Origin of the sequence: Leptospira dzoumogneensis (genome assembly GCF_004770895.1) — a bacterium.
Lineage (GTDB): Bacteria > Spirochaetota > Leptospiria > Leptospirales > Leptospiraceae > Leptospira_B > Leptospira_B dzoumogneensis.
This window is the reverse complement of the sequence record NZ_RQHS01000022.1, coordinates 115,343-173,013: the sequence shown is the minus strand read 5'-3', so window position 1 is coordinate 173,013 and position 57,671 is coordinate 115,343. Positions and strand designations below refer to the sequence as shown.

Annotated in this window: 56 protein-coding genes (2 of these 56 running past the window's edge); 27 read left to right on the top strand and 29 right to left on the bottom strand. The window is 40.1% G+C overall.

The window, feature by feature from the left end; translation table 11 throughout:
* The 16 genes from EHR06_RS17755 to EHR06_RS17680 all read left to right on the top strand — a co-directional run.
* Positions 1 to 911: the 3' portion of an MBOAT family O-acyltransferase gene (locus EHR06_RS17755; protein ID WP_167492315.1), read on the top strand. Its footprint begins 460 nt before the window's first position; the window shows 911 of its 1,371 coding nt (coding positions 461-1,371); its start codon lies beyond the left edge, outside the window; it ends in the stop codon at positions 909 to 911.
* An 11-nt stretch (positions 912 to 922) separates the two neighbouring features.
* Complete coding sequence (locus EHR06_RS17750) at positions 923 to 1,972, top strand: DUF1574 family protein (protein ID WP_135758233.1); 1,050 nt, start codon at positions 923 to 925, stop codon at positions 1,970 to 1,972.
* 209 nt (positions 1,973 to 2,181) lie between these two features.
* Complete coding sequence (locus EHR06_RS17745; RefSeq protein ID WP_135758232.1) at positions 2,182 to 2,517, top strand: ArsR/SmtB family transcription factor; 336 nt, start codon at positions 2,182 to 2,184, stop codon at positions 2,515 to 2,517.
* A gap of 2 nt (positions 2,518 to 2,519) precedes the next feature.
* A complete protein-coding gene (locus EHR06_RS17740; RefSeq protein WP_135758231.1) occupies positions 2,520 to 2,996 on the top strand; it encodes an SRPBCC domain-containing protein in 477 nt (158 codons plus the stop codon).
* A gap of 11 nt (positions 2,997 to 3,007) precedes the next feature.
* Positions 3,008 to 3,898 (top strand): alpha/beta fold hydrolase, encoded by an 891-nt coding sequence (locus tag EHR06_RS17735; protein ID WP_135758230.1) that lies wholly within the window; start codon positions 3,008 to 3,010, stop codon positions 3,896 to 3,898.
* 60 nt (positions 3,899 to 3,958) lie between these two features.
* Positions 3,959 to 4,429 (top strand): ankyrin repeat domain-containing protein, encoded by a 471-nt coding sequence (locus EHR06_RS17730; protein ID WP_135758229.1) that lies wholly within the window; start codon positions 3,959 to 3,961, stop codon positions 4,427 to 4,429.
* Between the two features lie 298 nt (positions 4,430 to 4,727).
* Entirely contained in the window at positions 4,728 to 5,843 is a 1,116-nt protein-coding gene (locus tag EHR06_RS17725) for a serine hydrolase domain-containing protein (protein WP_135758228.1), read from the top strand.
* Positions 5,840 to 6,169, top strand: coding sequence for a hypothetical protein (locus EHR06_RS17720; protein ID WP_135758227.1), 330 nt, complete (start codon positions 5,840 to 5,842; stop codon positions 6,167 to 6,169). The genes EHR06_RS17725 and EHR06_RS17720 overlap by 4 nt, the downstream gene beginning before the upstream one ends.
* A gap of 171 nt (positions 6,170 to 6,340) precedes the next feature.
* A complete protein-coding gene (locus tag EHR06_RS17715; RefSeq protein WP_135758226.1) occupies positions 6,341 to 7,132 on the top strand; it encodes a hypothetical protein in 792 nt (263 codons plus the stop codon).
* A 6-nt stretch (positions 7,133 to 7,138) separates the two neighbouring features.
* Positions 7,139 to 7,426 carry a TRL-like family protein gene (locus EHR06_RS17710; RefSeq protein WP_244288652.1) on the top strand — a complete coding sequence of 96 codons (288 nt, stop codon included), beginning with the start codon at positions 7,139 to 7,141 and terminating at the stop codon, positions 7,424 to 7,426.
* Positions 7,427 to 7,428: 2 nt separating this feature from the next.
* Entirely contained in the window at positions 7,429 to 7,794 is a 366-nt protein-coding gene (locus EHR06_RS17705) for a TRL-like family protein (protein WP_244288651.1), read from the top strand.
* A 3-nt stretch (positions 7,795 to 7,797) separates the two neighbouring features.
* The gene (locus tag EHR06_RS17700; RefSeq protein WP_135758225.1) at positions 7,798 to 8,160 is read left to right on the top strand and encodes a TRL domain-containing protein; all 363 of its coding nucleotides are present in this window, start codon (positions 7,798 to 7,800) and stop codon (positions 8,158 to 8,160) included.
* 65 nt (positions 8,161 to 8,225) lie between these two features.
* Entirely contained in the window at positions 8,226 to 9,110 is an 885-nt protein-coding gene (locus tag EHR06_RS17695; protein ID WP_135758224.1) for a fatty acid desaturase, read from the top strand.
* Positions 9,107 to 9,682: a CDP-alcohol phosphatidyltransferase family protein gene (locus EHR06_RS17690; RefSeq protein ID WP_135758223.1), complete on the top strand. Its 576-nt coding sequence runs from the start codon at positions 9,107 to 9,109 to the stop codon at positions 9,680 to 9,682. Before EHR06_RS17695 ends, EHR06_RS17690 begins: the two co-directional genes overlap by 4 nt.
* Entirely contained in the window at positions 9,683 to 10,561 is an 879-nt protein-coding gene (locus EHR06_RS17685) for a diacylglycerol/lipid kinase family protein (protein WP_135758222.1), read from the top strand.
* Entirely contained in the window at positions 10,548 to 11,303 is a 756-nt protein-coding gene (locus EHR06_RS17680; RefSeq protein WP_135758221.1) for a phosphatidate cytidylyltransferase, read from the top strand. Before EHR06_RS17685 ends, EHR06_RS17680 begins: the two co-directional genes overlap by 14 nt.
* Positions 11,304 to 11,315: 12 nt before the next feature.
* On the opposite strand, the gene EHR06_RS17675 is transcribed toward EHR06_RS17680, so the two are convergent.
* Both EHR06_RS17675 and EHR06_RS17670 read right to left on the bottom strand, forming a co-directional pair.
* Positions 11,316 to 14,294, bottom strand: coding sequence for a SpoIIE family protein phosphatase (locus tag EHR06_RS17675; protein ID WP_135758220.1), 2,979 nt, complete (start codon positions 14,292 to 14,294; stop codon positions 11,316 to 11,318).
* Positions 14,295 to 14,543: 249 nt separating this feature from the next.
* Positions 14,544 to 15,395: an NmrA family NAD(P)-binding protein gene (locus tag EHR06_RS17670; protein WP_135758219.1), complete on the bottom strand. Its 852-nt coding sequence runs from the start codon at positions 15,393 to 15,395 to the stop codon at positions 14,544 to 14,546.
* Between the two features lie 129 nt (positions 15,396 to 15,524).
* Here EHR06_RS17670 and EHR06_RS17665 point away from each other — a divergent pair, with 129 nt between their 5' ends.
* A complete protein-coding gene (locus tag EHR06_RS17665) occupies positions 15,525 to 16,430 on the top strand; it encodes an AraC family transcriptional regulator (protein WP_135758218.1) in 906 nt (301 codons plus the stop codon).
* A 112-nt stretch (positions 16,431 to 16,542) separates the two neighbouring features.
* Positions 16,543 to 19,722 (top strand): SpoIIE family protein phosphatase, encoded by a 3,180-nt coding sequence (locus tag EHR06_RS17660; RefSeq protein ID WP_135758217.1) that lies wholly within the window; start codon positions 16,543 to 16,545, stop codon positions 19,720 to 19,722.
* 21 nt (positions 19,723 to 19,743) lie between these two features.
* Here EHR06_RS17660 and EHR06_RS17655 read toward each other — a convergent pair whose 3' ends face one another.
* The 3 genes from EHR06_RS17655 to EHR06_RS17645 form a co-directional block, all read right to left on the bottom strand.
* On the bottom strand, positions 19,744 to 20,505 hold the full coding sequence (locus EHR06_RS17655) for an ABC transporter permease (RefSeq protein ID WP_100711797.1): 762 nt from the start codon (positions 20,503 to 20,505) through the stop codon (positions 19,744 to 19,746).
* Positions 20,502 to 21,437: an ABC transporter ATP-binding protein gene (locus EHR06_RS17650; protein WP_135758216.1), complete on the bottom strand. Its 936-nt coding sequence runs from the start codon at positions 21,435 to 21,437 to the stop codon at positions 20,502 to 20,504. The genes EHR06_RS17655 and EHR06_RS17650 overlap by 4 nt, the downstream gene beginning before the upstream one ends.
* 161 nt (positions 21,438 to 21,598) lie before the next feature.
* Positions 21,599 to 21,922 (bottom strand): DUF2834 domain-containing protein, encoded by a 324-nt coding sequence (locus tag EHR06_RS17645; protein WP_135758215.1) that lies wholly within the window; start codon positions 21,920 to 21,922, stop codon positions 21,599 to 21,601.
* A 247-nt stretch (positions 21,923 to 22,169) separates the two neighbouring features.
* On the opposite strand from EHR06_RS17645, the gene EHR06_RS17640 reads away from it, so the two are divergent.
* Both EHR06_RS17640 and EHR06_RS17635 read left to right on the top strand, forming a co-directional pair.
* Positions 22,170 to 25,340, top strand: coding sequence for a fibronectin type III domain-containing protein (locus EHR06_RS17640; RefSeq protein WP_135758214.1), 3,171 nt, complete (start codon positions 22,170 to 22,172; stop codon positions 25,338 to 25,340).
* A 128-nt stretch (positions 25,341 to 25,468) separates the two neighbouring features.
* Complete coding sequence (locus EHR06_RS17635) at positions 25,469 to 26,905, top strand: RecQ family ATP-dependent DNA helicase (protein WP_135758213.1); 1,437 nt, start codon at positions 25,469 to 25,471, stop codon at positions 26,903 to 26,905.
* On the opposite strand, the gene EHR06_RS17630 is transcribed toward EHR06_RS17635, so the two are convergent.
* The gene (locus EHR06_RS17630; RefSeq protein ID WP_135758212.1) at positions 26,902 to 28,878 is read right to left on the bottom strand and encodes a sensor histidine kinase; all 1,977 of its coding nucleotides are present in this window, start codon (positions 28,876 to 28,878) and stop codon (positions 26,902 to 26,904) included. The two genes, EHR06_RS17635 and EHR06_RS17630, sit on opposite strands and share 4 nt — an antisense overlap.
* Positions 28,879 to 28,944: 66 nt before the next feature.
* On the bottom strand, positions 28,945 to 29,886 hold the full coding sequence (locus EHR06_RS17625) for an LA_2444/LA_4059 family outer membrane protein (protein ID WP_135758211.1): 942 nt from the start codon (positions 29,884 to 29,886) through the stop codon (positions 28,945 to 28,947).
* Positions 29,887 to 30,116: 230 nt separating this feature from the next.
* Between EHR06_RS17625 and EHR06_RS17620 the strand changes: the two genes are divergently transcribed.
* Positions 30,117 to 30,473 carry an LA_3696 family protein gene (locus EHR06_RS17620; protein ID WP_244288650.1) on the top strand — a complete coding sequence of 119 codons (357 nt, stop codon included), beginning with the start codon at positions 30,117 to 30,119 and terminating at the stop codon, positions 30,471 to 30,473.
* A 130-nt stretch (positions 30,474 to 30,603) separates the two neighbouring features.
* On the top strand, positions 30,604 to 31,560 hold the full coding sequence (locus tag EHR06_RS17615) for an NAD-dependent epimerase/dehydratase family protein (protein WP_135758210.1): 957 nt from the start codon (positions 30,604 to 30,606) through the stop codon (positions 31,558 to 31,560).
* Between the two features lie 8 nt (positions 31,561 to 31,568).
* Here the strand turns inward: EHR06_RS17615 and EHR06_RS17610 are convergent, their stop codons facing one another.
* Positions 31,569 to 31,913 carry an ArsR/SmtB family transcription factor gene (locus EHR06_RS17610; protein ID WP_135758209.1) on the bottom strand — a complete coding sequence of 115 codons (345 nt, stop codon included), beginning with the start codon at positions 31,911 to 31,913 and terminating at the stop codon, positions 31,569 to 31,571.
* Positions 31,914 to 32,171: 258 nt separating this feature from the next.
* On the opposite strand from EHR06_RS17610, the gene EHR06_RS17605 reads away from it, so the two are divergent.
* Positions 32,172 to 33,428, top strand: a complete 1,257-nt coding sequence (locus EHR06_RS17605; protein WP_244288649.1) for a hypothetical protein — start codon at positions 32,172 to 32,174, stop codon at positions 33,426 to 33,428.
* Positions 33,429 to 33,493: 65 nt separating this feature from the next.
* On the opposite strand, the gene EHR06_RS17600 is transcribed toward EHR06_RS17605, so the two are convergent.
* The gene (locus EHR06_RS17600; protein ID WP_135758207.1) at positions 33,494 to 34,105 is read right to left on the bottom strand and encodes a beta-class carbonic anhydrase; all 612 of its coding nucleotides are present in this window, start codon (positions 34,103 to 34,105) and stop codon (positions 33,494 to 33,496) included.
* A 514-nt stretch (positions 34,106 to 34,619) separates the two neighbouring features.
* Between EHR06_RS17600 and EHR06_RS17595 the strand changes: the two genes are divergently transcribed.
* From EHR06_RS17595 to EHR06_RS17580, 4 genes are read left to right on the top strand one after another with little or no spacing between them, the layout of a single operon-like run.
* Positions 34,620 to 35,780 carry a cytochrome-c peroxidase gene (locus EHR06_RS17595; protein ID WP_135758206.1) on the top strand — a complete coding sequence of 387 codons (1,161 nt, stop codon included), beginning with the start codon at positions 34,620 to 34,622 and terminating at the stop codon, positions 35,778 to 35,780.
* 34 nt (positions 35,781 to 35,814) lie between these two features.
* A complete protein-coding gene (locus EHR06_RS17590) occupies positions 35,815 to 36,900 on the top strand; it encodes a metallophosphoesterase family protein (RefSeq protein ID WP_135758205.1) in 1,086 nt (361 codons plus the stop codon).
* Positions 36,901 to 36,909: 9 nt separating this feature from the next.
* The gene (locus EHR06_RS17585) at positions 36,910 to 37,353 is read left to right on the top strand and encodes a c-type cytochrome (RefSeq protein WP_244288648.1); all 444 of its coding nucleotides are present in this window, start codon (positions 36,910 to 36,912) and stop codon (positions 37,351 to 37,353) included.
* Positions 37,354 to 37,364: 11 nt separating this feature from the next.
* On the top strand, positions 37,365 to 37,847 hold the full coding sequence (locus EHR06_RS17580) for a hypothetical protein (protein WP_135758204.1): 483 nt from the start codon (positions 37,365 to 37,367) through the stop codon (positions 37,845 to 37,847).
* A 147-nt stretch (positions 37,848 to 37,994) separates the two neighbouring features.
* Here EHR06_RS17580 and EHR06_RS17575 read toward each other — a convergent pair whose 3' ends face one another.
* The 20 genes from EHR06_RS17575 to EHR06_RS17480 form a co-directional block, all read right to left on the bottom strand.
* Complete coding sequence (locus EHR06_RS17575; protein ID WP_135758203.1) at positions 37,995 to 38,669, bottom strand: methionine ABC transporter permease; 675 nt, start codon at positions 38,667 to 38,669, stop codon at positions 37,995 to 37,997.
* Positions 38,666 to 39,706 carry a methionine ABC transporter ATP-binding protein gene (locus EHR06_RS17570; protein ID WP_135758202.1) on the bottom strand — a complete coding sequence of 347 codons (1,041 nt, stop codon included), beginning with the start codon at positions 39,704 to 39,706 and terminating at the stop codon, positions 38,666 to 38,668. The genes EHR06_RS17575 and EHR06_RS17570 overlap by 4 nt, the downstream gene beginning before the upstream one ends.
* Positions 39,685 to 40,512: a MetQ/NlpA family ABC transporter substrate-binding protein gene (locus EHR06_RS17565; RefSeq protein WP_135758201.1), complete on the bottom strand. Its 828-nt coding sequence runs from the start codon at positions 40,510 to 40,512 to the stop codon at positions 39,685 to 39,687. The genes EHR06_RS17570 and EHR06_RS17565 overlap by 22 nt, the downstream gene beginning before the upstream one ends.
* 173 nt (positions 40,513 to 40,685) lie before the next feature.
* Positions 40,686 to 41,561, bottom strand: coding sequence for a hypothetical protein (locus EHR06_RS17560; RefSeq protein WP_135758200.1), 876 nt, complete (start codon positions 41,559 to 41,561; stop codon positions 40,686 to 40,688).
* Positions 41,562 to 41,563: 2 nt separating this feature from the next.
* Positions 41,564 to 42,973, bottom strand: a complete 1,410-nt coding sequence (locus tag EHR06_RS17555; protein ID WP_135758199.1) for an MBOAT family O-acyltransferase — start codon at positions 42,971 to 42,973, stop codon at positions 41,564 to 41,566.
* 58 nt (positions 42,974 to 43,031) lie between these two features.
* Positions 43,032 to 44,246, bottom strand: coding sequence for an adenylate/guanylate cyclase domain-containing protein (locus tag EHR06_RS17550; protein WP_135758198.1), 1,215 nt, complete (start codon positions 44,244 to 44,246; stop codon positions 43,032 to 43,034).
* 76 nt (positions 44,247 to 44,322) lie between these two features.
* Positions 44,323 to 45,399 (bottom strand): ATP-grasp domain-containing protein, encoded by a 1,077-nt coding sequence (locus EHR06_RS17545; protein WP_135758197.1) that lies wholly within the window; start codon positions 45,397 to 45,399, stop codon positions 44,323 to 44,325.
* A complete protein-coding gene (locus EHR06_RS17540; protein WP_135758196.1) occupies positions 45,399 to 45,944 on the bottom strand; it encodes a hypothetical protein in 546 nt (181 codons plus the stop codon). The genes EHR06_RS17545 and EHR06_RS17540 overlap by 1 nt, the downstream gene beginning before the upstream one ends.
* Positions 45,945 to 46,043: 99 nt before the next feature.
* Positions 46,044 to 46,808 (bottom strand): phosphate ABC transporter ATP-binding protein PstB, encoded by a 765-nt coding sequence (gene pstB, locus EHR06_RS17535; protein ID WP_100707948.1) that lies wholly within the window; start codon positions 46,806 to 46,808, stop codon positions 46,044 to 46,046.
* Between the two features lie 34 nt (positions 46,809 to 46,842).
* The gene (gene pstA, locus EHR06_RS17530) at positions 46,843 to 47,787 is read right to left on the bottom strand and encodes a phosphate ABC transporter permease PstA (RefSeq protein ID WP_135758195.1); all 945 of its coding nucleotides are present in this window, start codon (positions 47,785 to 47,787) and stop codon (positions 46,843 to 46,845) included.
* 24 nt (positions 47,788 to 47,811) lie between these two features.
* A complete protein-coding gene (gene pstC / locus EHR06_RS17525; RefSeq protein WP_135758194.1) occupies positions 47,812 to 48,894 on the bottom strand; it encodes a phosphate ABC transporter permease subunit PstC in 1,083 nt (360 codons plus the stop codon).
* Positions 48,895 to 48,954: 60 nt separating this feature from the next.
* Positions 48,955 to 49,794: a phosphate ABC transporter substrate-binding protein gene (locus EHR06_RS17520; RefSeq protein WP_135758193.1), complete on the bottom strand. Its 840-nt coding sequence runs from the start codon at positions 49,792 to 49,794 to the stop codon at positions 48,955 to 48,957.
* Positions 49,795 to 49,974: 180 nt separating this feature from the next.
* Positions 49,975 to 50,424 carry an LA_3150 family lipoprotein gene (locus EHR06_RS17515; protein WP_135758192.1) on the bottom strand — a complete coding sequence of 150 codons (450 nt, stop codon included), beginning with the start codon at positions 50,422 to 50,424 and terminating at the stop codon, positions 49,975 to 49,977.
* Positions 50,425 to 50,443: 19 nt separating this feature from the next.
* Entirely contained in the window at positions 50,444 to 52,123 is a 1,680-nt protein-coding gene (locus EHR06_RS17510) for a hypothetical protein (protein ID WP_135758191.1), read from the bottom strand.
* Positions 52,124 to 52,333: 210 nt separating this feature from the next.
* A complete protein-coding gene (locus EHR06_RS17505) occupies positions 52,334 to 53,659 on the bottom strand; it encodes a spinster family MFS transporter (protein ID WP_135758190.1) in 1,326 nt (441 codons plus the stop codon).
* Positions 53,660 to 53,832: 173 nt separating this feature from the next.
* Positions 53,833 to 54,426, bottom strand: coding sequence for an energy transducer TonB (locus EHR06_RS17500; RefSeq protein ID WP_135758189.1), 594 nt, complete (start codon positions 54,424 to 54,426; stop codon positions 53,833 to 53,835).
* Positions 54,423 to 54,836, bottom strand: coding sequence for an ExbD/TolR family protein (locus EHR06_RS17495; RefSeq protein ID WP_135615567.1), 414 nt, complete (start codon positions 54,834 to 54,836; stop codon positions 54,423 to 54,425). The genes EHR06_RS17500 and EHR06_RS17495 overlap by 4 nt, the downstream gene beginning before the upstream one ends.
* 3 nt (positions 54,837 to 54,839) lie before the next feature.
* Positions 54,840 to 55,259, bottom strand: a complete 420-nt coding sequence (locus EHR06_RS17490; protein ID WP_135615568.1) for an ExbD/TolR family protein — start codon at positions 55,257 to 55,259, stop codon at positions 54,840 to 54,842.
* Positions 55,260 to 55,292: 33 nt separating this feature from the next.
* Positions 55,293 to 56,105, bottom strand: coding sequence for a MotA/TolQ/ExbB proton channel family protein (locus tag EHR06_RS17485; protein WP_086446848.1), 813 nt, complete (start codon positions 56,103 to 56,105; stop codon positions 55,293 to 55,295).
* Between the two features lie 351 nt (positions 56,106 to 56,456).
* Positions 56,457 to 57,671: the final stretch of a TonB-dependent receptor domain-containing protein gene (locus tag EHR06_RS17480; RefSeq protein WP_135758188.1), read on the bottom strand. 1,737 nt of this gene lie beyond the right edge of the window; the window shows 1,215 of its 2,952 coding nt (coding positions 1,738-2,952); the start codon falls outside the window, past its right edge — the gene reads right to left on this strand; it ends in the stop codon at positions 56,457 to 56,459.

The window sequence follows — 57,671 nt, the reverse complement described above, 5'->3', positions numbered from 1 at the left end:
TTCCTCAGTTGATCGCGGGTCCTATTATTCGATGGGCTGAGCTTAAGAGGCAAATCGATCGTAATAAATTACCTCATGCGGATCTATTAAGAACCGGAAGTATTCTTATCTTTTTCGGTTTATTAAAAAAGGTGGTTATCGGAGATCAATTAGGTACATTAATAGATCCTGTTTTTCAATCTCCTGAAAAATACAACCAAGCGGCGATCTTATTAAGTACCTACGGTTTTGCCGTTCAGATCTATTCCGATTTTTCCGGTTATTCGGATATTGCTCGAGGATTGGCTATTCTTCTCGGATTTAATATTCCGAGGAATTTTGATACTCCATACTTCGCGACTACCTTGCAGGAGTTTTGGCAAAGATGGCATATTACTCTTTCTCGTTGGTTAAGGGATTATTTATACATCCCCTTGGGTGGAAATAGAACTGGTAAAATTAATACGTATATAAATCTACTTTTGACGATGTTATTGGGCGGACTTTGGCACGGAGCAAATTATAATTTCTTAATATGGGGAGGCCTTCACGGTCTATTTTTGGCGATAGAAAGGCCTTTTGTTAGGACTTTTCAGAAGTATTCCAAATTTTGGCAGCTCGGAATTCGAAGTTTGATCCTATTTCATTTCGTTTGTATTACCTGGATATTCTTTCGGAGCTCCAACTTAAGGGAAGCGATCGTATTTTTCGAAGGATTTACTCGAAAGGTAGGTTCTAATTTATCTAATAACAGTCTTGCAGGCTGGCTCATATTTGCCGCGATAATACTTCATGTGTTCGAACGTAATTATCGTAAATTGGATTTTTTAACTCGAAAATTTTGGCCATTGCCCGCCTTCGGTATCGCGTTATTTGCCTTGTTCCCATCCACAGTCACTAATGTTATGACTTTCATATATTTTCAATTTTAAGGATAGATAGAATGCGCAAAATTTTCTTTATTCTTTCCATTCCTGTCTTTTTCGTTACTCTTATTTTATTGGATCGTTTGATCACATCCGAGCCTGTCATACAATTTGTCAGAAAACAAAAAACTATGCAGGAGAACTCTTTAGAATTGATTCGATTGAAACTAGGCGAATTGGAACGAATAAATAGAAAGACCGCGGTTTTTTTAGGTTCTTCACAATCTTTTTACTTTTCCACCTTATCGAATAACGTAAATAATTGGGAGCCAGAAGCAGGAGTCGAGTTCGGTATCCAAAACGGATTTGCGCTAACTGCAGTCGATTTTTTTGCGGAGATGGCGATCTTGGACGAAATTCTCGAAGCTAAACGCCGCCCTGATTTTATTGCAGTGGAAATTTCGCCGTTTCTCGCAAATGAATCCCTGCAGATTTTTAGATGGGATTCGAACGTATATGAAAAATCTTTTTTAGATACTTTCTCTCAGGATGATCTGCCTATTGCTTTACGTTCTAAATTTCGTACAGGAAAGTTTTTCCACTCGTTACAATACGGAGTAAGTTTCTATAATTTAGCCACATATTCTAAACGTCAAAATGCTACGGGGATCGATCCGAATACGATCCAAGGAGTTTTAGAATTCGCATTATTTTCAAGAGAAGAACCGGACTTAAAGGGAAAGAAAGCCGAAGAATTTTTCGAAGAAGAATATACTAAGACTGGAGAAGCCCAAGATCATTTCGGTTATTATAAAAACTTTCGAGTTTGGGACGGTTTTTATGATATTTTACTCAAACGAGTCCGGAAAATGGAAGAGTTGGGTATCAAATATGTTCTTTGGATCCCTGCAATTCATCCGGTACATGAAAAATACGTTTATAAACCTCAGGGAGTCGAAGAGAAATTCATTTCTAATTTTAAGAAAAGAATGAGGGATTCCGGAGACCTAGTCGTTTTCGACGCCAGACCTTTAGGTAGAAGCTGCGATTCATGGGCTGATTCCGTTCATTTAGGTTCTATCTGTTATAAAAACTTAGCCGATTCCTTATACGGTGCCGGAAAATAATTTTTCCTAGTTCATATATTTTTTCTTTGCGTTAAGGATCCGAAGGGCTTGTCCCGAAGGGATGAGGGCTTCGCCCGAACCCGCAGGAGCCTGGCCCGACTTATTTACTCGTATTTTACTTTTATTCCTCGAAAAAATTTGTCGGGCAACGCCCAAAAATACTTAAGTAAACACTTGACTATTTTTCGTTCGCCCTTATACTTAAGCAAATGCTTAACAATTCCTCTTTGGACAGGATCTTCTATGCCTTGTCGGATCCGACTCGCCGGGATATCGTAGAAAGACTTAGCAAGAAGTCTGCTTCCGTGAGCGAACTTGCAAGTCCCTTGGACATGAGTATGGCTGCGGTCGTCCAGCATGTACAAATCCTGGAAGAAAGCGGTTTGATCAAAACCCAGAAGATAGGCCGAGTGCGTTCTTGTAGAGTGGAAACAAATTCATTAGAACTGATCGAAAATTGGGTCCACCAGCGCAAAAAATTCTGGGAAAGGAACTTGGATCGATTGGGAGAATTTTTAGAAAAAACGGAGAAGGGAAAGAAGTGATTATGGAAAACCTGAAAGTAGCTCACGAAATTTTTAGTATAGAAAGGGTGTATCAATCCGATCCGGGATCCGTATATTCCGCATGGAGTAATGTGGAAGCAAAAGCGAATTGGTTTATAGGTCCGGGAGACTGGTCGGTCGTGCAAAGAAAATTGGACTTCCGGATCGGTGGAGAAGAAATACTACATGGTCGTTTTCCAAACGGAAAAGAAACCTTATATAAGGCTAGATTTTCCGATTTAATCGAGAACCGAAGGATCGTTTTTGTTTATGATATGATCTTAAGCGGAAAGATCCATTCAGTGTCCATCGCTTCTATAGAGATCGAAAAAGTGGATCCTTCTGCCACAAAACTGATATTCACGGAGCAGGTCGCATTTTTAGACCAAACAATAGGAAGAGAAGGTGTAGCTTCCAGAAAAGAAGGCACATTGGCGCATCTAATCAGATTAACGGATTATCTAGAAAAAGTCAAATAAGGAGAACTAAAATGAAAATTACTAATTCAATATATTCTATTTTTATACTATTCTTGGTTGTCTCTTGTTCAGCGGGTCGGCCTTTTCAACTTCGTGAAACACCTCCCGACATCACATCCGAGCCTTACGAAAAAGGACTCGCTCCTATCGGAGATATACGGATGTATTATGAGATCCACGGCAAAAAGGACGGAATTCCACTTGTTCTGTTGAATGGAGGAGGTTCAACGATAGAAGTAACTTATAGCCGGATACTTCCTCTTCTCGCTCAAAATCGTAAAGTGATCGCTCTGGATGAACAAGGACATGGAAGAACGACGGACAGAAATGCTCCTGTTAGTTTCGAGACCTCTGCGGAAGACGTAGTCGCTCTTCTGAAATTTCTAAAAGTAGAACAAGCGGATATTTTCGGTTTTAGTAATGGAGCGAGCGTTGCTTTGAATGTGGCGATCAAACATCCTAAACTAGTGCGTAAACTCATATTCGCTTCTTCTATAACAAAGAGGGAAGGCGCTTATCCTATGTTTTGGAATTTTATGAAGAATGCTACTTTTGAAAATATGCCTCAGGCACTTAAGGATGCTTTTTTAAAAGTAAATCCGGATCCCCAAAAATTGCATACAATGTATGAGAAAGATGCTGCTAGAATGCGCAGCTTCAAAGATCTTAGCGATAAAGAAATTAGAACTGTTGGAATTCCAACCTTGATCCTGCTTGGAGATAGAGATGTTCCGAAATTGGAACACGCGGTCGAGATGGTCCGAATGATCCCGAAAGCAAGACTTTTGATTTTGCCTGGAGGACATGGGGATTATTTAGGAGAAGCGATCATGTCCCAGGGAAAGGATAGATATCCTGAATTGACTTCCGCTTTGGTCCAAGATTTTTTGGATTCTCCGTAAAGCTAAGATCAAAATCCGGATCCAAACAGTCTATTTTCTAAATATAGATTGGGAAATAACATGCTAGATTGGATTAAAAATTGGATTCAGGATCGAAAGACGTTACAAAGGGGAAGGGAATTATTTTCCAAGATCCAGAACGGAGACAAACAAGGTTTTAGAAAAATTTTGGATCTGATCCCGAATAAAGGTGAGTTGAAAGAATGTACGAAAGGTCTTCTCGGTTTTTGTGCTTCCGAGATCCAAGATCCTTTTTATTTGGAAACTTTGCTGAATGCAGGTCTGGATCCGAACCTTCCGGATAGAAACGGGATCTTTCCTATTCATAAAGCCGTCGAAAACGGGAAGATCAAACCCGTTCAGATCTTGTTGGAACATGGAGCGGACCCGAATGTTGCGGATCCGAAAGGTGTGACTCCATTACATATTTCTTATAGTTACGATGGATTAGCCGAAATTTCGGAACTTTTGATCTCCAGCGGTGCAGACACGGAGAAAAGAGATAATTTGGGCAAGAGATATTTAATGTAATTTTTTATGTAGGAATTCCTACAAAATGATACTTGTTGGAATTCCCACTCGGTGTAGGAGTTCCAACACGCCATAAACGGAAGGTTCGTTTTGGTCGGCACCACTCGCTATCGCTCGGGTCGCGCTGCTCCGATTTCGCGCATTCGCGCTCATCCGTGACGCTTTCCGCGTCCCGGACTAAAGATCTGCGCATCGCTGCCGCGGGAAATTCCACTTTGTATTTAAAATTTCATATTCAATTCGGATATTTTGGAATATTTTATAATTCGGATCTTTCCCATTTCTATCCGAGATTTCGATGGGAATATATTTAAAAAAAGTCTGGTTACTTCTTCTTTTATTCTTTGGCGTCTGCTCCAAAGTGGATTTCCGATACTCCGCTTATACGGTCCACTTTGCCGAAAAAGAAGAGATCATTTCTTTATCTAAATGGGCAACAGAAGGCCAATTCCAAACAAGCAGCTCTAAGATACGCACAAATGCAATTTTAGTGATCCAAGATGGAAAAACGATATTAGAAGCCTACTCTTCCGGATTCGGACCAATAACATTACACCCGACCTGGTCTATTAGCAAATTCTTATTGAATGGAGCGGTCGGACAAGCAGTGGCTCTCGGAAAATTGGATTTAGAAAAACCTGTTCGGTCTTATCTTCCAAAATATAGTGTTTCAAATTCGGAAGAACTAAAAGTAAAACATCTGCTTTTCTTCGCATCCGGGATCGACTGGAAAGAAAGATATGAATGGGCGCCTGTCAATTCCGATATTCTAAAAATATTATACGGGGAAGAAAACAAGGATATAGCGGACTATATTTCTAAATTAAAGTTTTCTCATGTTCCTGGAGAAAAGATCTCTTATTCAAGCGGGGATTCTAATTTATTATCTGCGGTTTTAAATTCCGTAGAGAAAAACTTTCCCGAGGTCTATTTTAAACGGATCGGGATAGGATCTTATATTTGGGAAAGGGACGGTAAGGGAGTTCCGGTAGCTTCTTCTTATGTATATCTATCCGCAAGAGATCTTGCAAAAATTGGACTTTTATATTCCGGAGAAATTTCAGGAAAACCTTCCGGGATATTTTCGAAAGATTGGATCCCTAAAACGTTTAGAATTTACGATCTAAAAAGTAAAAGGCCTTGGTATTTGGATACACTTCGTATTCCAAGTATGGGAGGGCATGTATACCTGAATCGATTCTCTCCTGATTCGGAAGAACTTTATTATCCTGAGCTTTCTACTGATTCCTTTTTTGCTTCCGGACATTGGGGACAATATATGGTGGTGGATCCCGAGAAAAAATTGGTAGTGGTCCGTTTGGGAAATGACAGAGGTGCAAGATTTCCAATGAGAGAATTTCTGGATCGTTTGCTTCCTATTATAAATGAAAAGGATCAGGGAAAATTTCCATGAAGAATTTTATAAAAATATTATATATTCTTGGAACTATCCTATCGATGCTGTTCTTGGTTATATTCTCAGTTTGGAAATGGAGAATTCTTCCGGACTCGCTCGGCAGAACATATTCTATATTTGCGGCAAAAGAAGGCTGCTCTTGTTTATTCGTTTCTAAAGGATCCGAAGAATATTGTAAGGATTATACAAAACAATTTTTCTCTCCGGATCTTTGGATCCAGGATGATAATTCTCTGTCTATTAAATTTTCCACTTTATTTACCAATTTTAAATCAAAGGCTATTTTCAAACCAAAGCAGGGTTGCAGCATATATTTTCCTTGAAAATTCCTCAAGAAGCGCCTAACGAATGCAAATAACTTCAAAAAAATCGAAAATTCTTAATTATATATAACTTTTTTCTGGCTCAATCTGAGGGAGAATGTATAGATTGTAGTGCTATATCGATTGGGCAGGCTGCGGATGTTATGTTTTCGTTTTTTCTCATATTTCTTTTTGTTTTTACTCCCTGTATTCCTTTGGGCGGAACCAAATCCTGGACAGTCGGAACATCCTTACGGATTTTATAAAGGGATTTTCCTTTTATCCGGAACTACCGGTAATTCTTTTCATACAGGCGGAAGTTTGATCTCGAGAGAAAAAGAGATCCAAAAAAATCTGAAAACGGAAACTGCTTCGGGTCAAACTCCTCTTAGACTTCTTGGGCAGGACGCAACTCCTCTATTAGGTCTTCCTAACTCTCAATTTTCCACGCCGACCTCTTATCGTTTATTTTTTGAATACGGAGTAACGGATAAGATCGGATTGGGATTTGCCGCTAGTTCTTTTTCAATGGATGCGACCAATAATAGAGAATATTTGGATTTTCCTCGTTTATCTCCGAGCCACCCGAACCCTACATACGTGGAAGCGCTTCCATACACCAGGCGATTTTATAATGATAAGATGTATTCTTTGGCAGTCTCTTTTCATCCTCTTTCTAGATCTCGTATAGACCCTTTCGTAAACTTAGAAGCGGGGATCGTGCAATATACTACTAGTTCTAGGAATATACATCCAAGCACCGCTTTCGAACCGGTTACTTCTACAGGAACAGGTTATGGAGTGAGGGCAGGGGCCGGCGTGAATTTTTTTCTAACTCCAGAGTTCGGGTTACAATTGGAAATTTCCGGCCAAAAAAAATGGCTTAAGTCCGATATTATCGGAAATACAAATTTGGAATCCGTCCAGATCCAAATGGGCTTCCTATTCAATTTCGAAAACATCGCTAAATATTCCGAAAGGTAAATCAGTTTGAATCGAATTTTGTTTTCTATTCTTCTCGTTTTATCGTTTGAAACATGTAAGGGGATCATATACCGCCAGGAAAAAATTCCAGGCAAGATCGGGAACGTGGAAGGTATAAAAAGCGCAAAGGTATGCGTATACAATTTTCTATTCTTGGTTTCCGCAGGAGATGCAAGCATAACGGAAGCAAAACGCCAAGGAGAGATCAGCAGGATCCACTCCGTAGAAATCGAAGTTTCTTCTTTTCTTTTTATCTTCGTAAGGCGCCACTGCTTGATCTTAACTGGAGATTGAATATGATTCGCTGGTCTTTTTACAAAATTACGATGAGACGGTCTTCTAAAGTTTTAATTGCGATCTTTTTTACGTATTTTCTGGGATTGAGTTGTACGAGTATAGGTGATTCCTATCGTCCGATACCCGGGCTTCTTTATAATAGTATGTCATTCGATGGGGATTTTAATCCTCAGAATACGGTTCGACCTCTGAGATTCGGAAAAGGCTGCGTTCATCATATCCTTAGGATCTATTCCTGGGGGGACGCGGCGGCAGGATCCATTGCTTGGAGAGAATTGATCACGAAAATCTCATATATAGATCATAGTGTGACTGACTTTTTTATTTTTTACGGAAGGTATTGCACCTATGTTTACGGAGAATGATATATGAGACTTACATTTTCTTCTCTGGCTCTTCTTTTATTATGCTCTTGTTTTCCGGAATACAGGGTTCCTTATAGTGCTTTGATTATAAGCGCTAAACACACTTCCAGAGGAGAGTCTAATCTATTCTATCCTTCTCATCCGGAACAAAATGCTAACGTCATAGGGCAGGCAAGACTGATCAAAGAAGGACGTTCCTGTTCTTCTTCCATATTCTATTTAGATATGTATGTTTTTATCAAGGGAGGAAGTGTGAGAGATGCCGCGGAATCCGCGGGTATAAAAATGATCGGCGCCATCGAATATTCTCACTTTAATATATTAGGGATCTTTATTAAAGAATGTGTTATCGTCAGGGGAGAATAAAGAATATTGTTCTTTATCAATTTCCGTTCCTGAAAAACAGATCGGTTGGGACCTAAAAAGAATTTATGAATTACGAAGAAGTAATGGAGAGCAGATTCAGGAATTTCCCTTGGTGGATCCCCGTATTCACCGGGATTCTCGCTTCTTGTTTGTATGTTTTTCTGCTGTACTTTCACGAAATATTCATATCCGGACGGATTTGGATCCTTCCTATCAGCGGTTTATTTTTACATTCTTGGATGATACTACTAGTTCATGAAGGAACTCACAGAAATCTCACCCGATCTAAATTCGATCGATGGATCCTGAATCTTGCAAGCGCTTTCGTTTTTCTTCCTTTTTATGGAGAACCTTTTAGGGCTTCTCACTTAAAACATCATGCAAAGACAAACCTTCCCGACGATCCATTATGGCCAAGATGGAAATTAGAATTGTTTAAAAAGAATCGTATTCTTTACGTTTTGTTGGAGTTCCTGCCGTTGGTTTCTAATATCTTTTCTTTGTTTTGGAAATCTTCTTCTGAAGTTACAGCGAAAGATAAGAAGCCTGTCTTTTCCAAGGAGACTCTTTTTTTCTTACTTCTATCCTTTAGCGTTTCCGGGATCCTGTTTTATTGGTTTCGACCCGATCTATGGTTTATTTTCGGAACATTCTTTTTTGCAAATTTCTGGGGTTGTTTTCGACATTGGTGCGAGCATACAGGATATTCAGATAAGAGAGAAAGTAATACATTTTATTTTCCATTAGGATTCGGGATAGGGAATCACGAGATCCATCATGAAAATCCGAATCTTTCCTGGTTAAGTCTTTCTCTCGGACTTAGGAAAAGAAAAAAGAATATTTCGATTTTTGAATGTTTTGCCGGGATTTGTTTTTCTAAAAAATATATACACTACGCAGAAACGAAAGAAAACGGCGTTTCTCTATTATCTTCTTCGGAGCTTATATGAATTCTTTTAATAAATACATTCCGAATTGTATTACGATCTTACGTTTTTTGACTCTTCCTTTCCTTGTTTATTTTATCTATAAAAATGACAGATCTTTATTCTCTTGGCTTTTTTTCGCCGCATTATTGAGCGATATAGCAGACGGATTGATCGCAAGGATTTTCCGTTTGCAATCCGAGTTTGGGGCCAAGTTGGACTCTTGGGCGGACCTTCTTCTTTTTTTCGTAGGTATAGCAGGTATATTAACTTTCGAACCGGATTTTTTTTACGAGTACAGGATTTGGATCTCAATCGTTCTAATTCTGTATTTTGGAGAGATGGTTTATTCCTTATGGAAATTCGGAACTATTTCTAGTTTTCACACGTATGCGAGTAGAGTTGCCGCTTATTGTATCGGGATATTATTTATGACCCTATTTTGGTTCGGCGCCTTCTCTCCTATCGTATACGTTTCTTTTTTTGTGAGTTGTTTTGCTTACGCGGAAGAGATTCTGATCTTAAGAGTATTGGAGGAACTCCGTTCGAATGTGCGTGGATTATATTGGATACAAAAAGAAAAGAGGAAAATATAAATGGGGAAATCGGTTGCGATCGTAAATGGAAAACTTCGCAAAGAAAAATCCGGGATTGATTCATTAGTCCGCTCCAGATTAGAGAATGAAGGAATACGCCTTTTGGTGACTCAATTTCCGGGGCATGCTAAAAATCTTGCCCAAAAGGAAAGAAACAATTCCGAGATCGTCGTTGTCGGAGGGGACGGAACTTTACATGAGGTACTCTCTTCTTTAAAACCTCCCTTTCCTAAGATCCGCTTGATCCCGGCCGGAACAGGAAATTCTTTAGCGAGAGATTTCGGCTGGGAAAAATGGAACCGGAAAGAAGAGAACTTGAACTTAACCAAGGAGACAATATTAGATCTTCTGCAAATAGAGGTTAGTACAGCGGAAGAGACTTTTTTATGTTATTCCGCAAGCACCATCTCATTCGGCTTTCCTGCCGCAGTTACCGAGATCGCAAACTCCAGATTCAAGAAGTTAAAAAAATATTGTTATCCGGTAGCGGCCGGTATCGGGGTATTTTTTCAAAAAAGAAAAATGTATGGTGTATCTTATGACGAAGAGTCTAGGAACAGAATTCCTCTTACCGGATGTATTCTGAATAATACCAGACATGTTGCGAATTTTTTGGCATTTCCTAATGCAAGACCAAATGACGGAAAATTAGAAGTTTTGGAGCTGAACTCCGGAATTTTGGGACAGACCTTACATAATCTTTCCGTTCTTTCTCGAAAATATTTTTATGAACCGAAAGCTCCATTTCAAGTGAATTCGGTTGTTGTAAGTTTCGAATCTCCTGAGATCCTTATGGTAGACGGAGAAATTTATAAAAACGTAATTTCTTTTTCCGTAAAAGTACTCCCCGGGTCTTTGAGGATACATGGACCTAGATAATGGATCCTTGCCTGTACTGGGTTTCGTAATTTTTGGCTTTTTGGTCGGAGGGATTTGGTTTTTTCGTTCCTCAAAAGGACGTTCTAAAGAAGAAAGGACTTTGAGATCTCGAAAATACTGGTCTTACGCTTTAATCGTTTCTTTGTCTTCCTTATTCGCAGTATGTGGAGGGTATTTATGGCTCGGATTCATTTCCGTTCTTTTGTTATTAGGCGGTATCGAACTTATTCGAACTCTGTCCATTGAAAGACCTGTTCAATTTTTTTCCATTTTAGGGATATATCTAGTATTAGGGATTATGGCATGTTTTTCGTTTTTCGTCCTCTCTCCTAAATTGTGTCTATGGTTGTATTTAGGAATCGCAGGATTTGACGCATTTAGTCAGATCGTAGGGCAGAGTTTGGGAAATACAAAAATTTCTCCTACAATCAGCCCCAATAAAACTTGGGAAGGATTTATGGGAGGGTTATCGTATCTATTTCTATTTTCCGGATTCGTGTTTTCCTTCTGGGGAAATTTTTCTTGGAAATGTATTTGGATCCTTCCTCTTTTCGGATTTTTAGCCTTAGCAGGAGATTTGGCGGCAAGCTGGATCAAAAGAAAAGTTTCGATCAAAGACTTTTCCTCCATACTTCCTGGGCATGGAGGTTTTCTGGATCGATTCGATTCTTTCCTATTTACTCTAAGTATATGGACCTTTATTTCGATCCCTTTTGAAGTTTTTAGAGAACCTTGGAATTAAAAGGGCTTAAGTTTAAGATTCCATCTCTAATAATTTTTTGAGTTTTCGGATATTCTTATTATCCGGATCTATCTCTTCTGCGGATTTTGTGAAGCCGATGGCTTCTTCTTTATTTCCTAAAAGTCGATTTAGATCTGAAAGATGGACCAGGTTTTGTACATTCATCGGCTGCATTTGATTTACCATCATTGCCGCTTCTAAGGATTGAGCTAAATTGCCGATACGTTTTTCCGCGATGGATAGATAATACCAAAGCTCCGCCGTATCCGGATCTTGGCTTAGATATTTGCTCAAGACCTTTACGGCTAATGGATAATCCTTTTCTTTAAAGCTGATCAAACCTAGTAGTTTGTTCAATTTTTGATTATTATTATCCGTTGCATACGCATCTAATAGAATAGAGATCGCTTTTTGAGCTTCTCCATTTCTATACAATTCTTTTCCTTCTTTATAAAGGCTTTGTAACACTACCTTATCCGCGAAGTCATTTCGATCATCCCTTTGGTCGATTGCAGGAGTGTTTACTTCTTGGAAGCCGATCCTTAGAATAGAGAGGTCATCGATGACCTCTCCTATACTTCGGATATTTTTTTCGATGGATTTGATATCTCCATGAGATCTTTCTACTACATCTAAGAATACATTTTCGTCTTCGTTGATGATCCTCTTTTCGTTGTGTACGGATAATAAAAGATCGTCTCTTCCGTCGGACGCAAGTATGATCAGATCTCCAGGATGAAGTTGGAATTTTTTCACCTTAAATTCGAATTCGGAATCCAATCCTAATTTACGAAGTTCTAATGTATCTTCTAAGAAGGAAGCCTTGCCATCCCTGTATAATACCGAGAAAGGATGTTCTGCGTTCCAATAGAACATTTCTCCCGTTTCATCGTCGATCAACGCTACGGTCGCAGAGATGACCATGGTCCCGTCAAAACTTTTGAATACCGAATGGATTTCCATATAGGTCTCAGTCAGCCATTCTTCCGGTGTTTTTGTCAGAACTCTTTTGTTAGCGGCGGATCTTGCCATAATGGAGTTCATCACAACTCCCATGACCAAGGAACCTCCTGCTCCCTGCATTGATTTTCCCATGGCGTCCCCATTCATCGCCATCGTGTATTTTTTGTAATTATCGGGAGTTCCTAATCTTAAATTTCCGGTTAAGCAGATATCTCCTCCGAGTTCTCCTTGTTTATTACGAAATTCGAAATATTTCTTTTGTCTGATAAGGAAGTTCGTATTTACTTTAGAGGATTTATTCGCGTTATAGAATAGAGGTTTGGCGAGCAGCGAAGTTAAGAAGTAGTCCCCGTCCTGTTGGATTTTTAGTCTTTGGACTTCTTCCATTTTTTCTTGGACTTCTTTTGTACGTTCTTCTACCTTTTCCTCGAGATGGTCCGCATGTTCTTGTAATTGTTCTCTGGCGACCCGGATCGAATCCACCATCGAATTGAATGATAGGGACAAGAAGCCGATCTCGTCCATGGTTTTGATCCGAACATTTACATTCAGATCTCCATGGTTCACCTTCTCCACACCGGATAAAAGATTATTGAGCGGATGGATCAAGCTGACCCTAAGCAGAATAGGGAATGCGATCAATATGAAGATTGTTGTTCCAAAAATGATCAAGATCAACCAGCGGGCGACATCGTGGATCACTTGCCTAAATTCCGCATAAGCAAATCCGACCTCATATCTCGTTGGCCCGATCACGAAATCATAATGGATATAAAAATCTCCGGCGACCCTATAGAGCCTGGAACCTAAAGGAAGATCCGTTTCTTTCATTTCCTTTAGAGTGATCGTCTCTAATTCGGATTCAGACTTTCCTTTATGTAGTTTTTTATTCTTTTCGACCGCTTCTTTGAGTTGTTGGTTTTTATAATACTTCTCTCCTTCTTTCAGGATCGTTTGGTTCAAACCGTCTTTGGAAAAAAGGATCTCATATTTATGATCGAATATGCCCGGGCCGACAGGACGGGATAGAACGTATCTAACATTCGGAGGAAAATTCGTATCTCCGTTTCTGATCTCCGTTTTGACCGAGTTCATCTCTACAAGATCTTCTTTTTCGATAGATCTATCGGTGGAGAATAAGGTGATATAACTGATCGCCCCCAAGGCCAATACGACGGTAACCACAGCGCTGGAAAGGATCTTTCCCATAAAGCTGGTAGGTTCTGGAGAATGGTTCAAGTAAGCACTTTGGATGAAAAATATGGTGATCACCGATAGGATAAAATATGTGATCGCGTATGTGTCGTAAGACAGAACTCCGGACTTATTTAATACGTTATTATAAGCATTTAGTATGTTTAAGATCACAGTGACTAAAAACGCTCTCAATGCGATCCCTTCCTTTCTGGATGGAAGAATAATCCTCATTATATTCAGAGGTAAAAAGACGAGAGTTTTAACAAGGATCCGAACGGGAAGAGCTAAAGAGTTGGCGGAAGTATCCCATTGTTGGAATATTCCGGTATAACGAGAGAAATAGATGATCTTTCTGATCAGGATTACCGTGCTGATGATAAAGCACAAAAGGATCGCAAAACTTGCTTCTTTTCCGAAATCGAAACTATAATGGTGAGCTGAGAATAGGTATATCTTTTCCATTCCAGCCGTTTTGATAACAAAATGGACCCATGCAGCTAATGCGATTACCAGGGATAGTGGAATGATAATCTTCGATTCTTTTGGATAAATGTTTTTTGGAAAATGATAACAGAAACCTATAAACCCTACTATCCCGAAGATCACAGAAACAGTTAAGTATCTATGATACGCCGCTAAAGGGCTAAATATGGAGTAGGAGAGGAAATAACCGAAGAACATCGTCCCGTATCCAAGATACATTACAATTAAGTAATATGTGGGCAAGGTCCTGTTCTTCTTGAATATCAAGAATCCGCTCAAAACGAATGTTAAAAGGAATAAGGAGAAAACTCCGCTTGCATGATGGGAGAAAAGAATGGAGGCTTCCATATCGGACTTGTTAGATTTTGCATAAATGACTAATTGTCAAGAGGATTACTGAATACATGATAAATAGCAACGAATGGGGCTGCTATTTCAGATTTTTATCGAGCGTTTGATCGACAAACGCGCTGTGCACTAAAACTTTCGTACTATTTTTCCATTTCGACTTTTTATAATTAGGTGATCTCGGTTTTGTAACAATCGCTCGACCTCGATCGATCCAAAGATCGGATCAAGGTCGAACAAGAGACTGTTTTAATTCAACCAGACCTTTTTGTTTTGCTCCGCATACTCATCGAAAGAGATAGGATCTTTTCCTGTAATCTCCCGAACGGTATTTAGTATAGGAGAAGAATGACCTTCTTTTAATGCTCCGGCAATGAATACCATAAAGCTTGCATAGTCTTCCGGCACACCTGCTTGTAAAAGACCTGTCTTAAATTCCTCCGGGCTGATATCTGCGTAACTTATCTTTAGGCCGGTATGTTTAGAAATTTTTTCAGCTACTTCTTCATGAGTGAGAGCTTCTTTTCCGGTTAATGTGATCCCTTTTCCGTTGAACTGATCATTCAAAAGAGCGGAAACTACCGAGGATGATATATCATCCGTATGGATAAAGCTGGTCTTTGCATTTCCGGCAGGGAAGAATATCTTCTTATCTTTTAATATTCCGGAAAGCCAATATGTTTGGAAGTTCTGCATGAACCAATTCGGTCTTAAGATAGTAAAAGGAACTCCCGAGTTTTCCAAACTGATCTCTAATTTTCTGAACGGGGCCTCGGGAGGAGCAAAGTCCACTCCCATTGCGCTCATTAAAACTACCTTCTTTAAAGAAGAAGTTTTGGCTTTTTCGAACCAAGGGTTTAATACTGAATATTGGTCCGTGTATCCAGGGGGAGAAATGAAGAAGGCTCTCTCCACTTTTTCCAAAACTTCTATTCCTTTTGTAGGCTGGGTAGCATCCGCAAATACCCAGGTTAGTCCCGGAAGTTTTTTGCCTGCTTCAGGTTTTCTGGTGCCTGCATATACTTCATGACCTAAATCCAATAGTTTAGAAATTACCGAACTGGAGATCTGCCCAGCTCCACCATAAACGAAAATTTTCATTTGATCTATTCTCCTGTAACTTTAAATGATACAAGATGTTCTGGATTTAGGCTATGTCTCAGGATCTAAAAAACATATCCAAGAGTATAAAGGAATCGACTTTTGGATATTATAGTTTATTCTTAAAATATGGACATTCTTTCGGAAATATTGACAAATGCAGGCTGGAAAGCGGATCTACTCGCCAGAACTTCCCTGTATAAACCTTGGGGATTTCGTTTTCCTTGTGAAAGGAGCGGAGGATTCCATATTCTTTCCCAAGGTTCTTGTTATGCAAGGATCAAAGGCAAACTGATCCATTTGGAAAAAGGAGATATTCTATTCGTTGCAAAAGGTTTGGATCATGAGCTGGTATATTCTCCCAATGATAAGGTCGTGGACATTGCCAAGTTCAGAGAATTATCCGAAAAACAAAAGAAGTCCGAAAAACTACCTTTAACCACATTTGTTTCAGTTCGTTACGAGGTTCCTGAAACGGTACAACATCCGTTCTTTTTAGAACTCCCTGATTTTATTTTAGTAAAGTCATCCGATGTTTTAGCGCATCATCCATTGAACACTACCCAAGTATTGATCTCTCAAGAATTGGATTCAGGTATCGGTTCCGATCTGATACTGCAAAGATTGACCGATATTCTTCTATACTACGTAATCCGACACTGGCTGGAGACCCATCCTTCTTCTTCTCCCGGATGGAGAAGTGCGTTTAAAGACGAAAAGATCTTGAGGGCATTAGAAGCATTACACAGAAAACTTTCTCATCCTTGGACCTTGGAAAAATTATCCAGAGCAGTCGGTGTTTCAAGGGCTTCTATTGCAAATCGATTCAGAGATGTTTTGGGGTCCACTCCCATGGATTATTTGGCAAAATTAAGAATGGATAGGGGTAAAGCTCTGATGGCAGAGGAAAATTTTACCTTGGAAGAGATTGCAAGGACCGTGGGTTATTCTTCTGCGTTTGCTTTTTCCAAAGCTTATAAAAGGATACATGGTCTTTCTCCTAGAAATTCAGAGCAGGAGAGATTGGGAGCTTAGTCGCTTTTTCGAATGGAATCGTTCTAATCGCTTCTTCTCCTATAACCGGTTCTAATTCTCAAACAATCTTCTTGACGGAAACCGGTTTCGAGATTCTTTTTATGCTGCCGATATGGATCAGTTCTATTTTAATTTTTACTTTTTCGGTTCTCTATTAGCCTGTCTTTTTTCCATTTACGTTACCTTCTTCTTTTTAAGTATAAAGGATAGAAGTAAGGCAGCATTTCACTTGGGTCTCTCCACCTTGGCGATGACCATATTTCATTTAGCTTACATTATCGCGTTCATTTCCTTTGATCAATGGACGATCATCCATCGCTGGTTGGCGATCCCTTCTCCTATGATGGGATTTATTCAGTGTTTTATATTTTTCTTTTATTTTCCGAATCCAAGAAACGTTAAGTTCGGTTTAACCGTTTATTCTATTCTATATGCGGGACTCGCGATTGTCGAAGCTGCATTTATTGCGGTGACATTACAATCGGACCATCGTTTTAATATAGGCAGCAATTATTGGGATTTCGAATCCCATAAGTTCTACAAAATTTTTTCCATTATAATTTTGATATATAACTTTTCCTTTTTGGCTTCCGCTACTTGGAGAGCAATTGTAGAGAGAGGAAAAGAGAGAAGATGGATCATTTATATCGCGATCGCTTATTCTACCATCACGATCATTCCCGGTATTCTGAATGTAATGAGCAGGGACGGCTCCGTTTCTAGAAAAGTATTCCAACATACTACCGATATTGCGCTTGTAGCCGGTCTTTTTCTTGTATTGATCATTTACGCGAATGCTACCAAGGAAAGGACCACCATTTTGAGTAAGATTGTGGCTGTGACTATGGCTACTTTCCTTTTAGCGTTCCAGTTAGTCGGTTATGCGATATTAAACGGTTATGAAACTTCCTTTGACACATTAAAAGTACAAGCTTCCGAACTTGCCGCGTTTCAAGGTAAGAAACCGGAGGGATTTGCCTACCTTCTATCCTTTGATCCGGAATCTAAAGAGTTCGTTTTAGAGAAAGGGGAGAAGGACCCTAGGTTCGATCCGGAAGATCGTTTAGAGATCAAATTTTTTAATACAATCCGAAAACTTGCCAATATGGGAACATTGAACGCTAAAGAAAGATGGGAAAGATCTAAGGTCATTCTTTCTAATTCTCCTAAAGAGTTTTACGCATATTCGGAAGGGATTAAGAATTTTTACGAATCAAAAGGAGAAACAAAAGTTTCGGATGAGGAGCTTATCGATTTCTTTCGTTTCTTAAATAAAAAACTGAATATTATAAAAAATAAATTTTCCAATCTTCCTTCTAAAAATGATCCGGCGGCGGTGCTTAAACTCTTAAATTCGGAAGAGATAGGTTTAAGATCAGTGCTCGAGCAAGTTCGCAAAAAAGTGGAGAAGGATATATCTTCCGGAAAATCCGAGTTAGAGGTAAGATCTTCCTTCATTCTTCCGTTAACTTCTTTAAGAGAAGTGGGAGAAAGGATGTATAGAGGGGCCAAATTTAATAAAGCGGATGAAAAAACTCCGGAGTTCTATTTGGCCTATTTGGTAATCCACCCTGAGAATGAAAAAATTTACGAGGTAGGATTCACTTACAGATCCTTCAGGGAATATTTGCATTCTCCTTCATTAGTAATGGTGATCTGTCTTTTGGTGATGATAGTTACTATTAGTTTTGGATTTAGATTCTTCTTCCATAATGCGATCGTAAAACCGATGGAAGATATCGTAGTCGGATTGACCGAAGTGAATTCCGGGAATTTGGAATATAGATTGGTTCCAAGAGTAGAGGACGAGATAGGATTTATCGCAAGATCTTTTAATAGAATGGCCAGATCCATTCAGGCCGCCAGAAAAAGATTGGAACAATATGCCAATGAACTGGAAGAGAAGGTAAAAGACAGGACAAAGGAACTGGAACAGACATTAAACGAGGTCCAGGAACTAAAACAACAACAGGATGCGGATTATTTTTTAACTTCTCTTTTGATCAAACCCTTAGGTTCGAATAAGGCAAATCAAGAAAACGTAAAAGTGGAATTTCTTCTGAAACAAAAGAAAAGATTCACTTTTAGGAAACATGAAGATGAGATCGGCGGGGATTTGAATATCTCCAATCATATAGATTTGCAGGGCAGATCTTATACCGTTTTTTTGAACGGGGATGCGATGGGTAAATCCATGCAGGGTGCGGGAGGAGCGCTGGTTTTGGGTTCCGTTTTCGAATCCATTATCGAAAGGACCAGAGTAGTGGACACGATCAAAAAACAATCTCCGGAAAGATGGTTGAAGAACGCATTTATCGAATTGCATAAGGTATTCGAAAGTTTTGACGGTTCTATGCTGGTCTCCTCCGTGATCGGCCTCGTGGATGATGAACTCGGAATATTATATTATATTAATGCGGAACATCCTTGGACGGTTTTGTACCGGGATGGGATCGCAAGTTTTATAGAGAATGAGTTCATGTTCAGGAAATTAGGAACAACCGGAGTGGAAGGTACTATTTTTATCAAAACATTCCAGTTGGAGCCGGGGGATTGTATCTTTGTCGGATCCGATGGCAGGGATGATATTATCGTGGGTATGGATTCGGATGGGGATAGGATCATCAATGATGATGAAAAGTTATTCTTGAATTCCGTGGAAAAGGGAAGAGGAGATCTTCAAGAGATCTATAATGTCATTTTGAATAACGGTAAATTAAGCGATGATCTTTCTCTGATCCGATTATCTTTTACTGGAAACGGAAAACATACAATCCCTCAAGACGAAAAAAGGCAAAGGATCAAGGAACTACTCAGAAGCGCAAAGGAAACCTTCTTAAATAAAGATACCCAAGAGGCGCTTAGTTATTTAGAAGAAGCGGAATCTTTGGATAGCAGAGTTCCGGAAGTCAAAAAGAATTTTATAAAACTTTTCTTGAAGTTAAAAGATTACCAAAAGGCCGCAAGATATGCGGAAGATTATTTTAAGATGAATCCGATAGATAGTGAGATCTTGTATGTGGCTTCTTTTGCTGCAAGAAAGGCGGGTCAGATCAGAAAGGCCTTGGACTTTAGTGAACGTCTTCGATTGAGAGAACCTTCTCATATCAAAAATCTAACGAATCTGGCTGAGATCTATATAGCGGTCAAAAATTTCGATAGGGCGGATTCTATCTTAAAAGATGCGGTCCGTTTGGATCCTTCCAACGAATCTATTTCGAAAGTACAGGATCTTTTGAAAAAATATTCGGACCGCTTTTCGAACGGGAATGGACAGCCTAAGGGATCTTAGGCCGTATTCCCCACTGTTTTATTATTTCTTAATATGATATCCAGTCTTGAACATCCAAGCTACAACACATAGGCAAGAAATTAAGAAAAGAGAGATCATTGCTAAACTGATCTCAAGGCTTACATCTCCTATTTCGTAAAAACTCCATCTGAACCCGCTGACCAGATATAGGATCGGGTTGAATAGAGTAACAGTCTGCCAGAAAGGAGGGAGCATGCTTGCGGAATAAAAACTTCCCCCCAAAAAAACCAAAGGAGTGATGACTAACATAGGAATGACTTGCAGTTTTTCGAAATTATCCGCCCAAATCCCTATGATAAACCCGAATAAACTGAATGAAACACAGGTTAGTATCAAAAAGAACACCATCAAGAATGGATGAGCGATCTTAATTTCGACAAACAAAGAAGCTGTTGCAAGCATGATGGAACCTAAGATCAAAGACTTGGTCGCTGCAGCTCCTACGAAACCGATCACTGCTTCCATGCTGGAAACCGGTGCGGATAAAATTTCGTAAATAGTTCCGGTAAATTTAGGGAAATAGATCCCGAAGGAAGCGTTGGAAATACTTTCAGTCAATAGAGAAAGCATAACCAGTCCCGGCACGATAAAGGAACCGTAAGACACTCCGTTCACTTCTTGGATCCTGGATCCGATCGCAGAACCGAAAACGATAAAATACAAAGAAGTAGAAAGAACAGGTGATGCAATACTTTGCATCAATGTCCTTCTTGTCCTTGCCATTTCGAAAAAATAGATGGCTTTGATTGCGTTCAGATTCATTTGGATTCCTTCACTAATTGTACGAAAATTTCTTCCAAACTGCTTTGGGTGGTATTCAGATCCCTGAATTCTATTCCGGATTTTCTCAATTGTTCCAAGAAGTTTGCGATCCCGGTTTGTTTTTCCTGGCCGTCGTAGGTATACAATAATTGTTTTCCTTCGTTCTTTAATTCCAGTTCATAACCGTTAAAATTATTCGGCAGACTTTGGAGAGGAGAAACAAGATCCAACAAGATCTGTTTTTTTCCTAATTTATGCATTAGTTCGGTTTTCTTTTCTACAAGGACCAATTCTCCCTTGTTCATGATACCGACTCTGTCTGCGATCTCTTCCGCTTCTTCGATATAGTGTGTGGTGAGGATGATGGTGACACCTTTGTCTCTGAGAGCTCTTACTACATTCCACATATCTTTTCTAAGCTCTACATCCACACCTGCGGTAGGTTCATCTAAAAATAAGACTAATGGTTCGTGAGATAATGCTTTTGCGATCAGTACTCTTCTTTTCATTCCTCCGGATAAGGTCATGATCATCTGGTCTTTTTTTTCTAAAAGAGAAAGAGATTTTAGAAGTTCTTCGATATATTCTTTGTTAGGCGATTTTCCGAACAGGCCTCTGCTAAAATTCGTAGTAGTCAAAACGGATTCGAATGCATGGACTGTGAGTTCTTGGGGAACAAGACCTATCATGGATCTGGTCTTTCTGTAATCTTTGATAATATCGTAACCGCCGACGGAAACGGAACCGGAGCTGGGATTTACTATCCCGCAGATAATAGAGATCAGGGTCGTTTTTCCGGCGCCATTCGGGCCTAAAAGAGCGATGATCTCTCCTTTTTCAATATCCAAGTTTATATTTTTTAAGGCTTGGAATCCGTTGGAATAGGATTTGGAGAGGTTTTGGATGGAAACAATGGGAGAGTTGGAGTTCATACGATTCCTTCAAACCGTTCAATAAATTATGGGATTATCCAAAATATGAAACTCGATTAGATTGGCCCACACCAATTTTAGAAGATAGAATGGTTTTGTAGTCCCCTGGAGATTGGTCGGTTTCCATCATATGGAAACCGAATATTGGAATTCCTACAAAATCAATTGCGGCCTTGCTTTTCTCTTAGATAAATATAATAAGCAGCTCCGACTGCCACACCGGGAACCACACCGAGTAGAAGTGCGATCCATCCATTCTTGATCCCTTTTGTTTTTGCATCATATACGATCCAAGCCGCGAGCACAAGCCAGGTAAAAATTATATCCAGGGCATAAGCGCTGGAGAACGGATTTACAAATCCTCCTAAGAACGCACCGATCACATCGAAGTTTTGTGATAAAGGTGGGAGCACTAAATATAAAAAGCCTGCGGTAAACACAGAGCCTAAGGTGATCAGAAGATTTCTAAATATGGAAAGATTCATTTTGTTCTCTTGGTTAAAAGTTTAATAACAAAGAGTCTGAATTTTTGTAGGGAGCGCTACAAAAAATTTTATCCAAAACGGGGTAAAAAAATCGAGAGAAGGTTCCCTGATCCGTAAATTTTTTTCAAATTTTATGTAAAACTAGTCAAAAAATTTTCTCCAGTTGACGGAACTTAATCCGTTTGGGTTATATTCTTCAAAATCTAAAAATGAACGTTAAGTGAAATTTGAGATTAGGAGAACTAAGATGCGTAATCTAATTCGCTCGGTAGGTATAGCGTTAGCTGTCACAAGCTTTCTTGCGGGCTGCCAAGTTTTAAATAAAATTGTCGGATGGGATGAGAAATCTAATTTGTCATTCTTATCATTGGAAAAAGCGGGAGTATTCGCAGGAAGCGGAAATTCCGGGCCAAGCGGGACCACCATACAATCCACAGACGGTCTTTTTACGGTTTTCATCCCGGAAGGTGCGATGGATGGAGAAGAATCTTTTGAGATCACTAAATACGATCCGCCTTCCAATTCTCTTCCACAAGGATATTTTCCTACAACTTCTTTGTATGAAATAACTCCTTCTTATAGATTTAAAAAGGACGTTATCATAACAATCACATTAGATTCTGATAAATTAAGTTCTCTGAATTTAAATCGGAAGAAGTCCCAGGGATTTGTGATCAGCCAAACGCCTGAAGATAATAATTCAGGAAGGATTACCGGAGGTTGGAATACCGGAAGAACATCCATAAACGGCGATAAAATCACGATTTCCACTCGTACATTTTCGGTATTCGGCGGGGGAACTCCTCCGGCGGGAAATAATGCTCCGAATATAATGGGAGCTTTCTATTATTTTAAAACGAATTGTTCTTATTTACCTTATATGGTCAGGACTAGAGTTATAGAGCCGGATGGGGATCCAATGCAAGTGTATCTTCTTACCGGAACGGTAGGAAATAGTTTGGTTGCTATTCCCATGACTCCTGAATCCGGAAATTGGTACAGCGCAAATATTCCATATGAAGCGATGGTTTCTGGCGGGATCCAAATGCAGGTCTTGGCTGTGGATTCTTATGGAAATAATTCCAGTCATCCTACTTCGGACACATTTAAATATCCTGTAGATGCCGGAAATCCCACTTATACTTCCGGATTCAAAACAGACCAGGATAATGATGGATATCTAGATGCTTGGGAAGTGGATAACGGTTTTAATCCAAATAGTGCTGCTTCTCCGCCGGCCACTCTGTTTCCCGATTCGGATACGGATGGGATCCCGAATATTGCGGACCGCACTCCTAATGGAGAAACAAATCCTCCTATTGATAGTTTAACTTTGATCCCTTCCGTTCTGAAAATGGACGTGGGTGAAAATGTTACTTTTGCAGTATCCGCATCTTTTGCGGGTCAACCACGTTATGTTCGTCCGAATATGGTCGTTACAGGAAATGCAGTCAGCGGAGTTCCGGTAGGAACTTTGACAAATTCCACATTACATGCGAATGCTCCCGGGCTTGCGGGAGTGACTGCAACTATAGGAAATACCAGCGCTACCACAAAAGTGACAGTAGTGGATTCCGTTGCTCCAAGTTCTATCACCGACTTGACTGCAACTGCAATGACATTCACTCAAGTAAGACTTCGTTGGACCGCTCCGGGCAATGATAGCGGTTCCGGTCGTGCCGCGGCATATGAGGTAAGAAGGGCTTCTGCCGCGATCACTAACAACCTTCAATGTGATTCCGCGCCTGCAATTGCGCATTCCTTAGTCCCGAAAAATTCCGGTTTACCTGAAGTATTGGATATCAACGGACATTCTCCGAACAGCACATACTATTATTGTATTCGTGCATTCGATTGGAACGGGAACAGAAGTTCTTGGACAGGAACTGTTCAGGCAACAACTCCGGCTACTCCTGACTTAACTCGTCCGGGAAATATCACCAATTTAAATGCGGTTACCGTAAACGAAACTTCAGTGGATCTAACTTGGACTGCCGTAGGAGATGATAATAATACCGGCATCGCGGCCGCTTATGATGTTCGTAAATCCACCAACGTGATCAATACTGATAACGATTGTGACGGGGCTGTTTCGATCCCGAATGCGTTATTCGGTATTACAGCAGGATCGTCTGTCACATTTAGGGTAAATGATCTTTCGGAAGATACCAGATATTATTTCTGCGTGAGAGCGTATGATGAAGTAAGCAATCGCAGCAGTTGGAACGGAACAGTTTCTGCAAGGACACGTATGAGTAATAAGGCTCCTATTGTGGATGCAGGGCCGGACCAATTGGATAGAATGATCTCTCAAGTCGTGAATTTGAATGGTACGAACTCTTCCGATCCTGATAAAGGGATTTGTGGAGCGAATGTATCCAACTATTCATACCAATGGAGATTTATCAGCAGACCGGTCGGATCTGCATTATTAGATTCTAATATTACGAATGCAAACCAGTTGTCTGCGTCTTTCGTTCCGGATATTCCCGGCAATTATCTACTGGAACTTTCCTTTAAGGATGATCCTGGAACCTGTTTCGGGGGAGCAAGAACTGGCATAGACTCGGTTCAAATTTCCGCTAAGGACTTGGATAGTGTGGTTCCTGATCCGGTTTCCAGCAGATCTGCAGCCGCTATTTCTTTAGATCAAATCCAACTGAATTGGTATAATGTCGGAGACGACGGAATGGTCGGACCGGTATCCAGTTATAAGATAGGAGTATCACTTTCTCCGATCACAAATAACGCGGAATGTAGTGCAGCGGTAGACACACGTTATCCGAACTTAGATAATTACGTTCCGGGTCAGGCCGTGTCCTATATAGTGGGAGGATTGTTGCAGAATACTGTGTACAATTTCTGTATTATCGCAGTGGATGATGTGGGAAATAAAAGTTCTTGGATTGGAACTCTAAGTGCAAAAACTTTAGAAGGAACATCCGGTTGGGGAACCTTCTCAAGCTGGAGTACTTGTAGTACTAAATGTGGACCTGGAACCCAATCCAGATCCAGAGTTTGTTTGGATCCTACACAAGGCTGTGCGGGTTCTGCAGTCGAATCACAGGGTTGTAATCTTCACAATTGTGCGTTCGTAACAAATGTTGTGCAAGATAACGGGACTGCTCCTACAGCAAGTTGTCCTTCTGGATACTCTCGATATTACTCCGGCTCAAATGCGGGATATTATAGAAGAGTAGTTTTCGATTATTGGGGAGAAGGCTGGGCCTGTGGAATTATTCCAAGGGAAGACAGAAACTTAGGTCCGACTGGATATTATGGTAGTTCTATCAGCACGACCTCTGCGACTTACTATTATCCTACAAATAACCCTCCACCGGTGGAGAATTATTGTGTAAGCCACACTTTAATTTCGAACCGTAATACGGAGATTACTTGTTTGGAAAACCAGTACTAAGTATCGTTCTAAGCTCTCTGAACGGTTTCCAAGCCCTCGTCGAGAGACGGGGGCTTTTTTTATTCTCCAAAAGAATTTAAAACCGGATTGGCAAAAATAGGATCGGCTCCAAAAAGGAAACTGTCCGAATGTCCGATCTACAAGAATTAAAAAAGATATTCGGAGTCTCCGAATTCAGATCTTCTCAAGAAAAAATTATCAGAGATGTTTTAGAAGGCAAAAACTGTCTAGTGATCATGCCTACTGGTATGGGTAAATCTTTATGTTACCAATTGCCTGCCTTGGCCTTGGAAGAATTGACCGTTGTAATTTCTCCATTGATTGCTCTTATGCAAGACCAAGTAGATAAACTGAAATCTTTAGGAATAGATGCGGAGTTCGTGAATTCATCTATCTCTAAAGAAGAACGTAATCTTCGTTATGAAAATTTGAAGAATGGAAAATATAAAATTCTTTATGTTTCTCCCGAAAGATTTCGTAAGTTCCATTTTTTGGAAATATTCAAGACCAGAAAAGTTTCTTTATTGGTTGTAGACGAGGCCCATTGTATCAGCCAATGGGGACATGATTTTAGGCCTGACTACACAAAGATCCACGAATTTAGAAAGATCTTAAAATATCCTAGGATAATCGCATTAACTGCAACAGCGACAAAAGAGATCCAAAAGGATATAATCAAACAAATCGGTTTATCCGAATCGGAGATCGAAGTATATAACGAAGGGATTTCCAGGCCGAATCTTTATTTGGAAGTCAGGACTTTCGTGGATTCTTCTTCTAAGGCAAAGGAACTGATCTCTTATCTAAAAAATCTGCAAGGAAATACGATCGTATACTTTAATCTGATCAAAAACATAGAAAGTTTTTCGGAACTTTTGGATATGGAGAAGATCCGGTATAGAGTTTATCACGGGCTGCTGCCTTCCGATAAAAGAAGAAGGATCCAAAACGATTTTCTAAATTCTAAAAACACATTACTCTTAGCCACGAATGCATTCGGGATGGGAGTGGATAAGGCGAATATTCGCACGATCATTCATGCCGAACTACCTTCTTCTTTGGAATCTTATTACCAGGAAATAGGAAGAGCGGGAAGGGATGGTAATCCTTCCGACTGTCTTTTGTTTTATAACCAAGACGACTTATCTGTTCTTATGGATTTTATCGAATGGCAGAATCCGGATGAGAATTTTATGATCCGAGTACATAGGGTCTTAAAGTCGGTTGGAGAGAAATTATCCTCTCTTGAATATGAAGAATTACAATCAATGGTAGTGCATAAGAATCGAGGCGATCACCGTTTACAGACGGTTCTCAATCTTTTCGAAAGACATGGAGTTACATCGGGAGATTTGGAGAGAAGGTCTCTTGTTTTACGCGGAGAATTGCCGGACGTTTTAACGGACCCGAAAGTTCTGGAAGAAAGAAAAAAGGCGAGTTTGAATCGGTTGTATCAGATGCTTATGTATTTGAAGTCGGAAAAGTGTAGAAGGGAGTTTTTATACGAATATTTCGGTGCAAGTTTCCATTCCTGCGGAAATTGCGATATTTGTTCTAAAACTTAAATCCTAGGAATGCAGAATGTAAATTTGCTTCCTTTTTTCTCTTCAGATTCTACTGAAATTTTTCCGTTATACGCTTTTATAATACTATAGACCAAGGGTAAACCTAAACCGGTACCGGATTCATTTTTGGTTCCGAGTCGCGTGGATTTAATCTCTGTTAAGAATAGATTGGGGATCATATCCTTAGGTATTCCTATCCCGGTATCTTCTACAAAAAATTCCGGATCATTTTTCTTATTAGAAAATCCTATACTGATCGTATCATTTTCTCTGCAGAATTTTATGGAATTGGAAACTAGATTGATAAATATTTCGGCGAATAAAGCTCGATCTACGTTCAATTTTACATCATCCGGGATTTTGTTGATGATACGGATCTTTTTTGCTTCCGCTTGGGGAAGAAGTTTCGCTAATACACCTTCTACTTCCGGATATACATAGATCAAACTATTGTCCAAAGGAAACGAACCAGATTTAAGTCGATTCAGATCCAAGAGTGTTGCGATCATTTCTAAAGATTGAGAAGATGTATATTCCGCTCTATCAACCCATTCCAATAAGGACTTATCGTCCAATTGTTCGTAATCGTTTTTGATCAAATGTAAAATACCGATTACCGTTGTGATCGGAGATCTTAAGTCGTGAGTCGCTAAAGATAAGAATGTGTCTTTAAGAGAATTCGCTTCTTCGGCGATATGTTTTGCTTCTTCTAATTGTTTGGTTCTTTCGGTTACTTTTTGTTCCAATGATTTTTGGAGTTCTTCCAATCTTACGAATGCGTTGGAAAATCTGACAGAAAGCATTACGGTTTGGGAGAATAAGAATGCGAGAAGGCCCCAGCTCGCTAAATATTCTGCTTTTATGATCAAACTTTGGTTTAAAATATCGTTTAATGTAGTCAGGAAAAGTATTAAGGAGCCCACCGCGAATAGAATGGCACCTTCTCTTTTTCTGAAAATACACAGAGCGATCATTATAAAGAAGTAAACTATACTAATTCCCACGAAACCTTGAAAGATCCTAATATAGTTCATATATTCGGTGGAAGGCAGTGCAAGGACCAAAATAAAGAATATAGAACTTACACCTATGAATAGATTATTAAAATAAGAATGGAATTTTTCGTCAGGAAAAACCGCTTTTAGAAAAACGGAGAATAAGGGGAGTGCCAATACGAAGGTTAAAATATCCAATTTATGGATATAAACCCAGAAAGAGTCGGGAGTGACTTCGTATATAAAAACGGAACCCGTAAAAAAACCTCTGATACTTAGATCGATGCAGAATAATCCGAACCAAAGTGCGGATTTGTCCACTCTTCTCATTAAAAATAAGATCAAATGATAAAGGCCCATGAAGAAGGTGGCACCGAAAACTACCCAGCCAAGCGCTACCTGTCTTTTTTTCTCCTCGAAAACGGCTAGGGTATCTCCAATCTTAATAGATTTGCGAAGACCTCCGGTTCTATGATAAAAATTTGATATTTGTAATATGAGTTTTAGTTCTTTGGACTCTTCATCTATTAAGACAATCGGATGTTTATAGGAAGGAAGCATTTCTTCTCTGGAATTTCCGATCTTCCCGTTCTCGATCAGTAGTTTTCCGTTTAGAAAAAGTTTGAATGCCGTAGATACGTCTCCGATTTGAAATGCCAGATCTTTTGCCGGTTTGTCAAGTAAGACGGTGAGTTTGTAAGTGCCTAGACCTTCTCCCTCATGTTGTTTGCCGTTCTTTATAAATGAGTTCCATGCACCGGGAACGGAAATGGATCCGTCTTTTGTAAAATTATCGGGAGAGATAACTCCATCTGCAAATTCCCAATCACCATCTAAGGCAACGGTAGAGAAACGATCTCTGTCCCAGTCTCTCAGATCTAAAATTCCATCTTTTGCTTGTGGAGAATAGACCTCGGCTTTCCCCGAACATCCCATAAAAAGCAAGAGAACTAGTAAATGAAAGATAGATGACCTCATTCTAATCTCTGGTCTCCAGTTTATTCTCCGCCTGAACCCTGTATAGAAAATTGCATAAGAAACATTTTAAAAAAAAACTGAAAACCCCAAGAAGAATCCTCTTAAAATCTCATAGTTCCCGGATCTGGAACCATTACTAATAGAGATAGAAGAAGGTGAAGAAATATTATAACTTAGATCCAATTGATCGAAATGTAAATAACTGAAATAAGAATAAATTTGGTTATACCCCAAATGAAATCTCATATTCTCATGGAATTTATATTGGAGAGAAATTTCGGACTCATAACCTCTGAAAATCCCTCTGGTCCCGGCGCTTCCATTCGTAAAAACCAATGTATCCGTAGAGATCATCGGAGTTTTGAAAAATCTAGTTCCTTCCGTATAAAACAGATCCAAGCTTAAATTTGCGGTAAAATTTTCCATGAATCGGTAAGAAGATTGGACAGAGATCTGTGGGCCGTACGTATAAAAATATTCCTGGAAAGCGCCATCTAACATGTATTTGCCGTAGGTATACTTATTGATATTACGAAGTCCTCCGCCTAAATATAAATTCCAGTTTTGAACGGGAGAAATGATCTTATAAAAATTTGTTTCGAATTCCGATCTTGCTAAAGGGGAATAATACAATCTTTCTGCGGATAAACCGTTTGAGTCGGACCGGATCACATTCGAATTCGGATTCACCAATTCTACTTCGTAATAAGAGATCTCCGCTCTGTAATTTTTCTCATAATTTTCATAACTAAAAACCGCAGGAACCAGTACCTTTTGGTTTTGCTGCAAATGGTTTGTTTCTATGGATGTATTCGGATCGGTTTTTTCAGAATAAGAAGTGAAATTATAAGGAATAAAACTATAAGTTTGTCTCTTTAATAATAATTCGAATTTTTGCTTTTTCTTTTCGGAGATTTCGGTTTTAGGAACTTCTTCCGAAGTTTCTAAATTTGCGGCCAAGATCAAATTGAATAAAATAAAAACATAATATTTTATAAATGAGCGCATTCCGATCCACTTCCGTCGAAGAATTTTTCTCCCAAAGTATAGAAAGGTCAACGACTTTAAGACCTTATGCCGGAAAAGCAAAAATAATATGTGGAATCAATATTCCGCGGAATCGATTTTCCAAATATAACACTTTCATCTCTTAAAAAGATACGAGCGGAAAGAATTTTTCTGAACAGGAAGAGATAGAGGGAGGGGAATGTGTTGAATAACTTTCTCTCGGAGGTAGTATGGAAATTGATTATATATTTATGATATCTAAGTCTATTCGAGATGCCTTGGGAGAAGAGGCTTCCAAATCTTTATTGGAATTGATGAATAAAATACATACGATAGGAAGGAAGAACATGGAGGAGATAATGACCCAAAAATTCGATCGTAAACTTTCAGAAGAATCCAAGGCGTTTTCCAATTCGATTGCTGAGCTAAGGGTCGAAATGGGGGATATGCGGACAGAAATTAAATCCGAAATGTGGAATGGGATGTCCAATATTCATTCTGCGATTATTTCTCAGACAAGATGGACCATCTCTTCTATTTTTGCGGCAGGTGGATTTTATTTTGCTTTGGCAAAAATTTTCTTTTAATAAATCGAATATTTGCCTTTGAGAATACGGTCGATCCTTTCGGAAAGAATTTATTAATTTTATACGACCATTTCCGGTTTTTAAGATACATTTCTTCCCAAGTTCCGAAAAATTGAACTTGGGAGAAGTTATGAATGTATTTATTACCGGAGCTTCCGGATTTGTGGGCGGAGCGATTGCTCGTCATTTAAAAGAAAAACATAAGGTAAAAGTATTGTCCAGATCTCCAAAAACGGACTCTGCTTTAACTCAGCAAGGTTTTGAAATAGTAAGTGGAAGTTTAGAATCTATCACTGAAAAAGATCTAGCCGGAATTGATATAGTGATCCATTGCGCAGCATTCGTAGGCCCATGGGGAACGTACCAAGATTTTTGGAAAGGAAATGTAGAAGGAACTTCTCGCTTATTAGAAGCATCTCAAAAAGCAGGTGTCAAAAGATTTATACATATGGGAACAGAGGCCGCACTTTTTCATGGGCAAGACATGGTCCAGATAGATGAGACTTATCCTTATCCTAAAAAAACTCCTTACTATTATAGCCGCACAAAAGGAGAGGCCGAAAGAAAAGTGGTCTCCGCAAATCGTCCAGGATTCGAGACGATAGCTCTAAGACCCAGACTAGTTTGGGGTCCGGGAGATACGTCCGTTCTTCCTGTTCTCAAAAAGATGGTGGCCGAAGGAAAATTTATGTGGCTGGATGGAGGAAGAGCCAAAACTTCAGTGACTTGTATCCCGAATTTGGTCCATGCAACTGAACTTGCTTTAACAATGGGCACACCAGGCCAAATATATTTCATCACAGATGACGAAGATAGGACTGTGAAAACATTTTTAACGGAGATGATGCAAACCCAAGGAATTACACTTCCTCAGGCTTCCGTTCCTTCTGCACTGGCTGGATTTTTAGCGATGATAGTGGAGGGGACCTGGAGAATATTCGGAATTCGTAAAGAACCTCCGATGATGAGATTTCCTGTAGATATAATGGGAAAAGAATGTACCATCCGTATCGATAAGGCCAAAAAAGAATTAGGATATAAACCTGTGGTTAGTATTGCCGAAGGTTTACAATTAATGAAAGGTTAAGTTTAGAGTTAGACTTTGAGCAGGGAAACTTCTTCTTGCTTGTTTTCTATTTTTGCACTTTTTAAAATTGTGTCGAGCAGGCCTGGGAATTTTTTTTCCAGGTCATCTTTACGGATGATAGAAAATCTCTGGGTTCCTTCGTATCTAGTAAAAATCATCCCCGCGTCCCTTAACTTCCCCATATGATACGAAAGATTTGTTTTAGGTGCATAGATCAGAAAGGTAGAACAATTCGATTCTCCTTTTTCGGAAAGGTCCAATAATATCTTCCTTCGGATCGGATCACTTACCGCCTCGAATATAGAGTTCAATTCTATCTGATCTAAATTAGGGTGAGTTGGCTGTTTAGACATCGGAATTTTTTTTCCAGTACTCCTTATAAAGTTCAATAATATTTGAACAAAAGATTGACAAGCACTTTCTAAGTTTTAAAGTTCAAATATTATTGAACTATTGGGGAAATGCTCCGTTTTGCCTTAAAGCCCAAAGATTGCGTAAACGGAACAGAGGAGACTCCTATGAAAACACTTAGGTCGATTCAGAAATCCTACCGAAGTTTAGCGATTTTGCTGTTTTCCTTCTTTTTGATCACATCTCTTTTAGGAGATGAGGTGAGACTAAAATCCGGGAAAGTCCTAAAAAATCTCAAACTGGAGAAGGAAGCGGAAGAATATTATATATTTAGTTTAGAAGATTCCATCCCGATCCGGGTTCCAAAATCGGAAGTCGCAAGCGTCCAGGCCGATGGTAATGTGCAGGAATTGAAGGACCAAAAACAGATCTCTCAAAAAAGAAATTATGACCTGATTTGGACCCAGTCTTTGACCAATGATGTATTCATCAACGGTAACAGTTTATTCGGAAATGCTTTTGATAGAAGAGGAGATCTTCATTATTCTGAACTTCCTAAATCATTGATCTTGGATACGATGGTGAATATTCCCACTCCTGTGGAAGGTTTACAACTGATCATCAGGGATTATTCTCCATTGACCGGAAGAACGAACAGAGATGTGGACGGAGTTTTTCAATCACATCCGTACGGGCCGGGAGTTGATCAGGAGAAGGTTGCGGAAGATCCGAATACGAACAGATTGAGAAAGGAGCCTAACGGATTGAGAGAAGGTCTTGCCACTCTTCTCAATTACAGATGGTCCACCAATCGTTTAGGAGATTGGAATGCGGGTTGGATCTATTATGCGAATAATCAGCCTAGTTTTGCTCTAGGACTTTTTACTTTCGGCTGGGCATTGCCTGTGTTGAAGTATATTCATCCGACTTATACCTATAATGTGAGAGTGACTTCTGAAAGGATCGGCGGTTCAAATATCGCAGGGGAGAAGGACCTGGAATCGGGATATCCCACTAACGCGTTTAATGGTACCACTTTTCATAAATTCTCGGTGTTCCATGACTATGAGATCACTGAAAATTTTAAGATCCAACCAGGTATAGATTTCGGGTATCAGTACTATAACGATAATATAGATAGAAGGTCCGGTTTTAAGAATATAGACTATAAGGTAACCGTAAAGTATTTGGGATTCTCTTTCTCGCTCACCGACGTTTACAGGCCGAACACTTATATGATAGATAATAACTACTATTATCCGAATAATGTAGGAGGCCAAACGGTCGGAACCGTGCCTGGCGCAACCTGGGTAGGTCCATTAACAGGGAATTCTAATGATGGATTGACTATAGATCCTTCTAAAGGTTATGGATTCGTGAACGATCTTATCTTAAGTTCCATCCAAAATTCCGGATTAGATCCTAATGTAAAGCAGGCTCTTGTGAACAAACACTTAGAACAAAAGATCCCGCTTCATAGTATTATCTGGTCTTTCGGATATTCTATCAGGATCTAAATAAAAACCGGAAGAAAATATTAGAAATGAATGATCTGTTTTCTTCCGGTAACTCTTTTTAAGGATCAAGAAGCTCTTCCGATCTTGGTAGCTTCTTCCACTTCCACAAGTTTTCCGGTTTTCACATCGTAGAAGTATCCGTAAACAGGAATATCCTTAGGGATCAGAGGATGGTTTCTGATCCTTTTCACATCATCTACCACACTTTTTTCCAGACTTTCAAATGTTAGAAAGGAGATGAATCTAGCTTCATCCGATCCTCCTGATTCTTCTTTATTCTTCCATCCGCTGGAATCTACGGTTGCGGTTTTTAGACTTTTTTCCAAAAGGTTGCGGATGATCTGGTCCGTGAATAATGCCATTCCGCAGTCTGAATGATGGATCACGAAAAATTCTTTCGTGCCTAAAAGTTTATGGGAAATGATGAGAGATCTGATCGCATCGTCACTCGCTCTTCCTCCTGCGTTTCGTATAACGTGAGCATCTCCTTCGGAAAGACCCGCATACTTAGCCGGATCCAATCTTGCGTCCATGCAGGTCAGGATCGTAAAACTTCTGGCAGGGGGAAGTGCCAATTCTCCCTTTTTACCGAACTCGGAAACGTACTTCCGATTCGCCTCTATGACTTCTTCATGCACTTTGCTGGTTTCTTTTTGCAATACAGTTGAGTTTGACATGGCGGATATTGTATCCGTAATAACGGATAAATCTGCTGATTTTAGTGAAGAAGCTAGAAAAAGAGTCTTAGAGTGTATAATTGGTTAGAGAGAAGCTCAGTATTTTGTGAAGGGTGGGTAGTTCGACGGGGTGTATCGCGTGTTGGAATTTCTAGACAGGGCTTTTGTACCTTTATTTTAGTTTTGGAAATAATTAATTTCCAAAACTTGCTAAACTTCGATTTTCCGTCGAGTTTACACCAAGCATGAAATAACGTAAAAAGATTTGAAATGAGAAGATAAACAAAGGTTTTAGATATTCTTCCATATATATTATACTTTAAGAATGTATAGTTTTTCATGAGATCTGATTACTTTAAATAAAACGAATGTTTTAACTTATTTATAAATTTTGAAACTTACTCTCAAGTTGAAGGATAAAAAAATTCTAATAATCTAACTTTTTCTCCCTGTAGGCCTTGACCTATTTTAATTCTAGAACTATTCTAAGCGGAAATTTTGTCGGCGATGTCGTATGAAAGTATCTTTGTTTTCGCGAATCGATTCCAAGTTTTTAGGATATATATTTCTTATATTCATTTTTTATTGTATAAGCTGCGGTCCTAAAGAAAAGAAGGACACAGACTTAACGGAACTTACCTATATTCCGAGCGGGATTTTGGGATTACCCGATATACCTGTCCCTAAAAACAATCCTCAATCCAGCGATAAAGTATCGTTAGGCGCTAAATTATACTCAGACAAAAGATTCAGCTTGGATGGAACAGTTTCTTGCGCTACCTGTCATAAACCGGAACAGGCATTTGTAGATAAACTTAAGGTCTCTAAAGGTATTAAAAATCTTACCGGAACGAGAAATGCACCTACGGTATTAAATGCAGCCTACTATAGAACACAGTTTTGGGATGGAAGAAGGAACGATTTAGAAGCTCAGTCCAAAGATCCTCTCTTAAATCCGGTAGAGCATGGTCTTTCCAGCCATGACGATCTTATAAAGATCGTAAGATCGGATCCGGATTATACTTCCAAGTTCAAGACAGTCTTCGGAATAGATCCGGATTCTATCGGAATCGATCATGTTGCCATGGCGATCGCATCTTTTGAAAGAACGATCATTTCCGGAAATTCTCCTTTTGATCGTTATAGATTCGGAAAAGAAGAAAAAGCATTATCCGAGTCTGCAATCCGAGGTTTGAATCTGTATATGGGGAAGGCAAGATGCCAAGACTGCCATATGATAGGAGAAACATACGCGATCTTTATCGATGATAAATTCCATAATTTGGGAGTTGGCTTCAAAAGAATACAGCCTAAGTTAGAAGAGATCCTCCAGAAAAAGTCCGAATCAAAAAACAATCCTACTTCCGATGAAGAAATACTTACCAATATAGAATCTTCCGAGTTGGGTAGGTTTGCGGTCACAGGAGTTAGTGAAGATCTGGGAGCATTTAAGACTCCAGGTCTAAGAAATATAGCATTAACTTCTCCTTATATGCATGACGGAAGTTTAACAAGTCTAGAGCAGGTAATCGATCTGTATGATAGAGGTGGGGAGTCGAATCCTTTTTTAAGCAGTGGTATTCGTCCTTTAAGACTTAGCGGTCAAGAGAAAGCGGACCTTGTGTCTTTTTTAAAATCCTTAACAAGTCCGGTTTTGCCTAATATGCCAAAATGAGGAAGGACCGGAAATATTCCGACGGGAGGGAGTTATGGAAGAAGGTAAACTGAGCAGAAAGGATTTTTTGCGCGGAGCCGGGGGATTACTCGCTGCGAGTATCGTTCCGATGAGTTTGGTGGAGATCGCCTGTGGAGGAAGAGGTAAGGGTACGCATGAAAAATTTACCTTTGCATTCATTTCGGATCCTCACCTAACACATATTAAGGGAACAAATTTCGTTCGTAATTTCGATAGCGGTTTGAATAAAGCGATCGAAACGGTGAACCTAATGTTCCCGAGGCCTGACTTTGTAGTATTCGGAGGAGATCTGGCCCAGTTGGGAAAAAGAGAAGAACTGGATCATGGTATGGAACTTCTATCCAAGCTTAAAGTTCCTGTAAAGTTTGTGATCGGGGAACATGATTATTATCTAGATCTTGGGAAGTATTGGCAGGATAAGATCAGCAAACTCAATTATTCCTTCGATCATAAGGGAGTCCATTTCGTTGTCCTGAATAGTATCCTGACTTATGATACTTGGATCAACCGTTGGAAAACTCCGGAAGAAAGAATGAACGAGATGGCTCGTTTGGATAACCCGAATGGTTCTCCTTTTATGGTGGGAGATGATCAGATTTCTTGGCTGAAAAAGGATTTGGAGAATATAAAAAGCGGGACTCCGTTAGTTGTTCTTTCCCATTCTCCATTATATAAAATCTATAAACCTTGGAATTTCTGGACGGACGATGCGGAGAAGATCCAATCCATTCTGGATCGATTCGATAATGTGACCGTTTTTCACGGACATGTGCATCAGGTCTTGTACAACCAGATCAAGAATATAAGTTTCTACGCGTTAATGTCTACCGCTTGGCCTTGGCCTTATCCTGAAAGTTATACACAGTCACCTCATTATATTCCTAAGATGACCGTCTTCATGAATCGTCAGGATCCGTTCCATGAGAGAGACGGAACCGGTTGGGCATTCGTAAACATGGATAATGCAAGAGAGGAAATGCATTATAAACTTTGGGAGAATAAGGATCGGATCGTGAAATACGACGAATCCGCAGGACATCCGGTGGATTCTACTTACCAAAAGCCCGAATCCAGGATACTTCCTCAAACTCATTATTAGGAGAATCTTATGGACGATCGGCATACTCTTGGAAATAGATCTAAATCCAAAATTTTACTAGGGATTTTCATCTCCGTTTTCTTTCTGATTTTCGGGACGGTGTCCTTGGTCTTCGGAGATGACTGGGACAAATCCAACGAAGACAAATGGAATGCTGCATTCATGGAGACGGTGGCTCGTGGAGAAAAACTTTTCCATGGACCTGAATTAGGAGGAAATACGGTACAGTGCGCTATGTGTCATCCGAATGCCACCAATACACATCCGGAAACTTATCCTAAATTCCAGAAACAGATAGGTAAGGTTTCCACATTGAGGGAGATGATCAACTGGTGTATCCAGAATCCACTGCAGGGAAAACCTTTGGCCTATGACGATCCTAAAATGATCGCATTGGAAGCATATATCATGTTCGAGAGAAGGAATTCAGTCTTAGCTCCCGGAAAACATTAAGGAAAATGAATATGATTCGATATAGTCCGTTTTTAGGAATTCTTTTCGTTTTATTTTTCTCCTTGGTTTTTTGCGGATCCGAGATCAGTGATTCCAGATGTAAAACGGATTTGGAAAAAGGGCTCTCTTTATTCGGAACTGTAGAGGATATGCATGCCGAAAAAGCGATCTCTATGAAAGAATCTTTTTCCTCCGGAAGCAAGGATCTGCTGTACGTTCCCTTCTCCGCTAATGTAAAGCTTAAGGAAGATGTTCGTAACTATGTTCATCATGCCCAGGAGGGAAGATATCACAGGGAATATGTCGGCTGGGTAATGCAAAATTCCGCAAACAAATCCGGAACGGAGAAGCTGTTGCATTTTTCATTACTCGCAAATCTTTCCTCTTCTCGTTGGTATGATGCAAAAAGCGGGGAGATCATTCCTTTGAAAGGAGTTTTGAGATACAAAAAAGAAGAAAACAAATGGGTCTCCTTAGGTGCATTTGATAATTAAAATTTTTGAATATGCAATGACCGGGACCGGATCGTTTTTTCGGAAAATGAGAAGGTCCCGCTTTCATTACCACGACATTTGATCCGCAGGTCCGCTTGCGGATTCTTTTTGTTCGAGAAGGACGGTATATTCTTCTCGAATAAAAAATTAATGAGAAACACGTTTATCGCTTTTTTTGCGGGTTTTGTCTCCGATCCATTGGAATGTTTGGACTAAGGCGATCAGAACAAAAACCGTCGCGAACATGATATCGTCCTCGTATCTATAATATCCGAATCGGATAGCAAGATCTCCTATTCCTCCTCCACCCACGATACCTGCCATTGCGGAATATCCTAATAAACTGATGGTTGTGACCGTAATTGCAGAATAAATTCCCGGAAGCGCTTCCGGTATCAAAACTTCTCTGATGATCAAACTTAGTTTTGCCCCTGTGGAAACTGCTGCTTCTAAAACTCCTTCCGGAATTTCTCGTAGAGATGTTTCCACTAACCTGGCTAAGAATGGGATTGCTGCTACTGAAAGCGGGACTGAAGCTGCGAGCGGGCCGATTGTAGTTCCTACTAAACTTTGAGTGAGAGGGATCAGTGCGACTAATAAGATCACAAATGGAATGGATCGGATCAAATTTGCCAATACTCCGAGAACTGCATGGAAGAATCGGTTCGGAATAAATAGTTTTTTGTCCGTAAGATAGATCAAAAATCCTAAGGGGATCCCGAATACCAAAGCGGAAGACAGAGAAATCCCAAGCATTAAGAAGGTTTGTCCGAATGCGTCGACTAATTCAGGATATAGTTCTATCCATTTGGAAAGATTCATCTGAAAATTTCCTCCACGGTTGCACCGTATCGAACGAATGCGGATCTGATCGTATCAGTATTATCGTTTAAAGGATCCGTTTCAAAATAAAAAACGCCGATCGGTCTTCCTGAAATATATTCTATCTTGCTGTAAATTATATTCGGGACCTGATTCGTAGCACGGATCACTTTTCCAAGTACGGGTTCTGTAGCGATCTCGTTTTTCAGGACTACTCTTAATATTCTACCTTCCGTTCTAGCTAAAGTTTCTTCCGGAATGGAATTTGTGAACGCATGTCCGGTAAGTTTTTTAGTAATCTCTTGAGAAGGATCTGCAAATAGGGAATATACCGAGCCTGTTTCTATGAGTTTGCCTTTTTCTAATACTGCTACGGAATCGCAGATCTCTCTGACCACGTTCATTTCATGGGTCACGATAAGTATCGTAATAGAGAACTTTTTATGGATGTCTCTCAATAATCCCAAAATAGAGCGGGTGGTTTCCGGATCCAAAGCCGAGGTGGGTTCGTCGCATAAGAGTAGAGTAGGGTGATTTGCGATCGCTCTTGCGATCCCCACTCTTTGTTTTTGTCCACCGCTAAGCTGGTTCGGATAGGAATCTATTTTGTCTTCCAGTCCGATTAAGGATAAAAGTTCGATCACTCTCGCGCGGATCTCTTCTTTTTTCCAACCGGATGCTTTTAATGGGAGCGCGATATTATCGAAAACTTTTTTATTCAAGACCAGATGAGACTGTTGGAATACCATTCCCACCTTGGACCTATGATGTCTTAGATCTTCTCCCCTTAAGTGGGAGATATCTTCCGATCGGAAAAATACCTGACCTGAATCTGGAGTTTCCAATAAATTCGCGAATCTAAGCAAGGTACTTTTTCCGGCACCTGTAGTTCCTATAATACCGAAAATTTCTCCCTTATCTATCTTTAAGGAGATATCCTCGATAGAAGGATGTGAAGATTTCGGGAACGTTTTAAAAACGTTCCGAAATTCTAATATAGTTTGGGAGTTTTCTTTTACTTCCGTTTTCCGAACCATTCCGGTTTTTGGAATCCTTTAAAATCGTTATCTATAACCGTTTCGAAGTTTTCAGACTTTACCGCCTCGACTATATCTTTGGCGAATATGCTGTCTTTTTCTTGTTCACGGACCACGATGATATTTTTATGCTCTTCCGCTAACTTTTCTAAGATTACCGCTTTTGTCAGATCCAAACCGGAAGCGAGTGCGAAATTTCCGTTGATCGCGGAAAAGTCCGTGCTTTCCAAAGATCTAGGAAGTTGGGCCGCTTCTAATGGTAAGAATTGGATCTGTTTTTTGTTTTCAGTAATATCGCTTAAAGAAGCTTTAGTCGGACTTGCATCCGGATTTATTTTAATAAATCCTAATTCTTGGAAAAGTTTCAAAGCCCTTAACAAGTTAGTAGGATCATTCGGCAAAGCTATGGATGCCTTCTCCTTTATATCCTTAGGATTTTTGGTTTTTCCGGCAAACACGGACATCGGAGCGGTAGGAATATTGACGATCGCACTTAACTTTAGATCCTTATCCGCAGTGAATTTTTTCAGATAAGGAAGATGCTGGAATAAATTCGCATCTATATCACCGGAAGCTAATGCAAGATTCGGTTGGATATAATCGCTGAACTGAACGATCTCTATCTTGTAACCCTTCTTCTCTAGATCCGGGAAGACACCTTTTTTCAGAAGGTCTCCGTAAGGTCCTGGGCAAATCCCTATCTTCAGATTTTTTCTATCGCCGGGAAGATTGGGGGCTTCTTTCTTTCCGCAGCTTATAAAGAAAGGAAGAAGGACAAGTAATATGATAAATAGTTTTCGATTCATTGATTCACCTAGTCGGAATTAGACTAGTCCAAGGATTTTCAAATCTGCTCTTCTTGGATAGTAGAAAAATCTGCTATATTGGATAAAATGTTTAATATAACTCGAATCCCGAAATATATGTTCCGTGCATAAATTCGGCGACGGAGAGTTATACTCTGCGTGGTAGGAACTCCCTAGGGCAAGGATTCCGCGTATTCTTTCAGTTTAGACAAAAATCTGTCCGCTTCCGGATAGGCCAGGTGGAGCGCGTCACTATCTTCGTAGATATCTTTATTATCAATAAACCATAGATATTGAGAAGGAGGAAAATTTTTCAGAACAGTTTCTCTGGTCCTAGTTTCTTTGGCGGAAATAAGAATTTCAGGATGCATAGGCATTTCGAAAAATATAGGACGAACACCTTTGGCTTCCAATTCTTTAAGGGTAGAAGATAGATACGTCATTCTATCATTTAACTTTTTCTGCTCTACAGCGGCTCCGTACCAACGTTTTACTTCCTGCAGATGTTCTTCTTTTAATTTTTTGGAAATTTCGAGAGCTTCTTTTTCTTGTTTAAGTCCCGGTTTTGCGTCTGCGGTAAAAAAACGATCCGTAAATTGGATCACAAATCCAACGGCATAGTTCAGAGGTTGTTTTTCGGATCTAAGGACAGGGAAATTCCTTCTGGTAAATACAAAAAACGGATCCGTATTTTCATGAGAAAATTTTTCATTTTCTTTTACGGAAAGTTGATTAACCTCTATCAAAACGAATTTGGGAGAAGTATCCGAATTTTTTAATATAGATAATCCTGTTAGCGCGCCTTCTCCCACTAAGGAAAGATTGAACCAGCCTGAGTTCGGTTTAGGTAACATTCTATCCGACATGGAAGAGCCGACGATCACATATTTGGAATCTTTTCCTTCCGTTAAAAAACTTTCCACCCGTACACGATTATGCTGCCACCAACTCTGTTTCGGTATCTTTTGGGGAGAAAGAAAATACACAAAACCGGAATATAGACCTAGGAAGATCAGAAAGAATAGTATAAGTCGGATAAAAAATTTCATAATTAAAACTGAAAATAGATAAATGCGGCAGAAGGCCCCTTGTTCAGAACGATCATAAATAGCAAGAATGCATAACCGATATTCGAGACCTTCTCCATTGTTTCTTCAGGATACTTCTCCTTATACCATCCATAAAAATGATAGAAGAGCACCGGAATGGAAAAGAATATTAAAAATGTGCAAAGTTCCCAGTCGGTTCCTAAACTTAAATTTGTGCCTAATAGTTTCAGATACTTAACCGCTGTCTCAAAATCCGGCAAACGGAATAATAACCATAAAAGGGAAACACTTAAGAATACAAACCCGGCTTTTATAAAAGAAAAGAATCGATTCTCTGGAAGTTTGAATGGAAGATTTTGATCTAAAAATCTTTCTACCAATAATAATAATCCGTGGCCTATCCCCCAGACCATATATCTCCATTCCGCACCATGCCATAGTCCGCCCAAGGCCATTACCAAGAATAGATTTATATAAGTCCTGAAGTTTCCCTTTCTATTTCCGCCCAAAGGAATATACAAATAATCCCTTAGCCAAGTAGAAAGGGAAATATGCCATCTTCTCCAGAATTCCGAAAAGTTAGAAGATATATAAGGAAAATTGAAATTGGTAGGGAGCCTATAACCGAATAAGAATGCAGTTCCGATCGCGATCAAAGAATATCCTGCAAAGTCCGCAAAAATTTGAGCGGAATAACCGAAGATCAACAGAATTAAGGTCAAGGTAGAATGATGGGAATTATAAGGAAAATCGATCACGAATGTGAGATCGTTCAGGTTATCTGCGATCACGGTTTTCAGAAAGTATCCAAGTATTAAGATCTTTGAAGCTTGGATCCAAGGAATGTCCTTGAAGTCTTTCATTTTTATCTGAGGAAAAAATTCTTTCGCCTTAACGATAGGACCTGCCACCAACTGAGGGAAAAAATTAATATAAAGAGAAGATTGTAAGATCAGTTTAGGGTAGGGAACCTTCTCTTTGAATATCTCAGTACCTATCCTGTAAAAATCCACCACCATGCTGATCCCATGAAAGGTATAAAAAGAAATACCTATCGGAAGCGGTATTAGAAAAATCCAATGTAGATCCGAGGATCCCGAACTTCCCAAAAAGGTTTTGGCGAATAGCCCGCTGTATTTGAAAAAGAATAACACGCTTAGATTTAGGACCACGCCTAAAGCCAAGACTGCCTTTTTATATCTAAAGTCCGGGGTCTGGATCAGATATACGATACTCGCATTCCAGAAGATGGAAAATAAGAGCAGAATGAGTAACCAAGGATCAGTGTATGCGTAAAAATAAAAACTAGCGCCGACAACCGTCAGAAGTTGGAATCGTTTTAAGAAAGGAAGATAGTAAAGAGTAAAGGTAATTAATAGGAATATGAAAAATCCAAAACTATTAAAATTCATGGGAAAGAAAATCTGACTGGTTCAAATTCTTTCCTGGGACCCTTAGGTCAAGAACCTATTATGCTTCTCTGGCTTCCTTTACCAAAAACATTTCGATCTCTCCCTTGTTCTTAGCTTTTATCAATCCTCTGGACTCGCAGATAAAATCTTCTCTCACAAAATGGAAGGTATCTAAGGAGATATTCACTTCTCCGGCGACTCCCGAGCTCTCCATACGACTTGCCGTGTTGACTGTGTCTCCCCAGATATCGTAAGCGAATTTTTCGGTACCTATCACTCCGGCTACTACGCTTCCTGTATGGATACCCAAACGTAATTCCCAGGTAGGGAGGCCTAGGTTCTGTCTTTCTATTTTTTGCTTTTTCATGAATTGTTGGAATTCCAACCCGCAGAAAACCGCGTCCCTTGCGTGTGTATTATTCGGTGTAGGAAGTCCAGCAACGGCCATATAGGCGTCCCCAATGGTTTTGATTTTCTCTAAACCGTATTTTTTGGCGATCTTATCAAACTCCGCAAAGAAGAAGTGGAGTTCCTTCACTAATTCTTCCGGGCTCATCTTTTCCGCGATTTGAGTGAACCCTGCCATATCGGTGAATAACACGGTAACACTATCATAACGTTTTGGTTGAACAGTATCGTTCATTTTTAATTCATCTGCGATGGATTCGGGCAGAATGTTTCTAAGCAGATTGTCCGATTTTTTTCTCTCTATATTCAGGTTCCTGCTGAGTATGAAGATCAGTATGCCTGTCAGTATCTGGACGAAGATATAGTTTCCACCCAGGTCCATGTATTCCGTATCTCTATCTTTTTGTGGAACGATAAAATTCGGATAAAAATATTCGAATATGTATAAGGAACCGGTGACAAAAGCATAAAACCCGTAAATGAAAAATATATTATGATTTTTTAAAAGAATGGTGGCGATCACCAATGCAGGAATGAAATAATAATGATTCCCCCCGTTAGAGCCTCCATGCAGGAACCAAAGAGAGGATAGATAAGCCAGTATGGTCAGATTTAAAGGCCAGAAAAGAACGTAATATATATTCTTAAATCTGGAAAAATAGTACATAACGAGCAGGATAGAACCGGAGATCAAATTCAGAAGAATTACGCGGTGAGAATATTCCGTTGTCTCTTCGAAGATGGAGCCTAGGATATTCAAACTTCCGTTCACTAAGGAAATTGCATTGAATAATCTATGTTCAAGAGAGTTCTTTTTAGGATCTCCGAAGATCAGATAAATAAGCTGGATTAGCTTTTGTTTCATAAAATTTTCCGGGATTTGAGAAGTTTAAATTTTGAGCCGGGATAAACCTTTCATACTTCGGAAAAAATTGCAAGCTTCAACTGGAAAGATCGGACACGATCCTGTCTCCGAAATAAAAATTATACAAAGCTTTTAGAATGGGAAATATGCCTGCCCCTTTCGCCTTGGACTGTCTGGAAATTTGGAATAATATCTTCCATTGGGAGAATAATATGGAATATCTTTCTTGGATCGAAAATCTGGGGTCATATATATTCGTGGATTCGGAAGTGACTCCGTTCAATTCCACTATATGTAGATCTTTTCCTTCTAAAAAATCTTTGAGAGAGGAAAAGCGGATATCGTATCTTCCGAAATAAAAACCTGAAAATGAAGAGGAGATCTCATGGATCTTATTTTCCAACTCAGGTGTGATCCATTCGGAGCCATCCAGGAATAAAGTTCCTTGGCAATGGTTCCCGGCTTCGGAAAGGCAAATGATCTCTCCTAGTTTTGGGATCTTGTCCCAAGTTTCTGGAAATCTTTTTTGAAATGTTTTTTTCTGTATTTTAAATCTAGGATGGTTTTCTATTAATTGGGAGAGGGTGGAGATCCCATTTCCCGTTATCTTCGGAAATACTTTTCTGGTGATGGAAAATATTCTACCTTTAGATTCATTCGGATATCTATAGTAAAAAACTCCTACTTCGAATGGACCGGGATGGAATTCCTGGATAAGCAAATCTACATTTGATTCCAGTAAACATTCTTCCAAATGTTCCCGGTTTTGGATTTTTCTGACTCCTTGCCCTCTTTGTCCGGAATCCGGTTTGAGTATGACTGGAAAATCTAAACCGATCGAATTCATTTTTTCTAAAATACTATTTATATCTTTCGAATCTTTGGGAACGAAAAAGAATTTTAATACATGGCGAGGATCGATTTTTTGTAAGATTTGGTCTTTTGATTCCCCTACGAGTCCTCCTAGAGGAATATCCGGATTTGCAGAAACGATTGTTCCGAATCCTAAGGAAGAAAGTGAGCCGGGCCTGATAGAACGGATGGATTCGAATGCGATATAAGGGATCAGAGGCAGATACAATTTCCAAGTAGGCCAGAATTCCATAGGATCTGATTGCCTAAGAAGATCTTGTTCCGTCTGAGTTTCTAACATTATATGACCGGATCCCAGGATAGAATAAGTTGATTTGAATTATACTGCAGTGTGGAAATTGCAAACCCAAAACTTTCCGGAATGTCTTCAAATCCAAGATCATGTTCGAGTGCGACTCTTATGATTGCTTCATGATGGATCGTATGTTCTTGTACATAGAGTAGTTCTCTTTCCCAAGAGGAATTTACCACATTCTCTAATCCGGAAGAAGAGTGGACTAAATAGGAAACTTTAACTTCTTCTTCCCAATCTCTTAGATCGTATTCTTTTATTAATTCAAGAAGTCGATCCGCGGCCGCTCTTGGAGAATTTTCATAAAGAGGATTTCTTTCTCTTTGGTCATAGGAAACAAGTCCGGTATCATATCCGTTTATTAATGCTTCCGCAAATTCCAAACAATGGCGGACCTGCTTGCCTATACTTGCACCTGATAATAGATGTAATGGACGAGTATAATTCCTTTCCGAGATCCTAAGGAGTAAATCCGCAAATCTCGAAAAAATAATCTCGAGTGAATCGATTAAGTCTGATTTCGTCTGCCTCATTGAGGGAAACTTCGAAAAGCAGTGGTTTAGGTTACAGCGCAGAATAAAAAAACGCCCGCATAAAGCAGGCGTTTTTCAAAGAAAGTATTCGATTTGATATCAACCGAATTTTCCGGAGATATAATCCTCTGTTTCCTTTTTGGAAGGATCGTGGAACATCTTTTTGGTTGTATCGAATTCCACCAAACGACCCATATAGAAGAAACCGGTATAATCGCTTACTCTGGCAGCTTGCTGCATATTATGCGTCACGATCACGATCGTATATGAATCCTTGAATTCGGAGATGAACTCTTCCACCTTTTTAGTGGAGATCGGGTCCAATGCGGAACAAGGTTCATCCATTAGGATCACTTCAGGATTCATTGCGATAGCTCTTGCGATACATAATCTTTGTTGTTGTCCTCCGGAGAGTCCAAGCGCGCTATCGTTCAGTCTGTCCTTGACTTCTTTCCAGAGTGCGGACTTTCTCAAACTTTCCTCTACGATATGATCCATTTGGTCTTTTGAGACTCCACCGTTCAGTTTCAGCCCGTAAGCGATGTTCTCATAAATGGATTTAGGAAAAGGGAAGGACTTTTGGAAAACCATTCCGACCCTTTTTCTGAGTTCCACAACGTTCATTAGAGGATCGTAAATATTGATACCGTCTATTTCCAGTTTGCCGTTCACTTTAGAACTATCGATCACATCGTTCATACGATTGATGGATCTTAAAAAAGTGGATTTACCGCAGCCGGAAGGTCCGATGAACGCAGTGACCTTCTTCGCATGGATTTCTAAAGAGATATCATGCAATGCCTGGTTCTCACCGTAGAAAAAGTTGAAATGGCGGGATTTTATTTTTACTTTTGTGTCTTTCATCTGCGATTAACTCCTCGCATCTCCAATAAAAACGTTATACATGGGCCTTGCCCCTGGACTTCCTGATTCTGTATCTTAAGAATGTAGCGAAAAAACTCATCCCGAAGGTAAGTATTAATAATACGACTGTCGTTGCATATTGTTTCGGCATTGCTGCGTCCACATCGGGGGATTGGGTCGCCAACACGAACAAATGATAGCCTAATTGCATGAACTGATCCGATAGGTGAGAAGGTAATTCCGGTAGGGAATATACAACTCCTACGAATAAGATCGGAGCTACTTCTCCCGCACCTCTTCCGATCGCAAGGATCGCTCCAGTTAAAATTCCGGTTAAAGAATTCGGCAGGATCAATTTCCAAATGGTCTGCCACTTGGTTGCACCTAACGCGAGACTGGATTCTCTCATTTCTCTCGGAATACTTCTCATGGTTTCTTCTACGGAGATAATGACTACAGGTAAGGTGAGGATCGCAAGGGTTGCAGCGGCCCAGATCAGAGCGGGTTTTCCCCAAACCGGAGTGGTGTTATTCGCAACATAATCCATTCCTTTTCCCAGGAATTGGATGAAAAATCCCACACCGAATAGACCGAATACTATGGAAGGAACTCCTGCCAATGTATTGATCGCGAATCTAACAGTCATTGCGAACTTAGAATCTCTTGCGGTATATTCGGAAAGAAAGATCCCGGTAGCGGTTCCGATCGGAATACTGAATAAGATCATTATAAAAACTAAATATACAGTTCCATAGATCGCAGGAAATATCCCGCCTTCTAAGTTATTATTCCTTGGCGCTTCCGTCAGGAATTCCCAGTTAACACCTGAAATTCCTTTATAGAATATATTTCCCAGCATAAGAAGGACCGCCGATAAGATGAGTCCTGTAGCTAACATAGGAGCACCGAGAGCTAATATGGAATAAATTTTATCTTTAACGACTCTTCTTCTTTTAAGTCTGACTTTTTTCCATTTCAAAGAGGTTTACCAAATCTTGTTTGTTTAGGAGCCTTGGAACTTTTTCATAAGCCGTTTTTTAACATACAGCTCAGTGATTGCGTTCAAGGAAAAAGTGAATAGGAAAAGAAGAACTCCCAGGAAGAACAGAATATTATAATGTTCCGATCCCCAGATAACTTCTCCCATCTCCGCACCGATCGTGGCGGCAAATGTCCTACTCGGATCAAAAATACCGAAACTCATCATAGGAGCGTTACCGGTAGCCATAAGAGCGATCATTGTCTCTCCGAAGGCCCTTCCGATCCCCAAAAGGACCGCGGCGAATACCCCGGGCAGCGCTGCAGGAAGCATAACTCTATAAGCGGTCTGCCATTCGGTAGCGCCTAATGCTAAGGATGCCTGTCTATAAGATTGAGGCACGGTACTTAGTGCATCTTCCGCAACCGTAAATATGATAGGAGTGACTGCGATTGCAAGACCGATCCCTCCTGTCAAAGCGTTCAATCTGAAATCTATATCGAAGGTTGCCTTTACTAAGGTAGCAACATCCATCAAACAGAAAAATCCGATCACTACTGAAGGGAAGTTTGCAAGCATTTCGATGGCCGGTTTTACGATCTCCCTTACTCTTGCAGGTACAAAAAACGTAATATTCAAAGCGGCTAAAATAGCCAGAGGTGCACCGATCAGAATTGCTATGATGGTAGTTTTTGCAGTTCCTACGATCAAAGGTAGAATACCGAATTTAGGAACGGAAGAAACCGGCTGCCATACCTTGCTGAAAAGATTTTCGAAAAGAGAAAGTTTTTCAGGTTCAGGAGTAGAGACTGCAACAGGTTTATTTAATTCTAAAGTATCTCCGTCCGGATTATATTCCGCAGGAGTATCCGAACCGGAGTCAGGATTGTATTCCGTTGGGACCCCGGAGCTTTGGATAGTGGAAGTGGCTTGCGTAGAATCCGAGAAGAATAAGGAAGAAGCTTCTCTAAAGACGAAGAAAAAAATAAGAAGAATGATAAGGATGGAAGTTGCAGCGGTTCCTTTTACTAAGGTTTCCGCGAAAACGTCTATTTTTCTTCTGCTCGGATGTAAAAGATATCTCAGCAGAGGATCGAGTTTGCTCATTGAATATTCCGAATTCTGGATTTAAGAACGGCTCCCATTTCGGGAGCCGATCGCACAATATTACTTTTTCTTAAGAGGGAAGTAACCTACGTCCTTCACAACTTTTTGTCCGTCTTTTCCGATCACCCAATCGATAAACTTTTTAGTTTGGTCTTTAGGCGCTTCTCTCAGATAAAAATATAGATATCTGGAGATAGGATACTTATTGGTCAAAATATTCGCTTCAGTCGGAAGTTCCGCTTTAGAGTTTGCGTCAGCGGAAACCGCTATATCTTTAACTCCGGCAGCGTAAGCCGCTCCACCGTAACCGATTCCCCATTTGTCTTTGGAGATCGCGTTCACTAGTGCTGCAGTTCCTACCATATGTTGTGCGGAAGGATCAAAGTCTTGTTTTTCCAAAGCATGTTCTTTGAAATACTCGTAAGTTCCGGAGTTATTCTCGCGGCTATACAATACGATTTTATGATCTTCTCCGCCAACTTCTTTCCAATTGGTGATCTTTCCCGTGAAAATTTTACGGATTTCTTCCAGAGAAAGTTTTGCGACCGGATTCTTTTTGTTTACATAAAGAGAAATACCGTCGATTGCAACCTTGATTTCCACACCGTTGGAATTATATTTTTCCTTTAATTGTTGGATTTCTTGAGGTTTGAGAGGACGAGAGGCAGAGCAAATATCCGTAGTTCCATTGATTAGAGCAGCGATCCCGGTTCCGGATCCTCCTCCTGTAACTTGGAATTGAACGGATTTATCCGGGAAGGTTTCGGTCCATTTTTGAACCAGGATAACCATCGTATCGGATCCTTTAATGGTGATTGTCTTTTTCTCTTCCCCGGATACGGAAAATGAAGAAAGAGCGAACGCTAATAAGACAATAAGTCTTAAACCTATCTTTTTCATCTGTTTGATATTTCTCCTGAAATATTTTTGAATCATAAATGAGAACCGTTACGAACGGATTTCTCGAATATTACAATCCTGATACACTCTGTTCTGCTGCATTGATTTGGCATTTTAACGCATTCTATGAAAATAGTCCCCTGCCTGCAAGAAAGTACAGGGGCCTTTTATTGTTAGTTGTTAGGGAAACCCTACTGCTGACTTGATCTTTTTCCCACAATCTCCCCCGGCTTGTCCTAGGTTTGGATCACAGGTATAATATCTAAAATTCACTGGACTTGCGTTTGTAGGAATTCCGGAGCCCAAAAATCCCAAACTACCGCAGGTTTGTTTGGAAAGAGCTGATTTCCTAAGTTCCGTATCCAGAGAATGTCCAAACATTACATAAAGATAATAGTTGGTCGGAGATATCGTGGAATTTGAAACTCCTAGAACGGTAAAATGGTCGTAACATTCTCCGGTATAGTCCGTGAAGTTTCCTGCAACCTCTACCACTACGATGGAATTATTCCCGTCATCCGGAGTTCCTACTAACGCTTGTAATAAAGCTACATCATCCTTTTGGTCGGAAGAGCAGGAAATAGCTAAAAGTCCCAAAAGTGGAAGTATGAATTTAAGTTTAGATTTCATAATTTTCTTTCTCCTCTTCTTAATCTAACCTGGTGTTCAATTGGTCCGGCGTAACCATTCCGGTCCAGAAAGTAGCCTGAAGCTGGAAATATACGGTTTGGTTATTGATCGTTTCAGGTTCTCTTGTTATAGGGTCTATACCCAGCTTAAGAACGGGGATTTGGTAGAATAATTGTGCCTTGAATAGATGTTTGTCCCCGAAAAGATTCAAACCGACCCAGTAATATTTTTTCAGATCGTTATCTTCTATCTTACCGTTACGATTGAAATCACCTTTTAGGAAATCATATCTGAAAACCGGCATAATATAATATTTATCGAATATTTGGATATTATATCCGACTGTTGCCTGCCATCCGGAAAGACTATTGGAAGCCGCTCCCGTATAAGTAGTATAAGCCCCACTCAGATAGAAACCGTTCCAGCTCATGGTCCCGTCGTAGGTATAACCTCTTAGGTCCAGATTTTTTTGGCAATAGCTGGTTTGGTAACTAGGAACGGTACAATCTGCAGTGCTATTATCCGGAGTGATTTGAGTGGTAAGAAGATATTGAGTTGGAGCCCCTCTCGGGATAGCGCCGTCCACAGCAAGGGTAGAAGCAGGGCCTGAGCTAAAGCTTACGTTCTTAGTCTGCATAGTAGCGGCACCCAGGGAAATTTTTAGATCTTTTTGGAAGATCTCTTCACCTTCTTGCCAGCCCACATTACTGCCGTTTTCTTTCACAAGACCGCCCAGAACGTTCCACTGAACTCTCGCGAAATATAAAGGAGAATTCAGAATAGGTTGGTTGGGCCTGCCTGCAACCGTAAGATCCTGACGTCTGCCGGTTCCATAGTCACCGCCTCCACCATGACCGTTGCCAGCCATCAGATCGACCGTAAGATATCTTTCGTATTTTCCTTCGAAAAAATCTTTCAGAGGAGAAAGTCTTAGGTTCACACCCATATCGAACTGAGGATAAGCGTTTGTCATATAAGAACGTTCTAATGCGATGAAGTTCGCAGAAGACATCAGATATTCTCTGTGGAATTGGGTAGGCAATTGGCCGAAACTCAATCTTGCACCTAAGATCGGAATATTCACATAAAGGAATGCTTCTTGGATATAACCTCTGTTTTCCTTTAAGGAAACATTGGTCACGGCGCCCGTTGTAGAATCTTTGGTTTGAGTGATATAAGGGGCATTCAACATATTCTCTCCCCTTAAGTTCAGGGCCATTCCCCACCAGGAACCACCTTGGTATTGTACTCCTAAACGAAGACGTCTGAAATTCCAATCTACGGAATTAAAATCTCCATTACCGTTATTGTAATTGGAGCCGGTTTGAGCGGAAATACCTCTGAATTGTACCCTACCGGTGATGGTAAGTCTTTCCTTTTGAGGTTCGTCCGGTCTGTTCGTGAGATGGTTCGGATAAGGATTGAACTTAGTATCGTTCTTATTGATGGCCTTGTCCATCTTACTTTTAAAACGACCTGGACCAGGTTTGGTATATAATTGTCCGTCCTGATCTTCATAAATAGTGAATTCTTCCTGTTTAGGTTTTTCTACTTTAGGAGGGTCACCTGCTTGCGCAAGTTCCGCTCCAGGAGATACTCCCTGGGAGAAAATCGCCTGGGAATAGAGAACGAGTCCTAGAATAATAAATTTAGATCTTATCCCTTCTAAGTTCTTTCTATTTTTAGATTTCTGCTTCATTCAGAGTTACCTTTTCGATTCGCTTCCCGGGTTTTTGCCCCTGCGAATTCTGTTTTACGTTTAGGTAACAGAATGATCTTTTTTAGTTACAAAATGATTACAGTATGGAGATGATTTGGTTACAGGCCTCCTGTTGCTAAGTTTTATGCAAAATAGGTATCATTTAAGTTACAGAAATAAGACTAAATAATCTAATCATATGATTAGATCCTATACTTTTCCTTCTAAACTTCTCTTCATTTCCGATGCGTCCTTGGCAAAACTTTTGGAAGCCAAGAATACAAATAGGGAAGTCAGCAGCACAGTCACCGGGATCAGATAGAGAGAATCATGGAGGCCGATCGCCTTAAATTGTTCCGTCATCTCGGAAGTTCCCGACCGAAGCATTGCGGATCTGGTCAAATAATCGGAAAACCAACCTACAACTGCAGGACCTGCCGCCCCACCTAACAGATACATAGCCGCGAAATAGATCGCCATCGCAGTCGCTCTGAGCCTCGGTTCAATCACGTCCTGAATGGCAGGATAAACGCAGGTATAATAATTATAAGAAAGTAACCATCCAAAGCCGAGTAGAAGGGAGAAGAATAAGACCATTTCCTCCGACTGAAGTAATGCGAGAAGGATCAGAATTCCGGACACAAACAAATTGAATGCACCGAATAAAAGGCGGCCTCTTTCCGATCTTTGGTGGATCTTATCCGCGATCCAGCCTCCCAAAGTTAAACCGACCAAACCCGTGATCCCTACAATAAATCCGGTAGTGATCGCTGCTTTTACTAAAGTGAAATGATAATATCTTTGTAATAAAGAAACTAAGAAACTGTTCACCGCGTATGCGGCAAAGTTGAATGTAAGACCTGATAGAATGATCCACCACATAGTAGGAATTTTTAATACTTTTTTGATAGGTTGAGAAGGTGTGACTTTCGATACTTGGACGGATTCTGCGGCTCCTCTTTCGGGTTCACGGATAAAAAAGAAAAATATGGAAAGAAGAATTCCAGGCAATGCTGCGATGAAAAATGGCGCTCTCCAAGTTCCGAAAGCTTTTACCATTGCTCCCACTGTGAAGAATGCAAGGACCAGTCCTAACGGAAGGCCCAACATAAAAATACCGACCGCTCTCGCTCTTTTATGAGAAGGAAATAGATCTCCTATAAGAGAGTTTGCGGCAGGTGCATAACTTGCTTCTCCGATACCTACACCCATTCGAACTGAAACGAAAGATAAATAATTCCAAGCATATCCATTCAAAGCGGTGAATGCACTCCAGATCGCAAGTCCCCAACCGATGATCTTTTTGCGGCTCCAAGAATCCGCGAGTCTTCCTAAGGGCAATCCTGCGATGGCATAGATGACAGTGAATGCGGAACCTACGATACCTAATTGGAGATCGCTTAAATCCCATTCATGTCGAATAGGTTCTATGATGATTGCAGGGATAGTTCTATCAAAGAAATTCAGAAGGTTTGCCAAGAATAGAAGGATCAGGATCCTCCATGCATGTTTGGCTTGATTCGAGTTCGATTCCATCGCTTTGTATCTCCCAAGGGCCGTAATTACCTCCTGCCGGGAATAAAAAGCAAATCATAAAATTATAATTCGAACGATTGTTCTGAGATAGATATATAAAATATAATTAATGAACGTGTGTTAGGTGAGGGAGTAGAACATCTTCTTCTTCCAAATGGAAGAAGAAGAGTATATCAATAGAGAGAGAAACGAACTGGAACGTAGACTTTTACGGTAATCTTTTTCCCGTCCAAAACAGAGGGAGAGTAACGTTTTTTATAGAAGGCTTGGATTGCGGATTCTTCTAATCCGTAACCTAAGGTTTTACCAATATTACGTACTCTTAAAACTTCTCCAGTGTCTGCAATGATCACTTCTAAGGTAAGAGTTCCACCTATACCTGCAGATTGAGCATCTTTGGTATATTCAGGCTGAAGGTTCGGAGAAAGGTCGATCGGTGCAGTGGCACCGGATACGATCGCATCCTGAGCTCCTGCAATCCTAGAGTCTTCTTTTTTCTTTAGAGTATCCGTAACTTCAAATTCTCCGTCGTCAGGAGCTTCTCCTACGTTTGGATCCTGGATCACTATATTATCCACGAAAGCGACTTCATCGATTAGTTTGTCCAAATGATCGTAGGTAGTCGGAGGAGTATACCAGAAGAGTAGAGCGGCAATCTGAAGGATCGCGGAGGAACCTAAAAATGTCTCCATTCTATAACGATCGACAAACCTGCGAAGACCGGAACGTTTTTTGGAAGAAGAAGGAGAGGAAACTACTTGGTTCATTTCAGTCCTCCTCCTTGAGTGGTTTTAGTCACAAGGGAAACTTTTAAGGCTCCCGCTTCTTTTAATAATTCGAATACATCGTCCAGACTTGCATAGTCCACATCCTTATCCGCATGGATAAGCACCTTAAGGTCTGGTGTAGTGGCGAGCTTTGCCCTTACGTTATTAATCGCTTCGTTAAGAGGCATACGGATCTGGTTGAAATATATTGCCTTATCCGCACCTATATACAAGTTCGCGATCTTTTTGTTGAGCTGCTCTCCTCCCGGAACATCCGGAAGCGCAAGTGGAAGATCCGGATCCGTATCAAGGACCGAAGTCACCATAAAGAATACCAAAAGAAGAAAGGCGATATCGGCCATAGAACTGACCGGAATGGAAGGTGGAGCTTTTTTCTTTTTAAGTGCCATATCTTATTTTAATCTTTTTACGGAGACTTGTTTAAATCCTCTCAACTGCACTGCAGAAAGAGCATCCAACATATTTCCGTATTTTGTTTCACCGGTCGTTTTGATCAGAGCGACTTTTTCGTCTAGATTCGGGATTTCCAGATCGTTCAGATCTTTTCTGAATTCTGCGAGATCCTTGTAATCACGAGTACCTAGTACTTTGTTCCTCATCTTGATCGTTTCGCCAGCCACCAATATCTCGTAGATATTCTCTCTTAAAATTAGGGTGGGGTTGGAGTTTTTGCGGGGAAGTTGGATATTCAAACCCTCCTTCACGAAAAACACCGCGGTCACCATAAAAAATACGAGAAGAAGAAACGCGATATCCGACATAGAAGAGGCCGAAATTTCTTCCAAACCTCTTTTTTTCTTAAGCTGAATCATATTCCGAATTCCTAATAAATGGAAGAACTAAGATTAAGCTCTTGCGTTACGTTTCAGGAATTCTTTATAAATTCTGTTTGCGGCTTCTTCCACTTCGGAAGTGAATCCGTCGATCCTGGAAGTCAAGTATTGGTGAAAAGTCATAGCAGGAATTGCGATGATCAAACCGGCAGCAGTAGTGATAAGAGCTTCTTTGATACCGCCCGCAACCACTTTCGCATTCACTTGGTCGGCGTTAGCGATCGCATCGAATGCGTTGATCATACCGGAAACCGTTCCCAAGAACCCGATCAAAGGTGCGATAGTCGAAACAGCAGCTAAGATCACGAGCCCTCTTTCAAGAACAACGATCACCTCGGCAGCTTCTCTCTCGATACCTTTTGCGAAAATTTCAGCGTTACCGGCAGATACATCGATACCGTTTTTCAAAATATCGGAAATTTTGTAAGAAGGGTTTGCATCGATGAATTCTTTCGCTCCATCAAAACCTTTCTCATCAACCTTCTCCCCTAAATCGATATTAAAACCTTTAGGAAGAAGTTTGGAAGTAGTAAGGAAGTAGATCCTTTCGAAAATAATTCCAAGAGCGATGATAGAAGAGAGAGCCAATGGATACATCGTCCATCCACCCTTATTGAACAGGTCTACAAATCCCCAGGTTCCGCTTTTTTCAGCAGGAGCTGGAGCAGGTTGTTCTGCAGGCGCAGTAGTTTGTTCGGTTTTGTTTGCGTCAGTAGGCGCAGCATCTTGAGAAAAAGTAGGTAAAGTTGCAGTTAGAACGAATCCTCCTACAAGTGCAATGGCGATCCATTGGCGTAGAGAGAGATTAGTATATCGATTATGCATAGCTTTCGAAAGCTCCATAAGAAGTAATGAGACATTTTTACGTGATTTGAGTTACATATTTATTACGAAGCGGTTACGGGTTGGTTAGTTTGGGGAAGGGGAGAAGAGAGGGCCTGGGGAGAGGAGGGAGGGTTGATGCGGGATTGTAATAGTGGGGAAGGTTTCGCTTCATTTTCCTTTTCACATATTCAACTAATGCTGAATGCTTACCGAGCACATTTGTATTATAAGTCGGATCCTTTCATTCTCACGCAGGAGAGGCACTGAGACGCGGAGAGTGGAGTGAGAAAATAAAAAAATCCCCCGGAGATTTTCCGAGGGATTTTTTATAGATAGCAAATTAACTACTATTTAAAGCTTATAAGTAGCTTGGAAGGAGTAACTAACCCCAGTTCTGTAAGAAAGGAATAGTTCTTTTTCACCAGTTAGCTCATTCTTCTGATACACTCTGTATCGAGTATCGAAAATGTTCTGAGCGGCAACTTTAAACTCCAAGTGATCTCCTCTTTTTGTCGTAAAAACGACGTCGGTCAGACCGACTGCTCTTTCATACGCATCAGGTAATCCATTGGCACCGACTGAATAGAGTCTATCTCCAAAGTAGTTGTAATAGAAACCTAGATTATGCCTCTTTTTTTCATCCAGATGGAAATCTAATTTCACGTTAAATACGAATGGAGATTGTCCTTGCAAAGGACGAGACAGGTTGGTCGGGTTATAAGCTGCAGCTTTAGATAAAGGATCTAATACTCCCATCTTAGCACCGATGTACTGCTCCCAAGAAATAACATCAACTCTTGACTGGATAAGGAACATATTTGTCTCGAAACGAATACGGTCAGTTATCGCTTTTCTAAAGTCGAACTCTACCCCTCGGATAATACCTTGTTCAGCATTTAAATAAGTGAAACGCTGGCTGATACTTCCCGCTACCGGTTGACCGATCATCTCGATCGGGCTAGATATCTGTTTGAAGAAGGCTCCAACTCCAATATAATCCGAAGAAGTTAGATAATATTCATATCGAATATCGTAGTTGTGGATATAGGATCTTCTTAGATCAGAGTTACCAAAAATACGGTTTGCTCCGAAGTAAGGAGTAAACCCGAAAGGAGATAATTCCCTTAAATCCGGACGAGTTAGTGTCTGAGTAGCGGCAACACGTAAAATTTGATTATCTTTAAACTCCCAGTTAAGATTGAACGATGGGAGTGTATCCCTTGTTCTTAATTCACCAATACCGTTGTTTGTTGGATCGCATGCATTATTTTTTACTAAAGCTATGCGAACATCTTCGTTACGGACTCCGCAGCCATAATCAACAATAAACGCAGGATTGTTGACATCTTTAGTCACAAAAGTTCTTACTTTTTGGTAGCTGTCTTCGTAACGAGCTCCGAAAAGAATTTTTAATTTCGGAAGTATCGGTAGTTCTACTTGAGAATAGTAAGCTTGTAATCTCTGGAATGCGTCGTATGCGTTTGATTCAACTTGTCTTTCCGAGAATGTATACGTGTTTTGTTGGAAAAGAAGAGGGTTTGAGTAAATTTCTCCGGGGATCGGATA

Coding starts and splice junctions, on each gene's coding strand:
- EHR06_RS17750 (WP_135758233.1), top strand. CDS start 923: ATGCGCAAAATTTTCTTTATTCTTTCCATTCCTGTCTTTTTCGTTACT.
- EHR06_RS17745 (WP_135758232.1), top strand. CDS start 2,182: ATGCTTAACAATTCCTCTTTGGACAGGATCTTCTATGCCTTGTCGGAT.
- EHR06_RS17740 (WP_135758231.1), top strand. CDS start 2,520: ATGGAAAACCTGAAAGTAGCTCACGAAATTTTTAGTATAGAAAGGGTG.
- EHR06_RS17735 (WP_135758230.1), top strand. CDS start 3,008: ATGAAAATTACTAATTCAATATATTCTATTTTTATACTATTCTTGGTT.
- EHR06_RS17730 (WP_135758229.1), top strand. CDS start 3,959: ATGCTAGATTGGATTAAAAATTGGATTCAGGATCGAAAGACGTTACAA.
- EHR06_RS17725 (WP_135758228.1), top strand. CDS start 4,728: ATGGGAATATATTTAAAAAAAGTCTGGTTACTTCTTCTTTTATTCTTT.
- EHR06_RS17720 (WP_135758227.1), top strand. CDS start 5,840: ATGAAGAATTTTATAAAAATATTATATATTCTTGGAACTATCCTATCG.
- EHR06_RS17705 (WP_244288651.1), top strand. CDS start 7,429: ATGATTCGCTGGTCTTTTTACAAAATTACGATGAGACGGTCTTCTAAA.
- EHR06_RS17700 (WP_135758225.1), top strand. CDS start 7,798: ATGAGACTTACATTTTCTTCTCTGGCTCTTCTTTTATTATGCTCTTGT.
- EHR06_RS17695 (WP_135758224.1), top strand. CDS start 8,226: ATGAATTACGAAGAAGTAATGGAGAGCAGATTCAGGAATTTCCCTTGG.
- EHR06_RS17690 (WP_135758223.1), top strand. CDS start 9,107: ATGAATTCTTTTAATAAATACATTCCGAATTGTATTACGATCTTACGT.
- EHR06_RS17685 (WP_135758222.1), top strand. CDS start 9,683: ATGGGGAAATCGGTTGCGATCGTAAATGGAAAACTTCGCAAAGAAAAA.
- EHR06_RS17680 (WP_135758221.1), top strand. CDS start 10,548: ATGGACCTAGATAATGGATCCTTGCCTGTACTGGGTTTCGTAATTTTT.
- EHR06_RS17675 (WP_135758220.1), bottom strand. CDS start 14,294: ATGGAAGCCTCCATTCTTTTCTCCCATCATGCAAGCGGAGTTTTCTCC.
- EHR06_RS17670 (WP_135758219.1), bottom strand. CDS start 15,395: ATGAAAATTTTCGTTTATGGTGGAGCTGGGCAGATCTCCAGTTCGGTA.
- EHR06_RS17665 (WP_135758218.1), top strand. CDS start 15,525: ATGGACATTCTTTCGGAAATATTGACAAATGCAGGCTGGAAAGCGGAT.
- EHR06_RS17660 (WP_135758217.1), top strand. CDS start 16,543: ATGGATCAGTTCTATTTTAATTTTTACTTTTTCGGTTCTCTATTAGCC.
- EHR06_RS17655 (WP_100711797.1), bottom strand. CDS start 20,505: ATGAATCTGAACGCAATCAAAGCCATCTATTTTTTCGAAATGGCAAGG.
- EHR06_RS17650 (WP_135758216.1), bottom strand. CDS start 21,437: ATGAACTCCAACTCTCCCATTGTTTCCATCCAAAACCTCTCCAAATCC.
- EHR06_RS17645 (WP_135758215.1), bottom strand. CDS start 21,922: ATGAATCTTTCCATATTTAGAAATCTTCTGATCACCTTAGGCTCTGTG.
- EHR06_RS17640 (WP_135758214.1), top strand. CDS start 22,170: ATGCGTAATCTAATTCGCTCGGTAGGTATAGCGTTAGCTGTCACAAGC.
- EHR06_RS17635 (WP_135758213.1), top strand. CDS start 25,469: ATGTCCGATCTACAAGAATTAAAAAAGATATTCGGAGTCTCCGAATTC.
- EHR06_RS17630 (WP_135758212.1), bottom strand. CDS start 28,878: ATGAGGTCATCTATCTTTCATTTACTAGTTCTCTTGCTTTTTATGGGA.
- EHR06_RS17625 (WP_135758211.1), bottom strand. CDS start 29,886: ATGCGCTCATTTATAAAATATTATGTTTTTATTTTATTCAATTTGATC.
- EHR06_RS17620 (WP_244288650.1), top strand. CDS start 30,117: ATGGAAATTGATTATATATTTATGATATCTAAGTCTATTCGAGATGCC.
- EHR06_RS17615 (WP_135758210.1), top strand. CDS start 30,604: ATGAATGTATTTATTACCGGAGCTTCCGGATTTGTGGGCGGAGCGATT.
- EHR06_RS17610 (WP_135758209.1), bottom strand. CDS start 31,913: ATGTCTAAACAGCCAACTCACCCTAATTTAGATCAGATAGAATTGAAC.
- EHR06_RS17600 (WP_135758207.1), bottom strand. CDS start 34,105: ATGTCAAACTCAACTGTATTGCAAAAAGAAACCAGCAAAGTGCATGAA.
- EHR06_RS17595 (WP_135758206.1), top strand. CDS start 34,620: ATGAAAGTATCTTTGTTTTCGCGAATCGATTCCAAGTTTTTAGGATAT.
- EHR06_RS17590 (WP_135758205.1), top strand. CDS start 35,815: ATGGAAGAAGGTAAACTGAGCAGAAAGGATTTTTTGCGCGGAGCCGGG.
- EHR06_RS17585 (WP_244288648.1), top strand. CDS start 36,910: ATGGACGATCGGCATACTCTTGGAAATAGATCTAAATCCAAAATTTTA.
- EHR06_RS17580 (WP_135758204.1), top strand. CDS start 37,365: ATGATTCGATATAGTCCGTTTTTAGGAATTCTTTTCGTTTTATTTTTC.
- EHR06_RS17575 (WP_135758203.1), bottom strand. CDS start 38,669: ATGAATCTTTCCAAATGGATAGAACTATATCCTGAATTAGTCGACGCA.
- EHR06_RS17570 (WP_135758202.1), bottom strand. CDS start 39,706: ATGGTTCGGAAAACGGAAGTAAAAGAAAACTCCCAAACTATATTAGAA.
- EHR06_RS17565 (WP_135758201.1), bottom strand. CDS start 40,512: ATGAATCGAAAACTATTTATCATATTACTTGTCCTTCTTCCTTTCTTT.
- EHR06_RS17560 (WP_135758200.1), bottom strand. CDS start 41,561: ATGAAATTTTTTATCCGACTTATACTATTCTTTCTGATCTTCCTAGGT.
- EHR06_RS17555 (WP_135758199.1), bottom strand. CDS start 42,973: ATGAATTTTAATAGTTTTGGATTTTTCATATTCCTATTAATTACCTTT.
- EHR06_RS17550 (WP_135758198.1), bottom strand. CDS start 44,246: ATGAAACAAAAGCTAATCCAGCTTATTTATCTGATCTTCGGAGATCCT.
- EHR06_RS17545 (WP_135758197.1), bottom strand. CDS start 45,399: ATGTTAGAAACTCAGACGGAACAAGATCTTCTTAGGCAATCAGATCCT.
- EHR06_RS17540 (WP_135758196.1), bottom strand. CDS start 45,944: ATGAGGCAGACGAAATCAGACTTAATCGATTCACTCGAGATTATTTTT.
- pstB (WP_100707948.1), bottom strand. CDS start 46,808: ATGAAAGACACAAAAGTAAAAATAAAATCCCGCCATTTCAACTTTTTC.
- pstC (WP_135758194.1), bottom strand. CDS start 48,894: ATGAGCAAACTCGATCCTCTGCTGAGATATCTTTTACATCCGAGCAGA.
- EHR06_RS17520 (WP_135758193.1), bottom strand. CDS start 49,794: ATGAAAAAGATAGGTTTAAGACTTATTGTCTTATTAGCGTTCGCTCTT.
- EHR06_RS17515 (WP_135758192.1), bottom strand. CDS start 50,424: ATGAAATCTAAACTTAAATTCATACTTCCACTTTTGGGACTTTTAGCT.
- EHR06_RS17510 (WP_135758191.1), bottom strand. CDS start 52,123: ATGAAGCAGAAATCTAAAAATAGAAAGAACTTAGAAGGGATAAGATCT.
- EHR06_RS17505 (WP_135758190.1), bottom strand. CDS start 53,659: ATGGAATCGAACTCGAATCAAGCCAAACATGCATGGAGGATCCTGATC.
- EHR06_RS17500 (WP_135758189.1), bottom strand. CDS start 54,426: ATGAACCAAGTAGTTTCCTCTCCTTCTTCTTCCAAAAAACGTTCCGGT.
- EHR06_RS17495 (WP_135615567.1), bottom strand. CDS start 54,836: ATGGCACTTAAAAAGAAAAAAGCTCCACCTTCCATTCCGGTCAGTTCT.
- EHR06_RS17490 (WP_135615568.1), bottom strand. CDS start 55,259: ATGATTCAGCTTAAGAAAAAAAGAGGTTTGGAAGAAATTTCGGCCTCT.
- EHR06_RS17485 (WP_086446848.1), bottom strand. CDS start 56,105: ATGCATAATCGATATACTAATCTCTCTCTACGCCAATGGATCGCCATT.